Annotated in this window: 51 protein-coding genes, 1 tRNA gene, 1 rRNA gene and 1 pseudogene (1 of these 54 only partly in view); 24 read left to right on the forward strand and 30 right to left on the reverse strand. The window is 55.1% G+C overall.

Translation table 11 applies throughout. The features are described 5' to 3' along the window. Nucleotides 1-26 precede the first annotated feature (26 nt). Both AB1287_RS10730 and rrf read left to right on the forward strand, forming a co-directional pair. Nucleotides 27-102, forward strand: a tRNA-Thr gene (locus AB1287_RS10730). Nucleotides 103-138: 36 nt separating this feature from the next. Then, nucleotides 139-254 (forward strand): 5S ribosomal RNA (gene rrf / locus AB1287_RS10735). Nucleotides 255-379: 125 nt separating this feature from the next. Here rrf and AB1287_RS10740 read toward each other — a convergent pair. The 19 genes and pseudogenes from AB1287_RS10740 to acuI all read right to left on the reverse strand — a co-directional run bounded on the left by AB1287_RS10740 (nucleotide 380) and on the right by acuI (nucleotide 17075). After that, a complete protein-coding gene (locus tag AB1287_RS10740) occupies nucleotides 380-1138 on the reverse strand; it encodes an amino acid ABC transporter ATP-binding protein (RefSeq protein ID WP_312625294.1) in 759 nt (252 codons plus the stop codon). A gap of 7 nt (nucleotides 1139-1145) precedes the next feature. Then, nucleotides 1146-2249, reverse strand: coding sequence for an amino acid ABC transporter permease (locus AB1287_RS10745; RefSeq protein WP_435617925.1), 1104 nt, complete (start codon nucleotides 2247-2249; stop codon nucleotides 1146-1148). 9 nt (nucleotides 2250-2258) lie between these two features. Next, nucleotides 2259-3440 (reverse strand): amino acid ABC transporter permease, encoded by a 1182-nt coding sequence (locus AB1287_RS10750; protein ID WP_435617767.1) that lies wholly within the window; start codon nucleotides 3438-3440, stop codon nucleotides 2259-2261. A gap of 69 nt (nucleotides 3441-3509) precedes the next feature. Continuing rightward, nucleotides 3510-4535, reverse strand: a complete 1026-nt coding sequence (locus AB1287_RS10755; protein ID WP_435617768.1) for an amino acid ABC transporter substrate-binding protein — start codon at nucleotides 4533-4535, stop codon at nucleotides 3510-3512. A gap of 471 nt (nucleotides 4536-5006) precedes the next feature. Further along, on the reverse strand, nucleotides 5007-5228 hold the full coding sequence (locus AB1287_RS10760) for a lipoprotein (protein WP_038256116.1): 222 nt from the start codon (nucleotides 5226-5228) through the stop codon (nucleotides 5007-5009). A gap of 386 nt (nucleotides 5229-5614) precedes the next feature. Continuing rightward, nucleotides 5615-6262, reverse strand: a pseudogene (locus tag AB1287_RS10765) (MHYT domain-containing protein); the annotation flags it as partial. Nucleotides 6263-6393: 131 nt separating this feature from the next. After that, nucleotides 6394-6558, reverse strand: coding sequence for a DUF2556 family protein (locus AB1287_RS10770; RefSeq protein ID WP_312625300.1), 165 nt, complete (start codon nucleotides 6556-6558; stop codon nucleotides 6394-6396). A gap of 154 nt (nucleotides 6559-6712) precedes the next feature. Next, on the reverse strand, nucleotides 6713-7009 hold the full coding sequence (gene fis / locus AB1287_RS10775; protein WP_000462905.1) for a DNA-binding transcriptional regulator Fis: 297 nt from the start codon (nucleotides 7007-7009) through the stop codon (nucleotides 6713-6715). 23 nt (nucleotides 7010-7032) lie between these two features. Further along, the gene (gene dusB, locus AB1287_RS10780) at nucleotides 7033-7998 is read right to left on the reverse strand and encodes a tRNA dihydrouridine synthase DusB (RefSeq protein ID WP_312625302.1); all 966 of its coding nucleotides are present in this window, start codon (nucleotides 7996-7998) and stop codon (nucleotides 7033-7035) included. A gap of 329 nt (nucleotides 7999-8327) precedes the next feature. Then, entirely contained in the window at nucleotides 8328-9068 is a 741-nt protein-coding gene (locus AB1287_RS10785) for a carbonic anhydrase (RefSeq protein ID WP_435617769.1), read from the reverse strand. A 131-nt stretch (nucleotides 9069-9199) separates the two neighbouring features. Further along, the gene (gene prmA / locus AB1287_RS10790) at nucleotides 9200-10081 is read right to left on the reverse strand and encodes a 50S ribosomal protein L11 methyltransferase (RefSeq protein ID WP_312625306.1); all 882 of its coding nucleotides are present in this window, start codon (nucleotides 10079-10081) and stop codon (nucleotides 9200-9202) included. 11 nt (nucleotides 10082-10092) lie between these two features. Next, the gene (gene panF / locus AB1287_RS10795; protein ID WP_312625308.1) at nucleotides 10093-11544 is read right to left on the reverse strand and encodes a sodium/pantothenate symporter; all 1452 of its coding nucleotides are present in this window, start codon (nucleotides 11542-11544) and stop codon (nucleotides 10093-10095) included. Beyond that, on the reverse strand, nucleotides 11534-11776 hold the full coding sequence (locus AB1287_RS10800; protein ID WP_312625310.1) for a YhdT family protein: 243 nt from the start codon (nucleotides 11774-11776) through the stop codon (nucleotides 11534-11536). The genes panF and AB1287_RS10800 overlap by 11 nt, the downstream gene beginning before the upstream one ends. Nucleotides 11777-11883: 107 nt before the next feature. Next, on the reverse strand, nucleotides 11884-13233 hold the full coding sequence (gene accC / locus AB1287_RS10805; protein ID WP_312625312.1) for an acetyl-CoA carboxylase biotin carboxylase subunit: 1350 nt from the start codon (nucleotides 13231-13233) through the stop codon (nucleotides 11884-11886). 10 nt (nucleotides 13234-13243) lie between these two features. After that, a complete protein-coding gene (gene accB, locus AB1287_RS10810) occupies nucleotides 13244-13711 on the reverse strand; it encodes an acetyl-CoA carboxylase biotin carboxyl carrier protein (protein WP_435617770.1) in 468 nt (155 codons plus the stop codon). Nucleotides 13712-13733: 22 nt separating this feature from the next. Then, a complete protein-coding gene (gene aroQ / locus AB1287_RS10815) occupies nucleotides 13734-14186 on the reverse strand; it encodes a type II 3-dehydroquinate dehydratase (RefSeq protein WP_312625315.1) in 453 nt (150 codons plus the stop codon). Nucleotides 14187-14421: 235 nt separating this feature from the next. Beyond that, on the reverse strand, nucleotides 14422-15021 hold the full coding sequence (gene msrQ / locus AB1287_RS10820; protein ID WP_435617771.1) for a protein-methionine-sulfoxide reductase heme-binding subunit MsrQ: 600 nt from the start codon (nucleotides 15019-15021) through the stop codon (nucleotides 14422-14424). Continuing rightward, nucleotides 15022-16023, reverse strand: a complete 1002-nt coding sequence (gene msrP / locus AB1287_RS10825) for a protein-methionine-sulfoxide reductase catalytic subunit MsrP (protein ID WP_312625318.1) — start codon at nucleotides 16021-16023, stop codon at nucleotides 15022-15024. A 77-nt stretch (nucleotides 16024-16100) separates the two neighbouring features. Then, on the reverse strand, nucleotides 16101-17075 hold the full coding sequence (acuI, locus tag AB1287_RS10830) for an acrylyl-CoA reductase (NADPH) (protein WP_435617772.1): 975 nt from the start codon (nucleotides 17073-17075) through the stop codon (nucleotides 16101-16103). A 221-nt stretch (nucleotides 17076-17296) separates the two neighbouring features. Here acuI and csrD point away from each other — a divergent pair, with 221 nt between their 5' ends. The 9 genes from csrD (at nucleotide 17297) to fucR (ending at nucleotide 30380) form a co-directional block, all read left to right on the forward strand. After that, entirely contained in the window at nucleotides 17297-19237 is a 1941-nt protein-coding gene (csrD, locus tag AB1287_RS10835) for an RNase E specificity factor CsrD (protein ID WP_312625322.1), read from the forward strand. A 293-nt stretch (nucleotides 19238-19530) separates the two neighbouring features. After that, on the forward strand, nucleotides 19531-20574 hold the full coding sequence (gene mreB, locus AB1287_RS10840; protein ID WP_006818047.1) for a rod shape-determining protein MreB: 1044 nt from the start codon (nucleotides 19531-19533) through the stop codon (nucleotides 20572-20574). Between the two features lie 68 nt (nucleotides 20575-20642). Next, entirely contained in the window at nucleotides 20643-21656 is a 1014-nt protein-coding gene (gene mreC / locus AB1287_RS10845) for a rod shape-determining protein MreC (RefSeq protein WP_312625323.1), read from the forward strand. Further along, on the forward strand, nucleotides 21656-22144 hold the full coding sequence (gene mreD, locus AB1287_RS10850; protein ID WP_312625324.1) for a rod shape-determining protein MreD: 489 nt from the start codon (nucleotides 21656-21658) through the stop codon (nucleotides 22142-22144). Before mreC ends, mreD begins: the two co-directional genes overlap by 1 nt. Nucleotides 22145-22152: 8 nt before the next feature. Beyond that, a complete protein-coding gene (locus tag AB1287_RS10855; protein ID WP_312625326.1) occupies nucleotides 22153-22746 on the forward strand; it encodes a Maf family protein in 594 nt (197 codons plus the stop codon). Beyond that, nucleotides 22736-24205 (forward strand): ribonuclease G, encoded by a 1470-nt coding sequence (gene rng / locus AB1287_RS10860; RefSeq protein ID WP_435617773.1) that lies wholly within the window; start codon nucleotides 22736-22738, stop codon nucleotides 24203-24205. The genes AB1287_RS10855 and rng overlap by 11 nt, the downstream gene beginning before the upstream one ends. Nucleotides 24206-24233: 28 nt before the next feature. Further along, complete coding sequence (gene yhdP, locus AB1287_RS10865) at nucleotides 24234-28031, forward strand: AsmA2 domain-containing protein YhdP (RefSeq protein WP_435617774.1); 3798 nt, start codon at nucleotides 24234-24236, stop codon at nucleotides 28029-28031. Nucleotides 28032-28117: 86 nt separating this feature from the next. Next, nucleotides 28118-29563, forward strand: coding sequence for a metalloprotease TldD (gene tldD / locus AB1287_RS10870; RefSeq protein WP_312625330.1), 1446 nt, complete (start codon nucleotides 28118-28120; stop codon nucleotides 29561-29563). Nucleotides 29564-29660: 97 nt separating this feature from the next. Further along, on the forward strand, nucleotides 29661-30380 hold the full coding sequence (fucR, locus tag AB1287_RS10875) for an L-fucose operon activator (protein WP_312625332.1): 720 nt from the start codon (nucleotides 29661-29663) through the stop codon (nucleotides 30378-30380). On the opposite strand, the gene aaeR is transcribed toward fucR, so the two are convergent. Beyond that, nucleotides 30377-31303 (reverse strand): HTH-type transcriptional activator AaeR, encoded by a 927-nt coding sequence (aaeR, locus tag AB1287_RS10880; RefSeq protein WP_312625334.1) that lies wholly within the window; start codon nucleotides 31301-31303, stop codon nucleotides 30377-30379. The genes fucR and aaeR overlap by 4 nt on opposite strands. Nucleotides 31304-31434: 131 nt before the next feature. Between aaeR and aaeX the strand changes: the two genes are divergently transcribed. From aaeX to AB1287_RS10905, 5 genes are all read left to right on the forward strand, one after another. Further along, complete coding sequence (aaeX, locus tag AB1287_RS10885; protein ID WP_097164153.1) at nucleotides 31435-31638, forward strand: p-hydroxybenzoic acid efflux pump operon protein AaeX; 204 nt, start codon at nucleotides 31435-31437, stop codon at nucleotides 31636-31638. A gap of 7 nt (nucleotides 31639-31645) precedes the next feature. Further along, entirely contained in the window at nucleotides 31646-32578 is a 933-nt protein-coding gene (aaeA, locus tag AB1287_RS10890) for a p-hydroxybenzoic acid efflux pump subunit AaeA (RefSeq protein WP_312625343.1), read from the forward strand. Nucleotides 32579-32583: 5 nt separating this feature from the next. Then, nucleotides 32584-34551: a p-hydroxybenzoic acid efflux pump subunit AaeB gene (aaeB, locus tag AB1287_RS10895; RefSeq protein ID WP_312625344.1), complete on the forward strand. Its 1968-nt coding sequence runs from the start codon at nucleotides 32584-32586 to the stop codon at nucleotides 34549-34551. A gap of 82 nt (nucleotides 34552-34633) precedes the next feature. Continuing rightward, on the forward strand, nucleotides 34634-36088 hold the full coding sequence (locus AB1287_RS10900; RefSeq protein WP_435617775.1) for an NAD-dependent succinate-semialdehyde dehydrogenase: 1455 nt from the start codon (nucleotides 34634-34636) through the stop codon (nucleotides 36086-36088). Between the two features lie 51 nt (nucleotides 36089-36139). Next, a complete protein-coding gene (locus AB1287_RS10905) occupies nucleotides 36140-36415 on the forward strand; it encodes a barstar family protein (protein WP_435617776.1) in 276 nt (91 codons plus the stop codon). A 49-nt stretch (nucleotides 36416-36464) separates the two neighbouring features. Here the strand turns inward: AB1287_RS10905 and yhcN-B are convergent, their stop codons facing one another. The 3 genes from yhcN-B to argR all read right to left on the reverse strand — a co-directional run bounded on the left by yhcN-B (nucleotide 36465) and on the right by argR (nucleotide 37952). Then, on the reverse strand, nucleotides 36465-36731 hold the full coding sequence (gene yhcN-B, locus AB1287_RS10910; protein WP_435617777.1) for a DUF1471 family stress response protein YhcN-B: 267 nt from the start codon (nucleotides 36729-36731) through the stop codon (nucleotides 36465-36467). 107 nt (nucleotides 36732-36838) lie between these two features. Next, a complete protein-coding gene (gene yhcN, locus AB1287_RS10915) occupies nucleotides 36839-37102 on the reverse strand; it encodes a peroxide/acid stress response protein YhcN (protein WP_435617778.1) in 264 nt (87 codons plus the stop codon). Nucleotides 37103-37481: 379 nt separating this feature from the next. Beyond that, on the reverse strand, nucleotides 37482-37952 hold the full coding sequence (gene argR, locus AB1287_RS10920) for a transcriptional regulator ArgR (protein WP_312625351.1): 471 nt from the start codon (nucleotides 37950-37952) through the stop codon (nucleotides 37482-37484). A gap of 414 nt (nucleotides 37953-38366) precedes the next feature. On the opposite strand from argR, the gene mdh reads away from it, so the two are divergent. Next, on the forward strand, nucleotides 38367-39305 hold the full coding sequence (mdh, locus tag AB1287_RS10925) for a malate dehydrogenase (protein WP_312625352.1): 939 nt from the start codon (nucleotides 38367-38369) through the stop codon (nucleotides 39303-39305). 55 nt (nucleotides 39306-39360) lie between these two features. Here mdh and degS read toward each other — a convergent pair whose 3' ends face one another. The 3 genes from degS to zapG all read right to left on the reverse strand — a co-directional run bounded on the left by degS (nucleotide 39361) and on the right by zapG (nucleotide 42444). Beyond that, nucleotides 39361-40419: an outer membrane-stress sensor serine endopeptidase DegS gene (gene degS / locus AB1287_RS10930; protein ID WP_435617779.1), complete on the reverse strand. Its 1059-nt coding sequence runs from the start codon at nucleotides 40417-40419 to the stop codon at nucleotides 39361-39363. Nucleotides 40420-40507: 88 nt separating this feature from the next. After that, nucleotides 40508-41881 carry a serine endoprotease DegQ gene (degQ, locus tag AB1287_RS10935; RefSeq protein ID WP_435617780.1) on the reverse strand — a complete coding sequence of 458 codons (1374 nt, stop codon included), beginning with the start codon at nucleotides 41879-41881 and terminating at the stop codon, nucleotides 40508-40510. Between the two features lie 164 nt (nucleotides 41882-42045). Continuing rightward, entirely contained in the window at nucleotides 42046-42444 is a 399-nt protein-coding gene (gene zapG, locus AB1287_RS10940; protein WP_435617781.1) for a Z-ring associated protein ZapG, read from the reverse strand. Nucleotides 42445-42633: 189 nt separating this feature from the next. Between zapG and zapE the strand changes: the two genes are divergently transcribed. The 5 genes from zapE (at nucleotide 42634) to sspB (ending at nucleotide 46265) form a co-directional block, all read left to right on the forward strand. Continuing rightward, a complete protein-coding gene (zapE, locus tag AB1287_RS10945; protein WP_435617782.1) occupies nucleotides 42634-43761 on the forward strand; it encodes a cell division protein ZapE in 1128 nt (375 codons plus the stop codon). Between the two features lie 220 nt (nucleotides 43762-43981). Further along, nucleotides 43982-44410, forward strand: a complete 429-nt coding sequence (gene rplM / locus AB1287_RS10950) for a 50S ribosomal protein L13 (RefSeq protein WP_097164166.1) — start codon at nucleotides 43982-43984, stop codon at nucleotides 44408-44410. Between the two features lie 15 nt (nucleotides 44411-44425). Continuing rightward, entirely contained in the window at nucleotides 44426-44818 is a 393-nt protein-coding gene (rpsI, locus tag AB1287_RS10955; protein WP_000829815.1) for a 30S ribosomal protein S9, read from the forward strand. Nucleotides 44819-45127: 309 nt separating this feature from the next. Further along, nucleotides 45128-45766, forward strand: coding sequence for a stringent starvation protein SspA (sspA, locus tag AB1287_RS10960; RefSeq protein ID WP_312625359.1), 639 nt, complete (start codon nucleotides 45128-45130; stop codon nucleotides 45764-45766). Nucleotides 45767-45770: 4 nt separating this feature from the next. Continuing rightward, complete coding sequence (sspB, locus tag AB1287_RS10965) at nucleotides 45771-46265, forward strand: ClpXP protease specificity-enhancing factor (protein ID WP_312625360.1); 495 nt, start codon at nucleotides 45771-45773, stop codon at nucleotides 46263-46265. A 114-nt stretch (nucleotides 46266-46379) separates the two neighbouring features. On the opposite strand, the gene gltD is transcribed toward sspB, so the two are convergent. Together gltD and gltB are read right to left on the reverse strand one after the other, a co-directional pair. Continuing rightward, on the reverse strand, nucleotides 46380-47798 hold the full coding sequence (gene gltD / locus AB1287_RS10970; protein WP_312625362.1) for a glutamate synthase subunit GltD: 1419 nt from the start codon (nucleotides 47796-47798) through the stop codon (nucleotides 46380-46382). A 9-nt stretch (nucleotides 47799-47807) separates the two neighbouring features. Then, nucleotides 47808-52268, reverse strand: coding sequence for a glutamate synthase large subunit (gene gltB / locus AB1287_RS10975; protein ID WP_435617783.1), 4461 nt, complete (start codon nucleotides 52266-52268; stop codon nucleotides 47808-47810). 672 nt (nucleotides 52269-52940) lie between these two features. Here gltB and AB1287_RS10980 point away from each other — a divergent pair. Together AB1287_RS10980 and AB1287_RS10985 are read left to right on the forward strand one after the other, a co-directional pair. Next, nucleotides 52941-53870 (forward strand): TIGR01212 family radical SAM protein, encoded by a 930-nt coding sequence (locus AB1287_RS10980; protein ID WP_312625365.1) that lies wholly within the window; start codon nucleotides 52941-52943, stop codon nucleotides 53868-53870. 177 nt (nucleotides 53871-54047) lie between these two features. Continuing rightward, a complete protein-coding gene (locus AB1287_RS10985) occupies nucleotides 54048-56441 on the forward strand; it encodes a beta-N-acetylhexosaminidase (RefSeq protein ID WP_435617784.1) in 2394 nt (797 codons plus the stop codon). A gap of 53 nt (nucleotides 56442-56494) precedes the next feature. Here the strand turns inward: AB1287_RS10985 and argF are convergent, their stop codons facing one another. Both argF and argL read right to left on the reverse strand, forming a co-directional pair. After that, nucleotides 56495-57499 carry an ornithine carbamoyltransferase gene (gene argF / locus AB1287_RS10990; RefSeq protein WP_435617785.1) on the reverse strand — a complete coding sequence of 335 codons (1005 nt, stop codon included), beginning with the start codon at nucleotides 57497-57499 and terminating at the stop codon, nucleotides 56495-56497. After that, nucleotides 57469-57537: the 3' portion of a putative translational regulatory protein ArgL gene (argL, locus tag AB1287_RS22475; protein ID WP_436799833.1), read on the reverse strand. Its footprint extends 27 nt past the window's final position; only the last 69 of its 96 coding nucleotides appear in the window; the start codon falls outside the window, past its right edge — the gene reads right to left on this strand; it ends in the stop codon at nucleotides 57469-57471. The genes argF and argL overlap by 31 nt, the downstream gene beginning before the upstream one ends.

Genomic DNA, 57537 nt, shown 5'->3' on the forward strand with positions numbered 1-57537 from the left:
GAACTGCCAGGCATCAAATTAAGTGTGCTGATATGGCTCAGTTGGTAGAGCGCACCCTTGGTAAGGGTGAGGTCCCCAGTTCGACTCTGGGTATCAGCACCAGTTTTAACGGTGAAGTTCGGCAGATAACAGAATTTGTCTGGCGGCAGTAGCGCGGTGGTCCCACCTGACCCCATGCCGAACTCAGAAGTGAAACGCCGTAGCGCCGATGGTAGTGTGGGGTCTCCCCATGCGAGAGTAGGGAACTGCCAGACATCAATTAAGCAAAAAGCCCAGTCTTATGACTGGGCTTTTTGCTTTTCTGCATTCTGGAATCCAGATGTGAAGCCGGGCGTAGGCCCGGTAAGCAAAGTCGCCACCGGGCAAAAGCACGGAAGGATTAGTGTATGACCTGTGAAAGAAATGCTCTCGTGCGCTCAGATTCAGGATTCGCGAAGAACTGATCCGGCGGGGCCTGCTCAACGATCTCACCGCGATCCATAAAGATAACCCTGTCAGCAACGGTTCTGGCAAAGCCCATTTCATGGGTTACGCAGAGCATGGTCATACCCGACTGCGCCAGGCCAATCATAGTGTCGAGCACTTCTTTAACCATTTCCGGGTCGAGTGCCGATGTCGGCTCGTCAAACAGCATAATTTTGGGTTTCATGCACAGCGAACGGGCAATTGCGACGCGCTGTTGCTGCCCACCAGAAATCTGCCCGGGGAATTTATGTGCGTGTTCGGCGATACGTACGCGTTCCAGATAGTGCATTGCCAGCGCTTCGGCTTCCTTCTTCGGCATCTTGCGAACCCAAATTGGCGCCAGGGTGCAGTTTTGCAGTACGGTCAGGTGCGGGAACAAATTGAAGTGCTGGAATACCATCCCGACTTCCTGACGAACGCGTTCGATATTGCGAATATCTTCGTTCAGTTCAATGCCATCAACCACAATTCGTCCCTGCTGATGCTCTTCCAGGTGGTTGATACAGCGAATCGTTGTTGATTTTCCCGAACCGGATGGGCCGCATAATACGATGCGCTCCCCTTGTTTCACGTTCAGATTGATATCCTTCAAAACATGAAACTGCCCGTACCATTTATTGACGTTTTCCAGCGTAATCATCGCATCCGCCGGTTGTAATAATGTTTGGCTCATAGTGTCCTCAGTGCGGCGTACGCCCGGTGTTGAAGCGCTTTTCCAGGTGCTGGCTGTAGCGCGACATGCTAAAACAGAAGATCCAGTAGATCAGTGCAGCGAAAACGTAGCCCTCGGTCGACATCCCGAGCCAGGCCGGATCAACGGTGGCTTGCTGAACGCTGCTGAAGAGATCAAACAGACCGATGATGATCACCAGACTGGTGTCTTTAAAGAGCGCGATAATGGTATTGACTAACCCCGGGATCACCAGCTTCAGCGCCTGAGGCAGAATGACCAGAGCCTGGGTTTTCCAGTATCCCAGCGCCAGCGAGCTGGCTGCTTCGTACTGCCCTTTCGGCAGAGCCTGCAAACCTCCACGAACCACTTCCGCAACATAGGCAGACTGGAACAGCACCACCCCGACCAGCGCGCGGATCAGTTTGTCGATACTTGTGCCTTCAGACATAAACAGTGGCAGCATGACCGACGACATAAACAGCACGGTAATGAGCGGCACGCCGCGCCAGAATTCAATAAAGATCACCGACAGGATCCGCACGATGGGCATAGTTGAGCGTCGGCCAAGCGCCAGCAGAATGCCAAGCGGTAACGCGCCAGCGATGCCCACGGAAGCGATAATCAGCGTCAGCGTCAGGCCACCCCACTGGCGAGTTTCCACACGCTCAAGGCCGAAAAAGCCGCCATACAGCAGGAACCAGACGACGATGGGATAGATGACGACCCAGCCGGCGATGTAACGGCCACGGCGCGGCATGGCGCTCCAGAACATAGGCACAATGGATATCAGCCCGATAATCAATGCGGTATTGATCCGCCAACGCTGATCGTGCGGGTACAGGCCATACATAAACTGCCCGAAGCGTTGATGGATGAACACCCAGCACGCACCGGCTTTGGTGCAGTCCGCACGCGTCGTTCCCACCCAGTTTGCCTGAAGAAACGCCCAGTTCATCAGCGGTGGGATCAGCTCCCACATCAGCCATAACGCAAAAATTGTCAGCAGGCTGTTTGACCAGCTGGAGAATAAATTCTTGCGTATCCACGTCAGCGGCTGATTGCGCTTCGCTCCCGCCGGGCGCGGGGAGTGAGACAGAAGTGCTTTTGTCATCATCGTTCCTTAGCGCTCAATTAATGCCATACGGCGGTTATAGATGTTCATCAGCAGCGAAATACTCAGGCTGATAATGAGATAAACGGACATGGTGATCGCGATGGTTTCGATGGCCTGACCGGTCTGATTCAGCACCGTACCGGCAAACAGCGACACCATATCGGGATAGCCAATGGCCGCCGCCAGGGAGGAGTTTTTGACAATATTCAGATACTGGCTGGTCAGCGGTGGGATCACCACGCGCAGCGCCTGCGGAATGATGACCTGGCGAAGCGTGACCGGATTAGGTAACCCCAGCGAGCGAGCGGCTTCATGCTGGCCGTGCGGTACCGCCTGGATACCAGAGCGAATGATCTCGGCGATAAACGCGGAGGTGTAGACAGAAAGCGCCAGCGTTAAGGCTGCCAGTTCCGGAATCAACGCCATGCCGCCGCGGAAGTTAAACCCGCGCAGAACCGGAACGTCCCAGTGCAGCGCCGCGCCAAAACACCAGTGAGCCAGAAGCGGCAAGGCAATGATGAGCCCAAGCGCAGTTGGCCATGTGCGGCGCAGCTGTCCGGTCTTTATCTGATGGGTTCTGTTGTAGCGATACAAGCCAATGGATATTAACAGCGCAATCGCCACCGCCCCGACAAACGCAAAAAGACCCTCTCCCCATTGCGGGGCTGGAATATAAAGCCCACGGTTGCTGAGAAAAGCCAGATCGAAGGCGCTAACTGCCTGACGAGGCCCGGGCAAATTGCGCAATACGGCGAAGTACCAGAAGAAGATTTGCAGCAGCGGCGGGATATTACGAAACGTCTCAATATAGACCGTCGACAGCTTGCGCAGCAGCCAGTTATCTGACAGCCTCGCCAGCCCAAGGAAGAACCCAAGGAACGAGGCGAAAACGATACATAAAGCCGATACCAGCAGCGTATTGAGCAAACCGACCAGGAACACCCGGCCATAGGTATCGCCCTGCTGATAATCGATTAAGTGTTGAACGATGCCAAAACCTGCGCTTCGGTCGAGAAAAGCGAAGCCGGAGGTAATGCCACGGTTATCCAGGTTAGTGATGGTGTTGTGTATCAAATAGATAGCAATAGCGGCAACGGCCACTACCGCAAGGATTTGAAACAGCCAGGCGCGAACCGTGGGGTTGGAAAAGGAGAGTGATCCTTTTACGGTCAGGCGGCGTTGCGACATAGGAAAACCTCAATGACCAGAACGTCAGGTTGGGCACCGCAGGCCGCGGTGCCCGTCACAGCATAAAACTTAGCGAACCGGTGGAGCGTACTGGATCCCGCCGTTATTCCAGAGGTTGTTCTGTCCACGCTTGATCTTCAGCGCGCTGTCAGCCCCGACGTTACGGTCAAATATTTCAGCGTAGTTTCCTACCTGCTTGACGATGTTGTACGCCCACTTGTTGTCCAGCTTCAGGTCTTTACCGAAGTCGCCTTCTTTACCCAGCAGATGTGACATATCCGGTGTGGAAGGATTGGCAAACTTCTCGTCGACGTTCTTCGAGTTGATGCCCATCTCTTCGGCGTTCAGCATGGCAAACAGCGTCCAGCGTACGACAGAGAACCACTCATCATCGCCACGACGTACCACCGGGCCCAGCGGTTCTTTCGAAATCACTTCCGGCAGAACGATCCAGTCCGTTGGTTTACTCAATTTGATGCGCAGCGCGTACAGCTGAGACTGATCGGATGCCAGGGTATCGCAGCGTCCGGATTCCAGCGCTTTAGCGGATTCGTCAGAGCGGTCGAAGGTGACCGGCGTGTATTTCATGTTATTGGCTTTGAAGTAATCGGCGACGTTCAGCTCGGTATCGGTCCCGGCCTGAATACATACCGTTGCCCCGTCGAGCTCTTTCGCGCTTTTCAGCCCGGCTTTGTCATGAGTCAGGAAGCCGATGCCGTCGTAATAGGTGACGCCGGTGAATGAGAGGCCCATACCCGCGTCACGGGAAGAGGTCCATGTGGTATTGCGGGATAACACATCCACTTCGCCAGACTGTAATGCGGTGAAACGTTCTTTTGCGGTCAGCGGGGTATATTTTACCTTGCTGGCATCGCCAAATACCGCTGCGGCCACGCCACGGCAGACGTCCACATCAATACCGGTAAATTTGCCGTCGGCGTCCGCATAGGAGAAGCCCGGTAATCCGTCACTGATCCCACACTGCACAAAGCCTTTCTTTTTAACGGCTTCGAAAGTGGTACCGGCATGTGCCTGATTTGAGAGTGCAAACAGTACGCCCGCCGCTGTGAGGCTGGCGATCATCATCTTTTTCATAAAGCATCCTGTGTGGCGAAAATTTATCGTTATAGAGACGTCCGGGAGAACGTCGAAACCTGTCTGTGGCCATGGCCATTTCCTGTAAAGCAAAGGGAATGCCAGAATTGCAACCGCCTGATTTTGGGTGTCGGGGAAGCAATAAAGTGAGTGTAGACAGGAAAGAAAAAAATAAGCGCCCCGCAATGGTGCAAAATTACAACCTGCGCCACAAAACAGAGCGAAAAAGTTTCCGAATTGAGAGAAAAAAAGGAAATGATTTCGTGAGTTAATATTGGTGTGAGAAGGAATAATAATAAGATGTGAAATTGCTCACGGGATAATGCGCAAATCATCACACTTAATTATGAGTCTGTGCGTTAAAACACGAAACAGAGTTAATGAAGATCGGAAATGAGGCGGATTTTTTACTTATTGAAAAAGGTCTGCACCAGCATGAAGCAAAAGCGCGGGAGGCCCCGCGCTTTAGTATTATTTCGTCAGAGCGACAATGCCCAGCGTCAGGCCCGCAAGTGCGGCTGCGCCGCCGGCGATAGCGCCAGCTGTTTCCCAGTTATCCTGCGTGGTGCCTTTCATGCAGGTGTTGGTATGAACCAGCCGCCCCTGATCGTCATAAACCGGCACACAAGGTGAGTCGTGTGCGCAGCCTGCCAGAAGCGCGGTCAGCAATGCAACTGAAATCAATCTTTTCATGATATTACCTCTGTTTAACCGCAATGGTAATGAAACGAATACCTTGCGGAATAGCGCTAATTTTACCACTGCGAATGATTACGTCGGGAGGCGCAAATAATCTCAAATTATGAGTTATGTAAACATCATGGAGGATTTGGCGAAGATATCGCTAATTATGCAGAAAATATGCAGGATAAAATCTGGAGATTAAGCGAAATGAGTAGGCACTTTATCCAGAGAAAATAAAAAGGCGCAGTTAGCACCTTTTTATCTTATCAATCATTTCGTTCCACTGAATGACGTTGGAGGGCAGCGAAGAACAGCGCTGCCATGCGCCTTGACGTCATGGTGAGTGCTTCTGCAAAACCTTATTTCAACGCGCTGTGGGATTGCTGGTGGCGATCGAGTAGCTTATCGCCGACGTCGTGGCCAAATGCATCGTTAACGGCCTTAAAGCCATCGAGATCCATAAACATCAGCGCAAAAGGGCTGGTCTCCCTGTCGGCTTTACTGATGGCCTGACTCAGGCGATCTTCAAACAGCACCCGGTTTGGCTGGCGGGTTAATGTGTCCTGTAACGCCAGCTCTTTATTGGCTTCAGCAAGCGACGAGGCCAGCTGCGCTATTACCACGGAGAGGGAGACCCAGCGATAATCCCAGGTGATGGGTGCGGAGACTGCCATTGATGCTATGCCCGTGTAGTGCATTAAAACCACGCCGGAGCCCATCACCAGGGCACCCGGTAGCAGACGGCGCAAACGAAGGCGAGCGACGCTGGCCAGCCAGAGCGCAAAAAAGGGAAGAGGCAATCGCGATGATCATCGACAGCGTGGTCAAGCCAGGGCTGTAGCGAATGCTTATCGCACTGTCCATTGCCAGCATACCAATGAAGTGCTTCGCCCAGACGCCAATACCCATGGCGACACCGCCACCGCTTAGCCAGGCCTGCTTTCCCTGACTCGTCCTGCCACGTTGAGTGCGGTCCAGGCAGCGAGAATAGCAATGACAAAGGAGATCGCGACCAGAGTCGGGTCGTAATGGCCAGTCTGCATGGTGTCGTCAGTTCGTTCAGGGGAGGATGAGAGCTGTGACATTACCATCGCCACGAAGGGACTCAAAGTGATTTAAATCCCTTGTTTTCACGCGGCATACCGGCGCGTTTACCGATGTTAGCGACAGACAATTAATCCAGGTCGGAACAGTTAACCAGCTTCAGGGGATTGACGGAATTCATATTGCGGCATTTCTCGCTTTCGGTGGAGATAAGCTCAATCCACTGCATGAGTAGCCCCTCAAACAGGAACATGAACAACGCGAAAAGGACCAGCCATCCGCACTTACGAAGCATAACCGCACCTGGAAAAAGAAGGAGAGAATGGCAGGCAATATACACGAAAAGTACGGAGGGGGAAGAGGAGGAAACTCGTGAATTTAAGGTAATAAAAAAGGCGCTTCCCCATGCCGAAGAGCGCCTTTTAAAACAGCAAGTTAACTGATTAGTATCAGTTCATGCCGTATTTTTTCAGTTTCTTACGCAGAGTTCCGCGGTTGATACCCATCATCAGGGCAGCGCGGGTCTGGTTACCACGGGTGTATTGCATCACCATGTCCAACAGGGGCTGTTCTACTTCAGCCAGTACCAGCTCATACAGGTCATTCACATCCTGACCGTTCAGTTGAGCAAAATAGTTCTTCAGTGCCTGTTTAACCGAGTCACGCAGGGGTTTTTGAGTTACCTGGTCCTGAGAGTTAACGGTGGAAACGGTCAGTACGTCAGAATTTACGCGTTGTTCGAACATAGTTCTGTCAGCTCTTTATTTCATTACGCAAGATTTTCGAAGTATGCCTCCAACGCCTCCAGCTGTTCGCTGGCATCCTCTATGGCGTTGAATGTGCGCCGAAACTGGTCATTTGGAGCGTGCTCCTGGAGATACCAGGATACGTGTTTACGCGCAATTCGGTACCCTTTTGCCTGACCGTAAAAGTCATGCAATTCCCGAACATGCGAACAAAGCAAGCGCTTAACCTCTGCCAGTGGCAGCGGGGCAAGCAGCTCCCCAGTGTCCAGATAATGCTGGATTTCCCGAAAGATCCAAGGTCTTCCCTGAGCGGCACGTCCTATCATCAGAGCATCAGCTCCCGTATAGTCGAGCACAGCTCTGGCTTTAAGCGGGTCAGTAATGTCACCATTCGCGATAACCGGAATGGAAACTTTCTGCTTAACTGCCCGAATACTGTCGTATTCAGCGTCGCCGTTGAACAAACAGGCGCGAGTGCGTCCATGAATGGTCAGGGCCTGAATGCCACAATCTTCGGCCAGTTGGGCAATTTCTACACAGTTACGGTGTTCCGGCGACCAACCCGTGCGAATCTTCAACGTAACGGGAACGTCCACTGCGCTGACAACCGCCGTCAGGATTGACTTCACCTGGTCGGGGTATTGCAGAAGGGCTGAACCCGCAAGCTTGCGATTCACCTTTTTGGCCGGGCAACCCATATTAATATCAATAATTTGGGCGCCACTTTCCACGTTGATACGCGCGGCGTCTGCCATCTCTTCAGGCACGCTTCCGGCAATTTGCACGGTGCGAATACCGGGTTCATCAATGTGCACCATCCGTAAACGAGACTTGTCGCTCTCCCACACCTGCGGGTTGGAGGACATCATCTCGGAAACGGTTAACCCTGCTCCCATCTCGTAGCACAGCGTCCTGAATGGCCTGTCGGTAATACCTGCCATAGGGGCTGCGATCAGGCGATTTCTGAGCTGGTGGTGTCCGATGCGCATGAGTTAAGAAATGACCATACTGTGACTGCAAGGCGGCGTATATTACGCATTTTTTGCATGAGATGAAAGGCCAAACTTTGAGCAATCCTCTGTTGTAGATCAAGGAATCGCCACTCATGAGGATGGGGTAGATTTTAACGGCAATTAAATCATTGCGTTAGATGTTTCCGATTTCTTTTTAAACAGTCGAAAAATTGCATAACTTATCGTTTTTTCCTGCCAGAAACGGAGCAGAAAAGAGATAACCTGCCGTTTTTATCAGCAGATTATCCCGAATATTGCGGGCTGGATCTCATTTCAGCAGAAGATGAGAAACGCCTTTTTGGCACTTATTCAATCACAACACGACCGTGCGCAGGTTGAACCGGACGATTATTATCGTGATGCATTGTATGGGTAAATTTCGCCAGCTGCGCGGCTGACAGCGTCAGAGGATGCTTAAATACCAGCCAGGTGACGCCTTCAGAGCACGGTGGCGTGGTTAGCGATCCGCTAAAGCGCCAGTAAGTTCTGTCTTCCGGAATCAGCTTGTTGATATTCAGCGATGATTTTACCGGTGAACTGTTTTCTGCCTGCTGCGGCATCACGCTCCAGAGCTTATCCAGCTCGGCGTTAGCAGCACCGACATCAAACATCACTGCGACCACTGCAATCTCACCTGCGGCATTCTTGTGCACTAAATGCATCTCCATGGCGGCGTGTTTACCGTGCATCGTATTCTCAGAAGGGGCGTGGAAGTGGAATTGTTGCAGCAGGTAGCTGTGACCATCCAGAGTGATGCTGTCGGTGGCTTTCGGATCAACCGTTGCCTGAATGGTGTGTCCGTTGTTTAGCACCACATCCGGGCCTTTGCCGTAGTGAATATCCAGAGGTTGCAGATGCGCGTTGAGGGTTTTGTCGATATCGATTGGCGACTGATTCATGCCTTTCTGGCAGGTTTTGAATTCGTCGCTCAGTTGGCTCCAGTGCTCCGGTGATTCGTTGCCTTCGTAACTCCAGTGAGAAGCGAATGCAGCGAGCGGCATGATGGATAAGGCCAGCAGAGCGGCCTTGCCTGTAAAGTCTTTCATGGTATTCGTCCGGTGAATTATTTGTTAATTAGCCCGTAGCTCTGTGAGCTACGCGGCGATTTAACACCCGGATTTTGGTAAGGGTGAAGCGGAAAATGCGTAGCTGCCTCAGCTACGCATATATTTCGGAACTATCGCCGGGCCCCGGTGATACGGCACCACTCTTCCTTCTCGACCACCGGGTCGAGTGCGAACAGCGAGGTATAGGCTTCACAGACGCTGTCGGCCTGGCTGGCAAGGATGCCGGAAAGGCCCAGCAGGCCGCCCTCAACGGGCAGGACGCTGATTAACGGTGCCAGCTCACGTAATGGGCCTGCGAGGATATTCGCAACCACCACGTCGGCTTTCATGGCTTCTGGCTGATCCTGCGGCAGGTACAGCTCCAGGCGATCGGAGACGCCGTTGCGCTCTGCGTTATCGCGGCTGGCCTGAATGGCCTGCGGATCGATATCGATCCCAATGGCTTTCGCTGCACCAAGCTTCAGCGCCGCGATGGCGAGGATCCCGGATCCGCAGCCGAAGTCGATCACGGTTTTACCGTCAAGATCGAGTCCATCCAGCCATTGCAGGCACAGTGATGTCGTCGGATGGGTGCCGGTGCCGAACGCCAGGCCCGGATCGAGCATCACGTTGACCGCATTTTCATCCGGCACTTCGCGCCAGCTTGGGCAGATCCACAGACGCTTACCGAACTGCATCGGATGGAAGTTATCCATCCATTCACGCTCCCAGTCTTTGTCTTCCAGCTGTTCGATCTTATGAACAAAGCCTGCGCCAAGCAGCGGATGATGTTCGAGGATGGCGACCACTTCCTTCATATCGGTTTCGGCATCGAAGAGGCCAATAACATCCGTATCGCCCCACAGGCGGGTTTCGCCCGGCAGAGGTTCAAACACGGGCGTATCATGCGTGTCCTGGAAAGTGATGGACACGGAGCCCGCTTCCATCAGCGCATCGCTCAGTTCCTCAGCGTTCGCGCCGGTGGTGTTCAGTTTCAGTTGGATCCAAGGCATGGCAAAACTCTTTATTTATCAGTAGAAATTACGGTCGCTTGTGGCGAGGACTGACCGAAACGGTTCCCCACGACAAACGCCAGCAGGCTTAGCAGTAACGAAGGCACAATCGGATGGAAGCCCAGGTACTGAATTTTCAGAGTAGCGAGCACGGCGTACAGCACGCCGCCGACAATCATCGCGCTCAGCGCGCCTGCCGCGTTGGCCCGCTCCCAATAGAGGCCCAGCACCAGCGGCCACAGGAAGACCGCTTCAAGTCCGCCGAATGCCAGCAGGTTCAGCCAGATGATCATCTCCGGCGGTCGCCAGGCGGCCAGCAGCAGCAGCGCCCCAAGTACCAGCGTAATCACCGCGGACATCCGCTTCAGGCGCTTTTCGTTAGCCACCTGTTCCGGATGCAGGTTCAGATACAGATCTTTGATGATCGTAGCGGAACTCTGCAACAGCTGCGCGTTGATCGTCGACATAATGGCGGCCATCGGCGCGGCAAGGAAGATCCCGGCGGCAAACGGCGGCAGTACTTTCACCATCAGGGTCGGGATCACTAAATCGGGTACGCTCAGGTCCGGGATCACGGCGCGTCCCAGCGCACCTGCCAGATGCATTCCCAGCATCAGAATGGCAACCACGATCGTGCCGAGAATAATGCCGCGATGCACCGCTTTACTGTCTTTGTAGGAAATGCAGCGCACCGCAGTGTGCGGCAGGCCGATAACGCCAAAACAGACCAGCACCCAGAAAGAGGTCATAAAGGTCGGGGACAGGATGTCGTCTGCGCCCTGCGGCGTCACGAGCTTCGGGTCTATCTGCTCCAGCGTTTGCACGGCGTGGCTGAGCCCGCCTGCGGCATGCACAATACCGACGAGCAGTACGATCGTACCGATCAGCATCACCAGCCCCTGCATGGCGTCATTCAGGACGCTGGCGCGGAAGCCACCAAAGGCGGTGTAGAGCGCGATACTAATGCCGAAAATCAGCAAACCGGTTTCGTAGGGAATGCCTGCGGCGGTTTCCAGCAGTCGCGCGCCGCCGATGAACTGCACTGTCATGGCGCCGATAAATGCGACCAGCAGGCTGAGGCTCGCCAGCCACACCAGCAGGCGGCTCCGATAGCGGGCAAACAGCATATCGTTCAGCGTCACCGCGTTGTAGCGACGGGCAAGAATGGCGAATTTTTTCCCCAGTACGCCAAGCGACAGCCATACGGCAGGGAGCTGAATCATCGCCAGCAATACCCAGCCCAGCCCGTATTTGTAGGCGGCACCCGGTCCGCCGATAAACGAACTGGCGCTGATATAGGTTGCGGTCAACGTCATCGCCAGGACAAACCCGCCCATCGAGCGGCTGCCGAGAAAATATTCGTTGAGGAAGGTACCGGTAGTGCGTTTGCGCATTGCATAGACCGACAGGCCAAATACTACAAACAGGTAGGCAATAAGCGGCAGGATCACCTCAGCTTGCATCGTTATCCTCCAGCGGAATATCGCGATAGATAAACTTCACCATCGCCCAGCACAGCAGAATAAAGACCAGCGGGATCAGCAGACAGGCCATTTCAAACCAGTGCGGCAAACCGGTAAAGCCCTGCATTGAATTTGGTATGTAAGCACTCGCCAACCATGCAGCGAGATAGAGGAGAGTGAGCCACAATGCCCAGCGGGCTTCTTTGTGGGCCTGAACAAAACGCGCGTCCATAAGGCTCCCGGGGTCAATGGAAAGCGGGGATTGTACCTTAAGGGGCTGGCAAGGGGAGAGAAAAAGAAAAAGGCCGGAAGATCCGGCCTTTTGCGCTGTACGGAAAATTACTTCTCGTACATACCGAGTTTTTTCTCCAGATAGTGGATGTTGGTACCACCATGCTGGAAGTTCTCGTCGCTCATAATACGCATCTGCAGATCAACGTTGGTTTTGATGCCGTCGATGATCAGCTCCTGCAGGGCGTTCTTCATGCGAGAGATCGCCACGTCACGGGTTTCCCCGTAGCAAATGAGTTTGCCAATCATTGAGTCATAGTACGGCGGCACGGTATAGCCAGCGTAGATATGAGATTCCCAACGCACGCCGAAACCGCCTGGTGCGTGGAAGCGCGTGATTTTACCCGGGCTTGGCAGGAAGGTGTTCGGGTCTTCGGCGTTGATACGGCATTCCACCGCATGGCCGCGAACCTGCACTTCCTCTTGCTTGATAGACAGCGGCTGACCGGCAGCGATACGCAGCTGCTCTTTGATCAGATCCACGCCGGTGATCATCTCGGTAACCGGATGTTCAACCTGGATACGGGTGTTCATCTCGATGAAATAGAACTCGCCGTTTTCGAACAGGAACTCGAAGGTACCTGCCCCGCGGTAGCCGATATCCACACAGGCTTTGGCGCAACGTTCGCCGATGTAGCGACGCAGTTCCGGGGTAATGCCCGGCGCTGGTGCCTCTTCGACAACTTTCTGGTGACGACGCTGCATGGAGCAGTCACGTTCAGCCAGATAGATTGCGTTGCCCTGGCCGTCGGCCAATACCTGGATCTCGATGTGACGAGGATTTTCCAGGTATTTTTCCATGTACACCATGTCGTTGCTGAAAGCCGCTTTCGCTTCCGCTTTAGTCATGGAGATGGACTGAGCCAGCTCAGCGTCGCTGCGCACAACGCGCATACCGCGACCGCCGCCGCCGCCTGAGGCTTTGATGATAACCGGGTAGCCGATGCGTTTGGCGTGGGCGCGGTTAGCGTCCATGTCATCGCCCAGCGGGCCATCGGAGCCAGGCACGGTCGGAACGCCTGCTTTTTTCATCGCGGTGATGGCAGACACTTTGTCACCCATCAGGCGAATGGTGTCAGCTTTCGGGCCGATGAAGATAAAGCCGGAACGTTCAACCTGCTCAGCAAAGTTGGCGTTTTCGGACAGGAAGCCGTAACCCGGATGGATAGCCACCGCGCCGGTGATTTCAGCGGCGCTGATGATAGCCGGGATATTCAGGTAGCTTTTTACGGACGGAGCCGGGCCGATACAGACTGTCTCATCCGCCAGCAGTACGTGTTTTAAATCGCGATCCGCGGTGGAGTGCACGGCGACGGTCTTGATGCCCAGTTCTTTACAGGCACGAAGAATACGCAGTGCAATTTCGCCACGGTTAGCAATGACAATTTTATCCAGCATGTTCGCCTCGTTACTCGATGACGACCAGCGGCTCGTCAAATTCTACCGGTTGACCACTTTCGATCAGAATAGCCTTAACGGTACCCGCTTTGTCGGCTTCGATCTGGTTCATCATTTTCATTGCTTCAACGATGCAAAGGGTGTCACCCACGTTGACCTTCTGGCCCACTTCGATGAACGCTTTTGCGTCCGGGCTTGGGGTGCGGTAGAAGGTACCAACCATTGGGGAGCGTACGATGTGACCACTGATTTCGGCCTTAGCTGCTGGCGCTTCAGCCGCGGCGGCTGCCGGCGCTGCCGCTGGTGCAACCTGTGGCTGCATCATTGGTGCTGCGTAGGCCTGCTGCATGACCGGGAAGCCCGCGTTTGGCGCGGAACGGCTGATGCGTACAGACTCTTCGCCTTCAGAAATTTCCAGTTCGGAGATGCCTGATTCTTCAACCAGCTCGATCAGTTTTTTAATCTTACGAATATCCATGAGTGGGTTCCGTACTCTTTGTTTAGTGTGATTGTGACAGGCGTTTGACCGCCGTCTGTAAAGCGTATGAATAGCCGTCAGCGCCTAATCCGCAGATGACGCCGGCAGCGATATCAGAGAGATATGAGTGATGGCGGAACGGCTCGCGGGCGTGCACGTTGCTCAGATGAATCTCGATAAACGGGATACTGACCGCCAATAGCGCATCGCGAATCGCCACGCTGGTGTGCGTGAATGCGGCCGGATTGATCAGGATATAGTCAATCTTGTCTTTAGCCTGATGAATACGGTCGATAATCGCGTACTCCGCGTTAGATTGCAGATGGTCTAAAGCTACATTCAGAGCGTCGGCCTCTGCGGTTAAACGGTTAACAATTTCCGCTAACGTCAGGGTGCCGTACTTCTCTGGCTCACGGGTGCCGAGCATATTCAGGTTCGGTCCGTTTAAAAGCAAAATGCGTAACTTGTCGGCCATTGTGCTGCTATCTCCTGCAATTCTCCGGTAAAAAACAAAATATACCTTCGATGCGCGCTTGTCACCTTTTCAGAAGCCAAAAACCCCCGTCAGGCAAACCAAAGTCGCACATTATAACGATTTCGTAGCATTTGGCAGCTAAATACTGGTCTTATCAGGGAAGATTATCAACCTCAATTGCGAAAAAGCCTGCTGTAGCGCGGACGTTCTGCGGGAAACTGCACATTATCGGGAATTAACGCCACCACTGGCGGAACTTCTTATATCGCCATGCTAAAAGCGCTAAAGCCGCCAGAGCGTACAGGATCGGTTGCGGGGAGAGGATCTTCACCGACCACAGATAGTGAATCGGGGCGAGGATAGCCACCAGATAAACGAAGTTGTGTAATTTTTGCCAGCGCGGCCCCAGTTTTCGCTGTGCTTTCTGGAAAGAGGTTGCCGCCAGCGCCAGTAAAATCAGCCAGCTCACCAGCCCAAGCGTCAAATAGGGACGGCTCACCACTTCCTGGCCTAACAGACCCAGGTTGTTAATGCCAAGCTCCAGCAGCGCATAGCTGGTGAGATGCAGCGTTGCCCAGGCAAAACACCATAACCCCAGCAGGCGGCGGGTGCGTATCAATAAAGGCTGTTTAGCGTAGCGCGTAAGCGGGGAAACCAGCAAGGTTGCCAGCAGTAATTTCAGAGCCATCCGACCGGTAAAGTGCTGAATATCCTTAGCAGGATCGGCGCTGAAATAGCCCTGAGAACCTGCCCAGAACAGCCAGACAAACGGCAAAAACGCCGCCAGATGTAAAATGACCTTAAGCCAGGTGACCTGTTTTGCCGTTAATCGCACTCAGAAATTCTCCCGTAAATTAAGCCCGCGATAGAGCGAGGCGACCTGATCCGCATAGCCGTTGAACAGCAGCGTCGGCTGGCGCTTAACGTCCAGTACGCCACCGGAGCCGATAAAACGTTCAGTAGCCTGCGACCAGCGTGGGTGATCGACATGAGGGTTCACGTTGGCGAAAAATCCGTATTCATCCGGCGCCGCCAGATTCCAGGTGCAGGGCGGACGTTCACGGGTCAGCTTAATGCTGACAATCGATTTGATCCCTTTGAAGCCATATTTCCACGGTACGGTCAGGCGAATCGGTGCGCCGTTTTGCGGCGGCAGAGCTTTACCGTAAACGCCGGTGGTAAGCAGCGTCAGAGGGTGCATTGCTTCATCTAAGCGCAGGCCTTCTACATAAGGGTAGGCAAGACCGCCACCGATAAAGCGGTCTTTCTGGCCGGGCATCTGCTCCGGCGCATAGATAGTTTTAAAGGCAACGTATTTTGCGTTGCTGGTGGGTTCAACCAGCGCCAACAGCTTATGCAGCGGAAAGCCAATCCACGGCACTACCATTGACCAGGCCTCCACGCAGCGCATGCGATAAATGCGCTGTTCAAGCGGGAAACGTTTGGTGAGATCGTCGTGATCGAGCGTCAGCGGTTTTGCCACTTCACCATCGATGGTCAGCGTCCAGGGATCGGTTTTCAGGCTTCCGGCGTTTGCCGCCGGGTCGGCTTTATCCAGCCCGAACTCATAATAGTTGTTGTAGCGGGTGACTTTATCTTCCGGGGTGAGCGTCAGTGTGTTTTGCCACTCAGCGGGTTTTGAGAAATCCAGCGCTTTACCGGACGGCGCGGGCGGCCTGTCGTTCCCCTTAAACCAGCTAAGCAAATCAGCCTGCGCGCTGGGTGCGAGCGTCAGTGCAGCCGTGCTGATGCCTAACATTTTCAGCACCTGGCGGCGCTGGAGCATAAAAACGGATTCTGCCGTGACGTCCGCTTCCGTGAGTTTTTTTGCCTTCATTATTGCCTCCATCATGCCTTTTCCTAAGCATGACGGAGGCGGTGAATTAACGCGAATATGTCACGAAAATTTGAAGATTAAGCCACTTTCACCAGCGTGCGGCCCTGAACCTGATTGTTCATGATCTTCTGCGCATACTCTGGCGCCTGGTCGAGAGTTATCTCGGTGGCGCTCTGACTATAGAAGGAAGAAGGCAGGTCCTGAACCAGACGTCGCCAGGCTTCTGCGCGGCGCTCCGCCGGCGTCATTACGGAGTCGACGCCCTGCAAACGAACGTTACGCAGAATAAATGGCATCACGGTGGTAGGCAGTGCAAAGCCGCCCGCCAGACCGCAGGCCGCCACGCAGCCGCCGTAGTTCATCTGGGCCAGCACCTTCGCCAGCACTTTATCGCCAACGGTATCGACCGCACCGGCCCAAAGCTGTTTTTCCAGCGGACGGGTTTCTGCAAACTCGTTGCGTCCCAGAATACGGCTGGCACCCAGGCTGCGCAGATAGTCATGCGTGCTTTCACGTCCGGACACGGCGACGACCTGATAACCCAGCTTGTGCAGCAGCGCGATGGCGGCACTGCCCACGCCGCCGCTGGCGCCGGTGACGATAATTTCACCGTCCTGTGGACGAATGCCTGCATCTTCAAGCGCCATCACGCACAGCATGGCGGTGAAGCCCGCAGTACCGACGATCATCGCCTGACGTGCATCCATTCCTTCAGGCTGAGCAACCAGCCAGTCGCCTTTCACGCGGGCACGCTGTGCGAGTCCGCCCCAGTGGTTTTCGCCCACGCCCCAGCCGGTCAGCAGCACCTGCTGGCCCGCGTGAAAGCGCGGGTCTTCGCTGTTGCGCACCGTGCCGGCGAAATCAATCCCTGGCACCATTGGGAAATTACGAATAATTTTGCCTGTGCCCGTGATGGCGAGCGCGTCTTTATAGTTGAGGCTCGACCACTGGATGTCGACCGTAACATCGCCCTGCGGCAGCTGGTTTTCCTCGATATTCTGTACCGAGGCGAGTGTTTTACCGTCGTGCTGTTCTAAGATTAACGCCTGCATACTCGTTCCTCATTGGCTCAATGATTGGAAAAAATTTTTCGATGACTATACTCGCTAGCTGAAACATGTATCCGATTTACCGCAATAAATTGCCAGATTCACTAACTCTGGTAGTATGCATGCTCCTTTCGGCGTGCTAGTTAGTGCTTACTAATTTTGCGTGTCACCGTGGGTGTCCGGTCAACGCCGGGCTGATTTTCATCAACGGAGTTAATACAGGGATGCGATTAACGACGAAATTTTCAGCTTTTGTGACGTTGCTGACGGGCCTGACTATCCTCGTCACCCTCATTGGTTGCTCGCTGAGCTTCTACAACGGTTTTCATGAGAAAGTGGACTACCGTGCCAGTGCGGTAGCAACGGTTATTGATTCTCGCCTCGTCAACACTTCTTTTAATCAACTCGACAGCCAGTTAGATGAAATTCTGGTGCCGGTTGATATCGTGCGTATTGACTTTATCGTGAACGATAAAGTGATTTTCAGCCATTCCCGTAATGACAGCTATCGCCCGGTCGGGAGCAGCTATCAGTACCGAGTACTGAACGTGGATTCCGTAAAGCATCCGGGGATGACGATTCACCTCGTCTATCAGGATCCGATGGTGAACTATTTCCACTCCCTGGTGACCACTGCGCCGTTGACTATCGCCATTGCCTTTATGATCCTCATTATATTCTTTTCCGTCCGCTGGCTGCGTAATCAGCTGGCGGGCCAGGAGCTGCTCGAGCTGCGCTCCACGAGGATCCTGAACGGCGAGCGCGGCCATCAGGTTCGCGGTTCTGTGCATGAGTGGCCAGCCAGAACCAGTAGCGCACTTGATACGCTCTTGTCCGAAATTCAGTTTGCCAGCGAACAGCGCAGCCGTCTGGATACGCTGATCCGGTCTTATGCCGCCCAGGACACCAAAACCGGGCTTAGCAACCGCATGTTTTTCGATAACCAGCTTGCAACGCTGCTGGACGATCAGGAAAAAGTGGGCTCGCACGGTATCGTGATGCTGATTCGCCTGCCGGAATTCGATCTGGTGCGGGATCAGTGGGGACGCGCCGCGGCAGAAGAGCATTTCTTCATGATAATCAATATGCTGTCGACATTTATGCTGCGCTATCCTGGCGCGCTGCTTGCGCGTTATCACCGCAGCGATTTTGCCGTGCTGTTGCCACACCGGACCCTGAAAGAAGCCGACAGCATCGCCGGGCTGCTGCTGAAAGCTCTGGACGCTTTGCCCTCGACCAAAATCCTCGATCAGGAAGATATGATGCATATCGGCATCTGCACCTGGCGAAGCGGTCAGTCGACGGAGCAGGTGATGGAACACGCCGATGCGGCGGTGCGTAATGCGGTCCTTCAGGGTAGCAACAGCTGGGCGGTGTATGACGATTCGCTGCCGGAGAAAGGACGCGGCAACGTGCGCTGGCGGACGCTGATCGAACAGATGCTCAGCCGCGGTGGCCCGCGTTTCTACCAAAAGCCGGCCGTTCATTACGATGGGCGCGTGCATCACCGCGAACTCATGTGCCGCATCTATGACGGCAAAGAAGAGGTGATTGCCGCTGAATATATGCCGATGGTGCTGGAATTCGGCCTGGCGGAAGAGTATGACCGGCTACAAATTACCCGTTTATTGCCTTTCCTGTCATTCTGGCCTGAGGAAAATCTGGCTTTGCAGGTGACGGTTGAGTCGCTCATTCGCCCCCGATTCCAGCGCTGGCTGCGCGATACGTTGATGCAGTGCGAAAAATCGCAGCGAAAACGGATTATTTTTGAACTTGCAGAGGCGGATGTCTGTCAACATATCAGCCGTTTACAGCCCGTAATGCGTTTAATCAACGCGTTGGGGGTCAGAGTTGTGGTGATTCAGGCAGGGCTGACGCTGGTCAGTACCAGCTGGATCAAAGAACTGTCGGTGGAGCTCGTCAAGCTGCATCCGGGTCTGGTCCGTAACATTGAGAAACGCAGTGAAAATCAGCTGCTGGTGCAAAGTCTCGTCGAAGCCTGCAAAGGTACCCCGACGCAGGTCTTCGCAACCGGGCTGCGCAGCCGCAGCGAGTGGCAAGTATTGAGAGAGTGTGGCGTGTTGGGTGGACAGGGTGATTTTTTTGCTTCATCACAACCACTTGACACTAGCGTAAAAAAATATTCGCAAAGATACTCTGTTTGATCTGCCGTTTGCCGTGTTTTCACGTAGAATAACGCGCGCTGTTTCTTCGCGGGCAAAGTTTGGTGCCCGCCGACAGGCGAGACAGAACAAGCCAGTGATCGTCCTTTGACAGGTTGCAATGCAGGCGAGGAGTGCTGCGGTCCTGACGGTGTCAGGTCGAAATTGTAACAAAGGAAACGAACTGCACTAATTTTCACCGTTGCAGATGATTTTTGCGCCTTGTCGCTGCTGCGTGTGGTTGGTAAAGTAAGCGGATTTTGTTTCCGCCCCAGCTTTCAGGATTATCCCTTAGTATGTTGAAAAAATTTCGTGGCATGTTTTCCAATGACCTGTCCATTGACCTGGGTACCGCGAATACCCTGATTTACGTAAAAGGACAAGGCATCGTACTGAATGAGCCTTCCGTTGTCGCCATTCGCCAGGATCGTGCCGGTTCACCGAAAAGTGTGGCGGCCGTCGGTCATGAAGCTAAGCAGATGCTCGGCCGTACGCCGGGCAATATCGCCGCTATCCGTCCAATGAAAGACGGCGTCATCGCCGACTTCTTCGTGACTGAAAAAATGCTGCAGCACTTCATCAAACAGGTTCACAGCAACAGCTTTATGCGCCCGAGCCCGCGCGTTCTGGTGTGTGTGCCGGTTGGCGCAACTCAGGTTGAGCGTCGTGCAATTCGTGAATCCGCACAGGGCGCTGGCGCTCGTGAAGTGTTCCTGATTGAAGAGCCAATGGCGGCGGCAATCGGTGCAGGCCTGCCTGTTTCTGAAGCGACCGGTTCTATGGTTGTGGATATCGGTGGTGGTACTACCGAAGTTGCGGTTATCTCCCTGAACGGCGTGGTTTACTCCTCTTCCGTGCGTATTGGCGGCGACCGTTTCGACGAAGCTATCATTAACTACGTGCGCCGTAATTACGGTTCACTGATCGGTGAAGCAACCGCAGAACGCATCAAACACGAAATCGGCTCCGCTTATCCGGGCGATGAAGTACGTGAAATCGAAGTGCGCGGCCGTAACCTCGCAGAAGGTGTTCCACGTGGTTTCACCCTGAATTCCAACGAAATCCTCGAAGCGCTGCAGGAACCGCTGACTGGCATCGTGAGCGCGGTGATGGTTGCCCTGGAGCAGTGCCCGCCGGAGCTGGCATCCGATATTTCCGAGCGCGGTATGGTTCTGACCGGTGGTGGTGCGCTGCTGCGTAACCTCGACCGCCTGTTAATGGAAGAGACAGGAATTCCTGTCGTAGTTGCAGAAGATCCACTGACCTGTGTTGCTCGTGGCGGCGGCAAGGCGCTGGAAATGATCGACATGCACGGCGGCGACTTGTTCAGCGAAGAGTAATCAGCCAGAAGTCTGGGGTGGCAGCTTGCCACCCCTTGATTTCACTGACGCGAGAATACGCATAGCCTATGAAGCCCATTTTTAGCCGTGGCCCGTCGCTACAGATTCGCCTTATCCTGGCGGTGCTGGTGGCGCTTGGCGTCATTATTGCCGACAGCCGCCTCGGTACGTTCAGCCAGATTCGAACGTACATGGATACCGCCGTCAGCCCTTTCTATTTTGTTTCTAACGGTCCTCGTGAACTACTCGACAGTATTTCGCAAACCCTGGCTTCCCGCGATCAGCTTGAGCTGGAAAACCGTGCCCTGCGTCAGGAGCTGTTGTTAAAAAACAGCGACTTGCTGATGATGGGGCAATACAAGCAGGAAAACGCCCGTCTGCGCGAGCTGCTCGGTTCGCCGCTGCGTCAGGATGAGCAGAAGATGGTGACTCAGGTTATCTCCACGGTAAACGATCCTTACAGCGATCAGGTGGTTATCGACAAGGGTAGCGTTAACGGCGTTTATGAAGGCCAGCCGGTTATCAGCGACAAAGGCGTTGTCGGTCAGGTCGTTGCCGTGGCGAAACTGACCAGCCGCGTGCTGCTGATTTGCGATGCTACTCATGCGCTCCCCATTCAGGTATTGCGTAACGACATTCGCGTGATCGCCGCCGGTAATGGCTGTACGGACGACTTGCAGCTGGAGCATCTGCCTGCGAATACCGATATTCGCGTGGGTGATGTGCTGGTGACGTCCGGTTTGGGTGGCCGTTTCCCTGAAGGTTACCCGGTTGCCGTTGTCTCTTCCGTTAAGCTGGATACGCAGCGTGCGTATACGGTAATTCAGGCTCGTCCTACCGCCGGGCTTCAGCGTCTGCGCTATCTGCTGCTGTTATGGGGTGCCGATCGTAACGGCGCGAACCCGATGACGCCGGAAGAAGTGCATCGCGTTGCCAATGAACGTCTGATGCAGATGATGCCGCAGGTGTTGCCTGCCGCCGATTCTATGGGGCCACCGGCACCTGTGCCGCCTCCGGCTACCGGGATCGCTCAGCCTGCTCCGGCCGCGACGCCTCCAGCGCCAGCGTCGGGAGGACAGTAGTGGCAAGTTATCGAAGTCAGGGACGCTGGGTTATCTGGCTCTCGTTTCTGATAGCCCTTCTCTTACAGGTCATGCCCTGGCCGGATAATCTGTTGGTTTACCGGCCAAACTGGGTTCTGTTGATCCTGCTTTACTGGATCCTTGCTCTGCCGCATCGTGTGAATGTGGGCACAGGTTTCATTATGGGTGCCATACTGGATCTGATTAGCGGTTCCACGCTCGGCGTTCGCGCGCTGTCTCTCAGTATTATCGCTTACCTGGTGGCGCTGAAATATCAGCTGTTCCGCAATCTGGCGCTCTGGCAACAGGCGCTGGTGGTGATGCTGCTGTCGCTGGCGGTGGATATCGTTGTTTTCTGGGCGGAGTTTTTAGTGATCAACGTCTCTTTCCGACCGGAAGTGTTCTGGAGTAGCGTGGTTAACGGTGTACTCTGGCCCTGGCTGTTCCTGCTGATGCGCAAAGTGCGCCAGCAATTCGCTGTACAATAAAGGTTTCTATGACAATGCTTTATCTTGCTTCCGGCTCCCCGCGTCGTCAGGAGTTGTTAACTCAGTTAGGTGTCAGCTTTGACCGGCTGGTGCCGGGCATTGAGGAGCAGCGTCAGCCGCATGAAGGCGCGCAGCAGTACGTGGCGCGCCTGGCGCGGGAAAAAGCTCAGGCAGGCGTTTTGCTTGCTGCACAGGACTTACCGGTGCTCGGTGCCGATACCATCGTGGTGCTGAACGGTGAAGTGCTGGAGAAACCTCGCGATGCGGAACATGCGGCAGCGATGCTGCGACAGCTCTCAGGGCAAACGCATCAGGTGATGACCGCGGTCGCATTGGCCGATCGCCATCAGACGATCGACTGTCTGGTGACCACCGAAGTGACGTTCAGAATGTTATCAGACGACGATATCCAGGGGTATGTCGCCAGCGGCGAGCCCATGGATAAAGCAGGTGCATACGGTATTCAGGGGCTGGGTGGCTGTTTTGTCAGGAAGATTCATGGCAGCTATCACGCCGTAGTCGGCTTACCGCTGGTGGAAACGTATGAGTTGCTGAGCAATTTTAACTCACTGCGTGAGAAAAGGGATAAACATGACGGCTGAATTATTAGTGAACGTAACGCCTTCCGAAACCCGGGTGGCGTACATTGATGGCGGCATTCTTCAGGAAATTCATATAGAGCGTGAAGCGCGACGCGGAATCGTAGGCAATATCTACAAAGGTCGTGTCAGTCGTGTACTCCCCGGGATGCAGGCGGCATTTGTAGATATTGGCCTGGATAAAGCCGCGTTTCTTCATGCTTCAGACATCATGCCCCACACCGAATGCGTGGCCGGCGAAGAGCAGAAGCAGTTCACCGTCCGTGACATCTCTGAGCTGGTGCGTCAGGGCCAGGATCTGATGGTGCAGGTGGTGAAAGACCCGCTTGGCACCAAAGGCGCGCGCCTGACCACAGACATCACCCTGCCTTCACGCTATCTCGTGTTTATGCCCGGCGCTTCCCATGTGGGTGTTTCTCAGCGTATCGAAAGCGAAGCCGAACGCGAGCGCCTGAAAAACGTGGTGACCGAATACTGCGATGAGCAGGGCGGCTTTATCATCCGTACCGCCGCTGAAGGCGTTTGTGAAGAAGATTTAGCGTCAGATGCGGCCTACCTGAAGCGCGTCTGGACCAAAGTCATGGAGCGTAAGAAACGCCCACAGACTCGCTATCAGATGTACGGCGAACTCGCGCTGGCACAGCGCGTACTGCGTGACTTTGCCGATGCGCATCTCGATAAAATTCGCGTCGACTCCCGTCTCACCTTCGAAGCGCTGGTGGAGTTTACCGCCGAGTATATGCCGGAGATGACCAGCAAGCTCGAGCACTACAGCGGCCGCCAGCCCATTTTCGATCTTTTTGACGTCGAAAATGAAATCCAGCGCGCCCTGGAGCGTAAGGTCGAGCTGAAATCCGGCGGCTATCTGGTTATCGATCAGACCGAAGCGATGACCACCGTTGATATCAACACCGGCGCTTTTGTTGGCCACCGCAACCTCGACGACACCATTTTCAACACCAACATCGAAGCGACTCAGGCGATTGCGCGCCAGCTGCGCCTGCGTAATCTCGGCGGCATTATTATTATCGATTTCATCGACATGAGTAATGAAGACCATCGCCGTCGCGTGCTGCACTCCCTGGAGCAGGCATTGAGCAAAGATCGGGTGAAAACCAGCATCAACGGCTTCTCGCAGCTGGGCCTGGTGGAAATGACCCGCAAGCGCACGCGAGAAAGCGTCGAGCACGTACTCTGCCACGAATGCCCTACCTGCCACGGCCGCGGCACGGTGAAAACGGTCGAAACGGTGTGCTATGAAATCATGCGAGAAATTGTACGCGTGCATCACGCATATGACTCCGACCGTTTCCTGGTCTATGCTTCAGCCGCCGTCGCCGAAACGCTGAAAGGGGAAGAGTCCCACGCGCTGGCCGAGGTCGAAATCTTTGTCGGCAAACAGGTCAAAGTCCAGATTGAACCGCTCTACAATCAGGAGCAATTCGACGTGGTAATGATGTAGTTTTGCTGGCTGCAACAAGGAGAGATGCGTGAGGCGTTTGCCTGGAATCCTGCTGATCACGGTGGCAACAGTTGTTGTTATCCTCGCGCTACTGGTCAGTGGCCTGCGTCTCGTTTTGCCGCATCTGGACAAATGGCGCCCGCAGCTGCTGGAAAAAATCGCCGAGTCGACGGGGCATCCTGTTGACGCGTCACAGATCAAAGCCAGCTGGGAAAACTTCGGCCCGACGCTTGAGGTTCGCGACATTAACGCCGGGCTGAATCATGATGGGCATCTCTCCGTGAAACGAGTGACGCTCGCCCTCGACGTCTGGCAAAGTCTTCTCCATTTCCGCTGGCAGTTTCGCGAGCTGACCTTCTGGCAGCTGCAAATTCGCACCAACGTTCCTCTGCAGCGAAATGACAACAGCGATCCGCTGAAAACCGATCGTATTGGCGATCTGTTCCTGCGTCAGTTCGATCAGTTCACGCTTCGCGACAGTCATCTCAGCTTCCTGACGCTCTCCGGCCAGCGCGCCGAACTCGCTATTCCGCAGTTGACCTGGCTGAACGGTAAAAATCGCCATCGTGCGGAAGGGGAACTTAGCCTCTCCAGCCTCACCGGGCAGCACGGCGTCATGAAAGTGCGCATGGATCTGCGCGACGAGAACGGTTTACTCAATGAAGGCCGGCTCTGGGTGCAGGCGGATGACATCGACGTCAAGCCGTGGCTTGGACGCTGGATGGAAGATAATATCGCGCTGACGTCTGCCCGTTTCAGCCTTGAAGGCTGGATAGATCTCGATAAAGGCGACGTCGCCAGCGGTGATGTCTGGCTGAAAAAAGGCGGTGCCAGCTGGAAAGGCGACACGCAAACTCACGATCTGTCTGTAGATAATCTGACGGCGCATATCTCGCGTGCCAATGAGGGCTGGGCGTTCCATATTCCGGATACTCGCATTGCCATTGACGGTAAGCGCTGGCCGCAGGGCGCGCTGGCGTTGGCCTGGATCCCAGGTCAGGACGTTGGCGGTAAAGATAACGTGCGCAGCGATGAGCTACGGGTCCGTGCCAGCAACCTTGAACTCAGTGGGCTTTCCGGCCTGTTGCCGATCGCGGAGAAGCTCTCGCCGTCCCTCGGCGAAATCTGGGAAACGACCCAGCCTGCCGGTCAAATTGACGCGCTGGCGCTGGATATCCCTTTGCAGGCTACCGAGAAAACCCGTTTTCAGGCGGCCTGGAGCAACCTTGCCTGGAAACAGTGGAAGTTATTACCCGGTGCTGAACATTTTTCTGGCCAGGCAGAAGGGAGCGTTGAAAATGGCGCGCTGAACGTCAGCATGGAAAACGCCAAAATGCCTTATGAGACGGTGTTCCGTGCGCCGCTTGAGATAGCGAAAGGCACGGCAAATCTCTCATGGGTGAAAAACGAAAAAGGATTCATGCTGGACGGCCGCGATATCGACGTACAGGCCACCGGCGTGCATGCCAACGGCGGCTTCCGCTGGCTGCAGCCTGAGGGCGACGTTCCCTGGCTTGGCATTCTGGCGGGTATCAGCACCGACGATGGTGGCCAGGCCTGGCGCTACTTCCCGGAAAATCTGATGGGCAAAGAGCTGGTTGACTATCTCAGCTCTGCTATCAAAGGCGGCCAGGCGGATAACGCTACGCTGGTGTACGGCGGTAACCCGCATCTTTTCCCGTATAAGCACAACGAAGGGCAGTTTCAGGTCTGGGTACCGCTGCACAACGCCACCTTTGCCTTCCAGCCGGACTGGCCTGCGCTCACCAACCTCAATATCGATCTCAACTTCCTGAATGACGGGCTGTTTATGCAGGCCGATAAGGTCGCGCTGGGCGGTGTGACGGCGCACAACCTCAATGCTGCGATCCCGGACTACTCGAAAGAGAAGCTGATTATTGATTCGCAGATTGCCGGGCCGGGCAAGGCCGTCGGGCCGTACTTTGACGAATCGCCGTTGAAAGATTCGCTGGGAGCGACGCTTGAAGAGCTACAGCTCGATGGCGATGTGAATGCTCGCTTACATCTCGACATTCCGCTCAACGGCAAGCAGGTACTGGCGAAGGGCGACGTGCGCCTGAATAACAACAGCCTGTTTATCAAGCCGCTCGACAGCACCCTGAAGAATCTGAGCGGCGGCTTTAGCTTTGAGAATGGCGGCCTGAAAAGCGGGCCGCTGACCGCGAACTGGTTTAATCAGCCGCTGAACGTCAACTTCTCCACCACCGAAGGGCCAAAAGCCTATCAGGTAGCGGTGAACATGGACGCGAACTGGCAGCCAACCCGTACGGGAATGCTGCCGAAACAGCTCAACGATGCCATCAGCGGCAGCGTGCCGTGGCAGGGTAAAGTCGGCATTGAGCTGCCCTACAAAGGTGGGACTAGCTACAAGGTCGATATCACGGGTGATCTGAAGAATGTAAGCAGTCGCTTACCTGCACCGGCCGATAAAAAACCGGGCGAGCCGCTTCCGGTGAAGCTAACGGCGGCAGGCGACCTGAATCATTTCGATCTGACGGGCAACGTGGGTGCGAAAGATCACCTTAACAGCCGCTGGTTGCTGAACAAAAAGCTGACGCTCGATCGAGCCATTTGGGCCTCTGACAGCCGCAGCGTGCCGCCTTTGCCGGATGCGTCGGGGGTGGAACTCAACTTACCGCCAATGGACGGTGCGCAATGGCTGGCCCTGTTCCGCCAGGGTGCCGTTGACAGCGTGGGTGGAGCCGCAGCCTTCCCGGAACGCATAACGCTGCGCACGCCGGCGTTAACCATGGCAGGCCAGCGCTGGAACAATCTCAGTATTATTTCGCAGCCTACTCTGAACGGCACCAGCGTGGAAGCGCAGGGGCGTGAAATAAACGCGACGCTTGCGCTGCGCGATAATGCGCCGTGGCTGGCGAATATTCGCTATCTCTATTACAACCCGTCCTCAACGACAACCACCGGTGAAGCCGTTGGCAGCAACCTCTATACAAAAGATCGGGTCGATTTCCAGAACTGGCCGGACGTGCAGCTGCGCTGCGCCGAATGCTGGCTTTGGGGGCAAAAATACGGACGCATTGACGGTGATTTTGCCGTGAAGGGCAACACGCTGTCGCTCTCCAACGGCCTGCTGGACACCGGCTTTGGCCGCCTGACGATGGACGGTGAGTGGGTAAATGCCCCGGGTCGCGAACGCACGTCGCTGAAAGGCAAACTGCGCGGCAGCAAAGTAGACGCCGCGCTCGGCTATTTTGGTATTGCCACGCCGGTTCGCGACTCCTCGTTCGACATAGATTACGATCTTCACTGGCGAGACGAACCATGGACGCCGGATGTGGCCTCGCTGAACGGCATTCTGAAAGCACGTCTGGGCAAGGGAGAATTTACCGACCTCAGCACCGGTCATGCGGGCCAGCTATTGCGCCTGCTGAGCGTGGATTCGCTGCTGCGTAAGCTGCGCTTTGACTTCAGCGACACCTTCAGCGAAGGCTTCTGGTTCGACTCTATTCGCAGCACCTCGTGGATCAAAGATGGTACGCTGCACACCGATGACACGCTGGTGGATGGCCTGGAAGCCGATATCGCGATGAAAGGTTCCGTTAACCTGGTGCGACGTGAGCTGGATATGGAAGCGGTAGTGGCACCGGAGATTTCTGCCACCGTCGGCGTTGCAACGGCATTTGCCGTTAACCCAATCATTGGGGCCGCCGTGTTTGCGGCCAGCAAGGTGCTGGGGCCGCTGTGGAGCAAAGTGTCGATTCTGCGTTACCGCATCACCGGGCCAATCGATCAACCTCAAATCAATGAAGTGCTGCGCCAGGCGCGCGGCGATAAAAAGCAATGATTTGACGGACGTTACAATTTACCTCACTCTCAATAGAGAAAACTGATTTTCCGCGAACTTCGCGGCCACCAACGAGTAGCAAAACGATGAGTCTGAACCTGGTAAGTGAACATCTGCTGTCGGCAAACGGCCTGAATCATCAGGATCTGTTTGCCATACTTGGCCAACTTGCCGAGCGCCGCCTCGACTACGGCGACCTCTATTTCCAGTCGAGCTATCACGAATCCTGGGTGTTAGAAGACAGCATCATCAAAGACGGTTCGTACAATATCGATCAGGGCGTCGGCGTGCGTGCCGTCAGCGGTGAAAAGACCGGCTTTGCCTATGCCGATCAGATTAGCCTGCTGGCGCTGGAGCAAAGCGCACAGGCTGCCCGCACCATCGTGCGTGAAAGCGGCGATGGCAAAGTGCATACGCTTGGCGAAAAAGCCCATTCCCCGCTCTACACCAGCCTTGACCCGCTGCAGAGCATGAGCCGTGAAGAGAAGCTCGATATTCTTCGCCGCGTAGATAAAGCTGCGCGCGCCGCCGACAAGCGCGTGCAGGAAGTGTCCGCCAGCCTGACGGGCGTGTATGAGCTGATTCTGGTCGCGGCGACGGACGGCACATTAGCGGCGGACGTTCGCCCGCTGGTGCGTCTTTCCGTCAGCGTGCTGGTGGAGGACGATGGCAAACGCGAACGCGGATCCAGCGGCGGCGGCGGTCGTTTCGGCTATGACTACTTCCTTGAGAACGTAGACGGCGAAGTGCGTGCCGACGCCTGGGCGAAAGAAGCGGTGCGCATGGCAATGGTTAACCTCAACGCCGTGGCGGCCCCGGCTGGCACAATGCCAGTGGTATTAGGTGCGGGCTGGCCTGGCGTACTGCTCCACGAAGCGGTAGGTCACGGTCTGGAAGGCGACTTCAACCGCCGCGGCACGTCGGTATTCAGCGGCCAGATGGGGCAGCTTGTCGCCTCTGAACTGTGTACCGTTGTGGATGATGGCACCATGGTCGATCGCCGCGGTTCCGTCTCTATCGACGACGAAGGCACACCGGGCCAGTACAACGTGCTGATCGAAAATGGCGTGCTGAAGGGCTACATGCAGGACAAACTCAACGCGCGCCTGATGGGCGTGAAGCCAACGGGCAACGGCCGTCGCGAATCTTACGCGCATCTGCCTATGCCGCGCATGACCAACACTTATATGCTCGACGGAAAATCCACGCCGCAGGAAATCATCGAGTCAGTTGACTACGGTATTTACGCGCCAAACTTTGGCGGCGGCCAGGTGGATATCACCTCCGGTAAATTTGTCTTCTCAACTTCAGAGGCTTATCTGATTGAGAAAGGCAAAGTCACCAAAGCGGTGAAAGGCGCCACGCTGATTGGCTCAGGTATTGAAGCTATGCAGCAGATCTCGATGGTCGGTAACGATCTGAAGCTGGATAACGGCGTCGGCGTGTGCGGTAAGGAAGGTCAAAGCCTGCCGGTTGGCGTTGGCCAGCCGACGCTGAAGGTCGACAATCTGACCGTGGGTGGCACCGCATAACATCCCGTGCCCGGCGGCGCTATGTTTGCCGGGCCAACAACTCCCTGCAGGCCCGCGCAAACGAAGTGCCGCCGGGCATTTTTGACGGAGACCGTAAATGAAGGTCGCTCGCCATCAGCAGATCCTCACGCTTCTTTCGCAAACCCTCAGCCTCACTACGGACGAACTGTCTGATGCACTCCGCGTCAGCAAAGAAACGGTGCGTCGCGATCTCAGCGAGCTCCAGCAGCAGGGCAAAATTCAGCGCAGCCACGGGCGTGCCCGGGCCATTCATCGCCATGCGCAGGGCAACGAAGCCCCTTTCCATACGCGGCTGAAAAGCCATTATGCTCACAAGTCAGATATTGCCCGCCATGCGCTGGCCTGGATTGAGGGCGGGATGACGATCGCGCTGGATGCCAGTTCCACCTGCTGGTTTTTGGCCCGCCAGCTGCCCGACATGCCGCTGACGGTGTTCACCAACAGCCATCCGGTATGCATGGAGCTCGGCAAGCGCGAGTACGTTCGGCTTATCAGCTCCGGCGGTGAGCTGCAGCGTCAGTTCGGCTATTACATCAATCCGTCGCTGGTCTCTCAGCTCAAAACGCTGGAAATCGATCTGTTTATCTTTTCCTGCGAAGGCGTCGATCGCCATGGCGTGATGTGGGATCCGGGCGGACATAACGCGAGTTACAAGTCGCTGTTACTGAAGCGGGCGTCGCAGTCATTACTGTTGATGGATAAGAGCAAGTTTAACCGTTCGAGTGAAGTGCGCATCGGGCCGCTCAGTGACGTCACCCATTTGATATCCGATGCGCAACCCGAACAGATGCCTTAGTTTTTCGCACGTCCGTTAATGCCCTGGAACTGCCTTGAAACATCAACGAAATAGTCGGTCAGATAGTTGATACACACCTGCACCTTAAGCGGCAGTTTGTCTTTTTCGGTATATACCGCATACACCGGGCGCGGATCGGACTGGTAGCGCGGCAGCAGGATCTCCAGCTCGCCCTGGTTGATCTCGTTGATCACCCACATCAGTGGCACAAAGGCGATCCCGGCTCCGGCTGTGAGCCAGCGGTTGAGCGTCATCGGATCGTTGGTGACGAATCGCCCTTGTGGAATGAGCTTTGTTGACAGCCCTTCCGGGGCGATCAGCTCAAATTCATTGTGGGGGCGGATGCTGTACTCCAGCCACGAATGGCTCGCCAGATCGGCGGGTTTTTCCGGTGTGCCTGCCTGCTGCAGGTAGCTTTTGGCGGCACAAAGCACCATCGGCATTGAACCCAGACGGCGTGAGAACAGCCCGGAATCCTGCAGTGCGCCAACGCGGATCACCAAATCCAGACCATCGGCAATGAGGTCGGGGGCCGGGATACCCGTAACCAAATTAACCGACAAATCCGGGTACTCTTTAAGCATTCTGGAGGTGATCCCGGCGAGGACATTTTGTGCCATAGTTGAAGAACAGCCTACCCGCAGCGTACCGATGGGCGTGTTGTTAAAGGCATAAAGCTGCTCGTGAACGTCCTGGGCTTCAAACAGCATTCGCCGACAGCCCTGATAGTAAATTTTGCCAGCTTCCGTCAGGCCAATGCTGCGGGTGCTGCGGTTCAGCAGCTTAACCTGCAGTTCGTCTTCCAGCTTTGAGACGGTCTGGCTGATCGATGAGACGCTCATTTCGAGCTGTCTTGCCGCTGCCGTAAAGGAACCCAGCTCCACGACTTTGGCGAACACCGACATGCGTTTTAATCGTTCCATTGTTCACTCTGAGTTAAAGGTGATTTAGATCACATAATATAGATCACGCGATAACAGTTACGTTAATATACTGTTAGCTGAATAATTAAAGCATCGCTGCTCTCACCTGCATTCTCTTATTCAAGGTCAACATGAGTCTGTTTCCCGTCATCGTGATTTTCGGTCTTTCATTCCCGCCGATCTTCGTCGAGCTACTATTGTCGCTGGCCATTTTCTGGCTGCTGCGCCGGGTGCTGGTCCCTACCGGGATCTATGACTTCGTCTGGCATCCCGCGCTGTTTAACACGGCGCTTTATTGCTGTTTGTTCTATCTGATATCGCGCTTGTTCGTTTGAGGTCGTTGTGAAAACACTAACAAGAAAAATATCCCGAACCGCCATTACCCTCATTCTGGTCGTGCTGGCCTTTATCGCTATCTTCCGCGCGTGGGTGTATTACACCGAATCACCGTGGACGCGAGATGCTCGTTTCAGCGCCGACGTCGTGGCAATTGCACCCGATGTGGCCGGGCTTATCACCGATGTGAAGGTCAAGGATAACCAACTGGTCAGCAAAAACCAGGTGTTGTTCACCATCGACCAGCCGCGTTATCAGAAAGCCCTCGAAGAAGCCGATGCTGACGTTGCCTATTATCAGGCGCTGGCCTCTGAGAAACGCCGTGAAGCAGGGCGACGTAATCAACTGGGCGTTCAGGCGATGTCCCGCGAAGAGATTGACCAGGCCAACAACCTTTTACAGACCGTCGAGCATCAGCTAGCCAAGGCGCAAGCGACACGCGACCTGGCGCGCCTTGATCTCGATCGTACCGTCATTCGCGCTCCGGCGGACGGCTGGGTGACAAACCTCAACGTCTACAGCGGGGAATTTATCACTCGTGGGTCGACAGCCGTCGCGCTGGTGAAAAAAGAGAGTTTCTATGTGGTGGCCTACATGGAAGAAACCAAGCTCGAAGGCGTACGCCCGGGCTACCGTGCGGAAATCACCCCGCTTGGCAGCACCAAAGTGATCAAAGGCACCGTCGACAGCGTCGCCGCAGGGGTCACCAACGCCAGCAGCAGCAGCGATGCTAAAGGCATGGCGACCATTGATTCCAACCTGGAATGGGTTCGCCTGGCGCAGCGTGTGCCTGTCCGCATTCGCCTCGACCAGCAGCAGGGCAATTTGTGGCCTGCGGGCACGACGGCAACGGTGATCATCACGGGTGCGAAAGACAGGGACACGCAGAAGGCCTCCTTCTTCCAGAAGCTGGGTATGCGCCTGCGTGAGTTCGGTTAATCGCGATGGGTATTTTCTCTATCGCCGATCGGCATCTGCGTTTTGCCATCAAGCTGGTCTGCGCGATTGTGCTGGCGCTGTTTGTCGGCTTTCACTTCCAGCTTGAGACCCCGCGCTGGGCGGTGCTGACCGCCGCCATCGTTGCTGCGGGCCCGGCGTTTGCTGCCGGTGGTGAGCCATACTCCGGCGCTATTCGCTATCGCGGCATGCTGCGTATTTGCGGGACGTTCATCGGCTGTATCGCGGCGCTGGCAATCATCATCGGCATGATCCGCGCGCCGCTTCTGATGGTGCTGGTCTGCTGCCTGTGGGCCGGTTTTTGTACCTGGGTCTCCTCGCTGGTTAAGGTTGAAAACTCCTACGCCTGGGGCCTGGCGGGCTACACGGCGCTGATCATCGTGATCACCATTCAGAACGAACCGCTGCTGTCGCCGCAGTTTGCGGTGGAGCGCTGCAGCGAAATTGTGATTGGTATCGTCAGCGCGATTGTTGCCGATTTGCTCTTCTCCCCACGTTCCATCAAGCAGGAAATTGACCGGGAACTCGACGCGCTGCTGGTTGCTCAATATGAGCTGATGCAGCTCTGTATTCGCCATGGCGACAGCGAAGTGGTGGACAACGCCTGGAGCGCGCTGGTTCGCCGCACGCAGGCGCTGGAAGGGATGCGCAGCAATCTGAATATGGAATCGTCGCGCTGGGCTCGTGCGAATCGCCGCCTGAAGGCGCTGAATACGCTCTCCTTAACGCTTATCACCCAGGCTTGTGAAACCTACCTGATTCAGAATACCCGCCCGGACCTCATTACCACCGAATGGCGTGAGATGTTCGACGAGCCTGTCGAAACCGTGCAGGACGTTCATAAGCAGCTCAAACGCATGCGCCGAATTCTGGCGTGGACCGGCCAGCACGACACACCGATTACGCTGTACAGCTGGGTCGGCGCGGCGACCCGTTATCAGCTGCTCAAACGCGGCGTGGTGGGGAACGCGAAAGCCAGCGCCCGCGAAGAGGAGATTTTGCAGGGTGAAGTGGTGGTGAAGGTGGAATCTGCCGAACGCCATCATGCGATGATTAACTTCTGGCGCACCACTTTGTCCTGCGCGCTGGGTACGCTGTTCTGGTTATGGACGGGCTGGACGTCCGGCAGCGGTGCGATGGTGATGATCGCTGTCGTGACGTCGCTGGCGATGCGTTTGCCCAATCCGAAAATGGCGGCCATCGACTTTTTATACGGCACCATTGCTGCGCTGCCGCTCGGGGCGTTTTATTTCCTGGTGGTGCTGCCCTCCACGCAGCAAAGCATGCTGTTGCTGTGTATCAGCCTTGCGATAATGGCGTTCTTTATCGGCATTGAAGTGCAGAAACGGCGGCTGGGATCGCTGGGTACGCTGGCGTCCACGATTAACATTCTGGTGCTGGATAACCCGATGACGTTCCACTTCAGCCAGTTTCTCGACAGCGCGCTTGGCCAACTGGTGGGCTGTTTCCTCGCGCTGATGGTCATTCTGCTGGTGCGCGATAACTCGCAGGCCCGCACCGGACGCGTTTTGTTGAACCAGTTCGTGTCGGCGGCGGTCTCTTCGCTGACGACCAACACCGCCCGGCGTAACGAAAACCATCTGCCCGCACTCTATCAGCAGCTGTTTTTGCTGCTGAATAAATTCCCCGGCGATATTGCCAAGTTCCGCCTGGCGCTGACGCTGATTATTGCGCACCAGCGTCTGCGGGATGCGCCCGTCCCGGTGAACGACGACCTCTCGGCTTTCCACCGCCAGATGCGACGCACGGCAGACAAGCTGATCTCCGCCAGCAGCGATGACAAGCGCCGTCGCTACTTTGGACGCCTGCTGGAAGAGCTGGGTGTCTATCAGGAAAAACTGGCGATCTGGCAGGCACCCGCACAGGTGACCGAGCCGGTGAAAAGGCTGACGGACATGCTGAGGAAATATCAGCATGCGCTGACGGTGAACTGACCTCTAAAACCGACGCCAAAAGCGTCGGTTTTTTTATGGCTATACTTAACTGTTATCACAGGACAATACTGTCGGAGGAAACATGACAATGCAGGCGCTCCAGGATAACGAACTCTTTCAGACCGGCTTTCTGGTCAATGGCGAATGGAAAACGCTCGATACTACGTTCGATGTGGTAAACCCGGCGACAGGCGAGACGATTGCCAAAGTGGCGAAAGCCGGGAAACACGAAACCGAAGCGGCTATTGCTGCCGCAAGCAAAGCCTTCCCGCTCTGGCGAGCAAAAACCGCGAAAGAGCGCTCCGAAATTCTCTTCCGCTGGTATCAACTCATCATTGAGAACAAAGCCTGGCTTGGCAGGCTGATGACCACCGAGCAGGGCAAGCCGCTGAAAGAGGCTGAGGGCGAAGTGGAGTATGCAGCCAGTTTCATTCAGTGGTTTGCCGAACAGGGCAAGCGCGCTAATGGTGAAATCATCCCACCCGCTAAGCCCGGCTCGCGTATTCTAGCAACCCGTGAACCCGTCGGCGTTGTCGCCGCCATCACGCCGTGGAATTTCCCGATGGCGATGCTGACGCGCAAGCTTGGCCCGGCGCTGGCGGCAGGCTGTACTGGCATCATTAAACCTGCAAATAACACCCCGCTGAGCGCCTTTGCGCTGCTGCATCTGGCGAAGAAAGCGGGCGTGCCGGATGGCGTACTGAACGCTGTGGCAGGGAATACCCAGGAAATCAGTGATGCAATTATGGCGAGCCATGAAGTGCGCAAAATATCCTTCACCGGTTCGACCGCAGTCGGTAAAACGCTGGTCCGTAATGCTGCGGAAACGATGAAAAAAGTGTCAATGGAGCTGGGCGGGAACGCGCCTTATATCGTGTTTGAGGATGCGGATATCGATGCGGCTGTCAAAGGCGCGATCGCCAATAAGTTCCGCAACGCCGGACAGGTGTGCGTCAGCGTAAACCGCTTCTATATTCATGAGAAGGTTTATGACGACTTTACCCAAAAGCTGACGGAGGCGGTTAACGCGCTGAAAGTCGGGAACGGGATGGAAGAGGGCGTGGTTGTCGGACCGCTGATTGAACCTGCTGCGGTGAAGAAGGTGCGTGAACACGTTGAAGATGCGGTAGCAAAAGGGGCGAAAGTGCTGACAGGCGGTAAACCGCACGCGCTCGGTGGCAACTTCTGGCTGCCGACGGTGCTCGGCGAATGCCGCGACGAGATGCAGCTTGCGCAGGAGGAAACCTTCGGCCCGGTGGCTGCCTGTTTCCGCTTCAGCAATGAGGACGAAGTGGTTCAGCGTGCCAACAACACGCCGTTTGGGCTGGCCGCCTATTTCTATACCCAAAACCTGCAGCGGGTCTTCCGGGTTTCACAAGCGCTTGAGAGCGGCATGATTGGGATTAACGAATGTGCCGTGTCGACAGAGCTCGGGCCGTTCGGTGGCGTAAAAGAGTCCGGTCTGGGAAGGGAAGGGTCGGTGCTGGGGCTGGAGGAGTTTCTGGAAGTGAAAACCCTGCACATTGGGGGATTGTAAGCTGCATGTCGGGCGGTTATGCCGCCCGCTCTGGCAAAAGGCGGAGTACAAATGAAAACCTATACCTTTGATTTTGATGAAATAGGTACTCAAAACGATTTCTATCGTGAGTTTACCCGCACTTTTGCGCTCAGCGGTACGCCCATTCGCGATCTCGATTCGCTCTGGGATGTGGTAACCGCAAGCCAGCTGCCGCTGCCCCTGGAGATTGAGTTTGTACATCTGGAAGAGAAACAGCGTCGTCGCTACGGGGCGCTCATTTTGCTGTTTGATGAAGCGGAAGAAGAGCTGGAAGGGATGCTGCGTTTCAATATTCGTCAGGCATAAAAAAGCCCCCGACAGGCGGGGGCAAGTCGTCAGATAAGACGACGAGGGTTTATTTATAGAGCTCTGCCGTGGCGTGCCAGGTGTCGCCGCTGCGAGCTTCAATAATACGGTAAGAAGAAGCACCTTCTTTTTCGGCTTTTGCGGCCAGTTCGTGACGCATATCCATTGGTGCGCTACCGACCTGAGAAACAGACACGGTACCCATGGATTGTAAGCCCTGTGCCTGTTCTGCGTTCACCTGATGAACAGCTGCACCTGCGCTGAAGGACAGAACGGATGCCAGACCCAGTGTTGCGATAATCATTGCGCTTTTCATAATTTTTACCTCAATTCGTTTACTGTGCGGCGAGAAGGTTTGAACTGCTTTTTTTATGCCTGGTGCCGCAGGATTAAATGCATTTTACTTCTGACTAAAATTCAAACTTATTTGTACAGCTCAGCCGTTGCGTGCCAGTGGTCACCGGTACGTGCTTCGATCACGCGATAGGATGAAGCGCCTTGTTCCTGGGCTTTCTGGTTCAGCATTTCGTGCATGTCCATTGGCGAAGAACTTACCGCGCCGACAGAAACGGTACCGATGGCTTCACGATTAGCGGCTTGATCCGCGTTGATAGAGTCCGCAGCGAAAGCGCCAAAAGAGAGAACAGAGAGAATGGTCAATGTGCTTACAGTGGTTTTGATTTTCATAATTTTTACCTCGTCGAATTTTTTATCAGGGTCTTTGTTTCGTGACCCTCATCACAAAATCAAGTATACACTAATCACCCAAAAAATTAATACCAGGCTAATGGTTTCTCTCGTAATTAAGTGTCAAGAAGCGTCGTTTTTATAACGGAAAAGCATTAAAAACGTCAGTTGGCGGCGGGTTTTGCGATTTATTTCTAATTAAATCATATAGATATATGAATTTGATGATTTGTGCGATTTTGCTAACAGCATTGACTGGATGATGACATTAAGGCAGTGAAACGCACTTAATGTTAAAGTAAAGGGAGGGTTATGTAGCGCTTCGGTTGTTATCCGGAAGATAAGACGCTCTCCGACAGGGCGCCGGAGAGATGCAGAATTACAGCTCTTGTTCGAACAGCACCAGAATGGCTTCGTACAGATCTTTCACGGTAAACCCGCGAGCAGGGGTGGTGAAAATGGTGTCATCCCCGGCGATGCTGCCAAGAATGCCCTCCGCTTTCCCCAGAGAATCCAGCAGGCGAGCGATAAGCTGTGCAGCACCAGGGCTGGTATGGATAACCACCACCGCGTCGTTATAGTCGATATCCAGTACCAGATTCTTTAATGGACTGGAGGTGGTTGGTACGCCGAGTTCCGCAGGAAGGCAGTACACCATCTCCATTTTGGCGTTACGCGTACGCACTGCGCCAAACTTCGTCAGCATCCGGGAGACTTTGGACTGATTGATGTTTTCGAAGCCCTCCTCCTGTAATGCCTGGACGATCTCTCCCTGAGAACTGAACTTTTCTTCTTTTAACAGCGCTTTAAACGCTTTGACCAATTCTTCTTGCTTAGCCGAGCTTCGCATAAGTCACCCGTATCATGGCGGTAAAAACAACATTATTATGCATATGGATGAATTTTTATGCAAATTATCTGCCGTGAATTAGGCTGAAATAATGTTATGAAAGGGAAGGATTTTATCAAAAATTGTTATCAGGGAACATGCTTTCGTCACGAGTCGAAAATAACGGCAAAAGTAAATCAAATGTTATGAAAATGGTGTTGTTTTGCCCATCTGGCTGGGTGTATTGTAGCCAACAGTCGACCGGTTACGCCGTCGCGGCGGTCTGTCACAGATGGTAAAGTGAGCGATAGCGCCGTTTTGCTGCGGGCAGCGCCGCATTCTTCACCCTCGCTTGTTGTTATTGTTTACCTTGTGAATTAAGGTTGCCGCCACGGAGTTACGGTAGATGAAACTAACCATAATAAGGAGTTTAGGATGAAAGTCGCAGTCCTCGGCGCAGCTGGCGGTATCGGCCAGGCGCTTGCCCTACTACTTAAGACCCAACTGCCTTCAGGCTCAGAACTCTCCCTGTATGATATTGCGCCGGTTACCCCGGGCGTGGCAGTCGATCTCAGCCATATTCCAACCGCAGTGAAGATCAAAGGTTTCTCCGGTGAAGATGCAACCCCGGCGCTGGAAGGCGCTGATGTGGTGCTGATCTCCGCAGGTGTCGCGCGTAAACCGGGAATGGATCGCTCCGATCTGTTCAACGTTAACGCGGGCATCGTGAAGAATCTGGTGCAGCAGGTCGCAAAAACCTGTCCAAAAGCCTGTATCGGTATCATCACCAACCCGGTCAACACCACGGTGGCCATTGCCGCTGAAGTATTGAAAAAAGCCGGCGTGTATGACAAAAACAAACTGTTCGGCGTCACCACGCTGGACATCATTCGCTCAAATACCTTCGTGGCGGAGTTGAAAGGCAAGCAGCCAACGGAGATTGAAGTGCCGGTTATCGGCGGTCACTCCGGTGTGACTATTCTGCCTCTGCTGTCGCAGATCCCAGGTGTCAGCTTCTCCGAACAGGAAGTGGCCGATCTGACCAAACGCATTCAGAATGCGGGTACCGAAGTGGTGGAAGCCAAAGCCGGTGGCGGTTCCGCAACCCTGTCTATGGGCCAGGCGGCGGCACGTTTCGGCCTGTCGCTGGTGCGTGCGTTGCAGGGCGAGAAAGGCGTGGTGGAATGTGCCTACGTTGAAGGTGACGGCGAGCATGCACGTTTCTTCTCGCAGCCGCTGCTGCTGGGTAAAAACGGCGTCGAAGAGCGTCAGTCCATCGGCAAGCTGAGCGAGTTTGAACAACACGCGATGGAAGGCATGCTGGATACGCTGAAGAAAGATATCGCGCTGGGCGAAGAGTTCGTTAACAAATAAGCCTGGCAGCCAGAAAGTAAAAACCGGAGCCTGTGCTCCGGTTTTTTTACGCCTGTTAGTTGGTGGCGGGGTATTCCTGAATGGTGACGTTCAGGGTCAGCTTTTTATCGTCACGCATGACGATAACCGGGATGACAGAACCCGGACGAATTTCGGCGACCTGATCCATTGTTTCCAGCGCAGAGACTGCCGGTTTGTCGTTCACGGAAACAATCACGTCGTTGACCTGAATGCCTGCCTCAGCAGCCGGGCCACCAGGTGCCACTTCATTTACCACGATGCCCTGAATCTGATCTATCGCGCCGCCCTGAGTGTGAAGAGGCGCAATTTCACGGCCGCTGATGCCGATATAACCGCGGATCACCCGACCATCACGGATAAGCTTATCCATAATTTTCGTCGCCAGCTGGAATGGAATGGCGAAGCCGATTCCTTCAGGTGTCTCACCGTCGTTGCTCTTGTCAAAGGAGAGGGTATTAATCCCCATCAGCTCGCCCAGCGAATTCACCAGCGCACCGCCGGAGTTACCGTGGTTAATGGAGGCATCCGTTTGCAGGAAGTTCTGGCGGCCGGATGGGTTCAGGCCAATACGCCCGGTGGCGCTGATAATGCCCTGGGTGATGGTTTGCCCGAGGTTGTACGGGTTGCCGATGGCCAGCACCACATCGCCAATGTGCGGGATGCGTTTCGGGTTAATCGGAATGACCGGCAGCCCGCCGCTGGCGTTGATTTTGAGCACCGCAAGATCAGTCAGGCTGTCGGATCCGACAATGAGCGCCTCGAAAACGCGCCCGTCCTGCAAAGCGACGATGATCTGATCGGCATCGTTAATCACATGCTTGTTGGTAATAATGTACCCGCGCTCGTCCATGATCACGCCGGAGCCGAGCGTTAATACGTTATGGCTGTTATTGTTCAGCGCGCGGTTATAGATGTTAACGACGGCAGGCGCCGCCCGCTTCACTGCGGGATTGTAGCTGACCGGCGATTCATCCGCGCTGTCATACGTCGTGGATGAAAGGGGGTTAAGCTGGCGCAACGAAGGCATGGCGGCTAACAAAATGCCACTGACGATGCATCCAATTGCGACTGAACGTAAAAGCTTTGCAAGCATGTGCGATTATCACAGGTAAGGGAACCGGGGCAGCATAGCACGAGTTATGCGGACATCACACGCAGGCAATGTCCGCCCTTAACAGGTCCTAACGCAGCAGCAGATAGATGCTCTCATTCCCGCGCATCACATTCAGCGCAATGATGGCAGGTTTGGCTTCCAGCACCTTGCGCATTTCAGCGATAGACTGCACGCGCTGGCGGTTAATGCCGATGATCACATCATCTTTATGTAAGCCAACCTGAGCTGCGGCGCTGCCTTTTTCAACGTCGTTGAGAACAACACCTTTAGTACCGTCTTTCATTTGACCGTCGCTCAGGGACGCTCCCCGCAACGCCGGAGTAATCAGCTCTGCGCTGGCCGTGGAAGAGGTACTCTTATCCAGCGTGACCTCAACGGTCATCGGCTTGCCATCGCGTAGCAGCCCAAGTTTTACTTTGGTGCCCGGCTCCGTCGTGGCGATACGCGAACGCAGTTCAGCAAAGCTGCTGAGCGGCTTATCATTGAGGCTCACGATAATATCGCCCGCTTTAACCCCCGCTTTTGCCGAACCAGAGCCTGGCAACACTTCGCTGACGAACGCCCCGCGCTGGATATTGAGATTGAACGCTTTGGCGATATCTGCGCTCATCTCCATGCCTTTAACACCTAAAAGGCCGCGCTTGATCTCGCCAAACTGAATCAGCTGTTTGGCGAGGGTAATCGCCATGTTGCTTGGGATCGCAAAGCCGATGCCAATGCTGCCGCCGCTCGGCGCGAGAATGGCGGTGTTGATCCCAACCAGTTCTCCGTTGAGGTTCAGCAGCGCGCCGCCGGAGTTGCCCCGGTTAATGGAGGCATCGGTCTGGATAAAGTTTTCCAGGCCTTCAAGATTCAGGCCGCTGCGCCCCAGTGCGGAGATTATCCCCGATGTGGCGGTCTGGCCCAGACCAAACGGATTGCCTACCGCCACGGCAAAATCCCCGACGCGCAGCTTGTCGGAATCAGCGATGGCGATTTGCGTCAGGTGATCGGCTTTCTGGAGCTGAAGCAGCGCGATGTCACTTTGATCATCGCTGCCGACCAGTTTGGCGTCAAACTCACGGCCATCGTTCAGCTGGACGCTGATTTTTTGTGCCTGGTTAACGACGTGATTGTTGGTGAGCACGTACCCTTTGGCAGCATCAATAATGACGCCAGAGCCCAGCCCTTCGAACGGCTGGGGCTGATCGACTGGCGCGTCGTCACCAAAATATTTCTTAAGTTCGTCAGGGACTTGTCCCTGGCTTGCCGGTGTGGCCGTCCCCTCCACCTGAACGCTTACCACCGCAGGCAGCACTTTCTCCAGCATCGGCGCGAGGCTTGGCATCTGCCCCTGGCCTGGCAGAACTGCAGGCAGAGAAGCTGACACCGGCATCGCCACGCCAAGAGATAACCCGACGCTTAACGCTAACGCACTCAGTAATAAAGTTTTTTTCTTCATTGATGCTGGCTCTCATGACCTGAGGAATGTGAGAAAAAATACGCCCATAAACAGCCCGATGTTATTGAATTTTCGGACGTCTAACAATGAGGTTGATGATTAATAATAGCCGGGGCGGGAAGGAAGTGGCGGGCGCAAGGGCTGCGCCCGTAAATAAAGAGGGGTTAGTCGCGTTTGGCGGCGCTGCGCAGCAGACCGGATGCGCCATCAGAATAGTCGCGTGGCATCTGAACCGGCGCCTGATCGTTACTGGCCTCGGACTCTGACAGGCGGTTACGGAACGGGTTTTCTTCCGCGCTCATTTCCGGCAGCAGGCTGCTGGAGCTTTTCGCCATATGCTGATACAGCTGGCGGTAGTCATGAGCCATATTGTCGAGCAGCTCGGCGCTGCGGGCAAAGTGGCTGACCAGTTCTTCACGATACTCGTCCAGCTCTGCTTTATTCTTTTCCAGTTCGTACTGCAGGGCCTGCTGTTGACGTAACTTGCGGTTACCAAATCGCATAGCGACGGCGCCAATGATGAGACCGACAACCAGACCAATTAGCGCATATTCCCAGGTCATGAACTTCTCCCGTTGTTTTGTGGTTCCGTAGGGTGGCAATAAGGCTCCTCGCCTGCGCCCGATAGTGCCACTATAACCGCTAATCCCTTAGAAGTGGAATCCTGGCGTGTCATCGCGTACTGTAGAACGGCCTTTTTTTCGACAACCGTGAACTGCTGCACGTTGCTTTTCAGGAAATAACAACAACTTATGCAAAGCATGACCCCCACATCGCGATATGAACAGGCCCTGAAAGAGGGGAGCTACCAACCCGATGACGTTCAGCGTGAGGCCGTTTCCCGGCTGGATATTATCTACCAGCAACTGACCTCTCTTCCGGCGCAAAGCCCGACAAAAGGCGGTCTGCGGGCCAAATTAGGTAAACTGTTGGGTAAGCACGAGTCAGCTTCCCGGGTTCCGGTACGCGGCTTATATATGTGGGGCGGCGTAGGGCGTGGGAAAACCTGGCTGATGGATATGTTTTATCAAAGCCTGCCTGGAGAGCGTAAGCAGCGTCTCCACTTTCACCGTTTTATGCTCCGCGTGCATGAAGAACTCACCGCGCTGCAGGGGCACAGCGATCCGCTGGAAATCGTGGCCGACCGCTTTAAGTCCGAAACCGACGTGCTGTGCTTTGATGAATTTTTTGTCTCAGACATTACGGACGCGATGCTGTTAGGCGGCCTGATGAAGGCCCTTTTTGCACGTGGGATCACGCTGGTGGCGACCTCCAACATTCCTCCTGATGACCTGTACCGCAACGGTTTGCAGCGCGCACGTTTCCTGCCTGCGATCGATGCTATTAAAGCAAACTGCGACATCATGAATGTGGATGCCGGGATTGACTATCGTCTGCGGACGCTGACCCAGGCGCATTTGTGGCTATCGCCGCTGAACGATGAGACGCACCAGCAGATGGACAAACTCTGGCTGGCGCTCTCCGGTACCCGACGCGAGAAGCCGACTGTGCTTGAAATCAACCACCGTTCACTGCCAACGCTGGGGGCAGAAAATCAAACTCTGGCAGTCTCGTTCACCACGCTGTGCGTGGATGCCCGTAGTCAGCATGATTACATTGCTCTTTCGCGTCTGTTTCATACCGTGATGTTGTTTGATGTACCGGTGATGACGACATTAATGGAAAGTGAGGCGCGGCGTTTTATTGCGCTGGTGGATGAATTCTATGAACGTCATGTCAAACTGGTGGTGAGCGCGACCGTGCCACTCCACGATATTTATCAGGGCGAGCGTCTGAAATTTGAGTTCCAGCGCTGCCTTTCGCGCCTGCAGGAGATGCAAAGCGAAGAGTATTTAAAGCGTGAACATCTGGCCGGTTAAAAACCCCCTGGCAAATCACATTTAGGGGTCGATCTTTGACCGTGACTTCTCTATAATCTTGCGACCCCACGTTACGAGAAGGTTTTTTTCCCAAAACTTTCTATGTGCTGGCATAGGCTATTCGAAGGGGTAGGTTTGCCGGACTTTGTCGTGTGAGCCTCAACTTTTAAACGTTTGGGTGTTCACCAACGTGTAACTTATTTATTTGGGTAAGCTTTTAATGAAAACTTTTACAGCTAAACCAGAAACCGTACAGCGCGACTGGTATGTTGTTGACGCGACCGGTAAAACTCTGGGCCGTCTGGCTTCCGAACTGGCTCGTCGCCTGCGCGGTAAGCATAAAGCGGAATACACTCCGCACGTAGATACGGGTGATTACATCATCGTTCTGAACGCAGAAAAAGTTGCTGTAACCGGTAACAAGCGTGAAGACAAAGTGTATTACCATCACACCGGCCACATCGGTGGTATCAAACAAGCGACCTTTGAAGAGATGATTGCCCGCCGTCCTGAGCGTGTGATTGAAATCGCGGTTAAAGGCATGCTGCCAAAAGGCCCGCTGGGTCGTGCAATGTTCCGTAAACTGAAAGTTTACGCGGGTAACGAGCACAACCACGCGGCACAGCAACCGCAAGTTCTTGACATCTAATCGGGATTATAGGCAATGGCTGAAAATCAATACTACGGCACTGGTCGCCGCAAAAGTTCCGCAGCTCGCGTGTTTATCAAACCGGGCAACGGCAAAATCGTTATCAACCAACGTTCTCTGGAACAGTACTTCGGTCGTGAAACTGCCCGCATGGTAGTTCGTCAGCCGCTGGAACTGGTCGACATGGTTGAGAAACTGGATCTGTACATCACCGTTAAAGGTGGTGGTATCTCTGGTCAGGCTGGTGCGATCCGTCACGGTATCACCCGCGCTCTGATGGAGTACGATGAGTCCCTGCGTGGCGAACTGCGTAAAGCTGGCTTCGTTACTCGTGATGCTCGTCAGGTTGAACGTAAGAAAGTCGGTCTGCGTAAAGCACGTCGTCGTCCTCAGTTCTCCAAACGTTAATTGGTTTCTGCTTATGCAGAACAATTGGCGAAAAAACCCGCTTCGGCGGGTTTTTTTATGAATAAAACCGGCGTTATCCACAATCCTCCACTCTCTTTTCATCCTTTTTCAGCATTTCCAGAATCGCCTCAACACAAATCCATCAAAATCTGGTAAACTATCATCCAATTTTGTGCCCAAATGCAGGCGGTTGTTCATTTTTTGTTTTTTGAACAGGAATGTCGTTCGACGCTTACGGGGCTTTACCACTGGCCGGTCACATGTTGTGGCGGGTAGCAGTAAAAATTCTGAATATACCTGGAGGTTTTCATGGCTGTCGCTGCCAACAAACGTTCGGTAATGACGCTGTTTTCTGGTCCTACTGACATCTATAGCCATCAGGTCCGCATTGTGCTGGCCGAAAAGGGTGTCAGCTTTGAGATTGAGCATGTGGAGAAGGACAATCCACCTCAGGATCTGATTGACCTCAACCCGAATCAAAGCGTACCGACACTGGTGGATCGCGAGCTGACCCTGTGGGAATCTCGCATCATTATGGAATATCTGGACGAGCGTTTTCCGCACCCGCCGCTGATGCCGGTTTACCCGGTGGCGCGTGGTGAAAGCCGTCTGTATATGCACCGCATCGAAAAAGACTGGTACTCGCTGATGAATACCGTCATGAACGGTACGGCTGCTCAGGCAGAAACTGCCCGCAAACAGCTGCGCGAAGAGCTGCTGGCGATTGCGCCGGTCTTCACGCAGAAGCCGTATTTCCTGAGCGACGAGTTCAGCCTGGTCGACTGCTACCTTGCACCGCTGCTGTGGCGTCTGCCGGTCATGGGCATTGAGCTGATCGGTACCGGTTCTAAAGAGATGAAAGCGTATATGACTCGCGTTTTCGAACGTGATTCCTTCCTCGCTTCCTTAACTGAAGCCGAGCGTGAAATGCGCCTCGGTCGGGGCTAACTGAATGGATGTGTCACAGCTGACGCCACGTCGTCCTTATCTGCTGCGGGCATTCTATGAATGGCTGCTGGATAACCAGCTGACGCCTCATCTGGTGGTAGACGTGACGTTACCGGGCGTACGTGTTCCGATGGAATACGCGCGTGACGGGCAAATCGTACTGAACATTGCGCCGCGTGCGGTAGGCAACCTTGAGCTGGCTAACGACGAAGTGCGCTTTAATGCGCGTTTTGGCGGCGTACCGCGCCAGGTTGAAGTACCTATGGCGGCCGTGCTGGCAATCTATGCCCGTGAAAACGGCGCAGGCACCATGTTCGAGCCGGAAGCGGCGTACGATGAAGACGGTATTCACGTCAATGACGACGCGGAAACCGGCGCAGAAAACGAAACCGTGATGTCAGTCATCGATGGCGATAAGCCAGATGGCGATGATGATAACGATCCTGACGACACGCCGCCGCCACGCGGTGGTCGTCCGGCGCTACGCGTAGTGAAGTAATCCTCAACAGGCCCATTCGGGCCTGTTTTCATTTGTACCTTGAAAACGTAAAAAAGCCCGGCTGCATCAGCAAGCCGGGCTTTTATTCTTTCAGACAGGGTATCCTTAGGCGGATTACACTTCCAGGTAGTTCATAATGCCGTCGGCAGCTTTACGGCCTTCGGCAATCGCCGTGACGACCAGATCGGAACCGCGCACGATATCGCCACCGGCGAAGATTTTCGGGTTGCTGGTCTGGAAGGCGTTATCGCTGCCTTCCGGTGCGATGATACGGCCCTGGGAATCGAGCTCAACGCTGTGTTTCGCCAGCCATTCCATGCTGTGAGGACGGAAACCGAACGCCATCACTACCGCATCGGCAGGAACCACGTGTTCGGAGCCGGCAACGATTTCAGCACGACGACGGCCTTTGGCATCCGGCGCGCCCATTTCCGTGCGCGCCATTTTCACGCCGCTCACTTTACCGTTGGCGTTCACTTCGACACCCAGCGGCTGCACGTTGAACTGGAACTCCACGCCTTCTTCCCGCGCGTTTTTGACTTCGCGACGTGAGCCTGGCATGTTCTCTTCATCACGACGATAAGCACAGGTAACATGCGCTGCACCCTGACGAACGGAAGTACGTACGCAGTCCATTGCGGTATCGCCACCGCCCAGAACCACTACGCGTTTGCCTTGCATGTTAACATACGGCTCGTCGGCAGATTCGCCGTAGCCCATGATCTGCTTGGTGTTGGCAATCAGGAACGGCAGCGCGTCAAACACGCCCTCCGCTTCTTCATTTTCAAGACCACCGCGCATGGACTGATAGGTACCGACGCCGAGGAATACGGCATCATAATCTTTTAGCAGGTCGTCGAGCTGCACATCGCGGCCCACTTCGGTATTCAGTTTGAACTCAATGCCCATGCCGGTGAAAATTTCACGGCGACGGGTCATGACCTCTTTTTCCAGCTTAAAGGCCGGAATACCAAAAGTGAGCAGACCGCCGATTTCAGGATGGCGATCGAAGACCACCGCCTTCACGCCGTTGCGGGTCAGCACGTCGGCACAGGCAAGGCCCGCCGGGCCAGCGCCGATAATGGCGACCGTTTTACCGGTCTGCTTCACGCCAGTGAGATCGGGACGCCAGCCCATCTCGAAGGCTTTATCGTTGATGTAGCGCTCGATATTGCCGATGGTCACCGCGCCAAACTCGTCGTTCAGCGTACAGGACCCTTCACACAGGCGGTCCTGTGGGCAGACGCGGCCGCACACTTCCGGCAGCGTGTTGGTCTGATGCGACAGTTCAGCCGCCTCAAAAATACGCCCCTCGTTGGCGAGCTTCAGCCAGTTCGGGATGTAGTTATGCACCGGGCACTTCCACTCGCAGTATGGGTTGCCGCAGGAGAGGCAGCGGTCTGCCTGCGCCTTAGCCTGGCCTTCGGAGAAGGTTTCGTAGATCTCAACAAATTCGATCTTACGGATCTTCAGCGGCTTCTTCGGCGGGTCCACACGCTGTAAGTCGATAAACTGATAAACATTCTGACTCATCTGAATTCCTTACTGCGCCTGCACGCGCAGCTCAGCTGCGCTACGACTACGGTGACCCAACAGTGCTTTGACATCGCTGGACTTCGGTTTAACCAGAGCGAATTTCGCGGAGAACGCTGGCCAGTTCGCCAGAATCTCTTCGCCGCGCGAGGAGCCCGTCAGCTGAACGTGTTCAGTGATAAGCCCGCGCAGGTGCTCTTCATGGATAGCCAGGGAGTCAACGTCCAGCACTTCCACCAGTTCCGGGTTCACGCGTTTGCGGAAATCACCATCTTCATCCAGGACATAAGCAAAACCACCGGTCATGCCCGCGCCAAAGTTGACGCCGGTTCTGCCGAGCACACAGACGATACCGCCCGTCATGTACTCACAGCCGTTGTCGCCAATGCCCTCGACCACGGTAATTGCACCGGAGTTACGCACGCCGAAACGTTCGCCCGCGCGGCCTGCTGCGTACAGACGACCGCCGGTTGCGCCATACAGGCAGGTGTTACCGATGATGCTCGCTTCGTGGCTGCGGAAGGCAGAGCCGACCGGAGGACGAATTGCCAGCAGACCGCCCGCCATGCCTTTCCCGACGTAGTCGTTGGCATCACCGGTCAGGTACAGCTCCACGCCGCCTGCGTTCCACACGCCGAAGCTCTGGCCTGCGGTGCCGCTGAAGTGGGCCTTGATCGGGTCTGAAGCCAGACCCTGATCGCCATGTGTCTGGGCGATATAGCCTGACAGTGACGCGCCCACTGAACGGTCGGTGTTGCGGATATCAAACCAGAACGTTTTGCTCTGCTTGCCATCCACGTACGACTTCGCCTGCTGCAAGAGCTGCGCGTTCAGCACGCCGTTGTCGAACGGTGGGTTGTTCTCGGTGCAGTAAAGCGCCTTACCCGGATGCGGCTCGGCGGTTTCCAGCAGTTTCGCCAGATCCAGCTTCTGCTGTTTGGCGGTGAAACCGTCCAGCTCTTTAAGCAGGTCGGTACGGCCAATCAGATCCACCAGACGCTTCACGCCAAGCTGCGCCATCAGCTCGCGAGTTTCGCGGGCGATAAATTCAAAGTAGTTGGTCACTTTGAACGGCAGGCCGTGGTAATGGTTCTTACGCAGTTTTTCATCCTGAGTTGCCACGCCGGTTGCGCAGTTGTTCAGGTGGCAAATACGCAGGTATTTACAGCCCAGCGCAACCATCGGGCCGGTGCCGAAGCCGAAGCTTTCTGCACCCAGAATTGCCGCCTTGATGATATCGACACCGGTTTTAAGACCGCCATCCACCTGGAGACGAATTTTGTGACGCAGGCCGTTGGCAACCAGCGCCTGCTGGGTTTCCACCAGGCCAAGTTCCCAAGGGCAGCCTGCGTATTTCACGGAAGAGAGCGGGCTTGCACCGGTGCCGCCGTCATAGCCGGCGATGGTGATCAAATCTGCGTAGGCTTTCGCGACGCCGGTAGCGATGGTGCCGACGCCCGGTTCGGAAACCAGCTTCACGGAGATCATCGCTTTCGGATTGACCTGTTTCAGATCGAAAATCAGCTGCGCCAGATCCTCGATAGAGTAGATATCGTGGTGCGGTGGCGGGGAAATCAGCGTTACGCCCGGCACGGAATAACGCAGTTTAGCGATGTACGGCGTGACTTTATCACCCGGAAGCTGACCGCCTTCGCCTGGTTTTGCCCCCTGAGCGACTTTAATCTGAATCACGTCGGCGTTGACCAGGTACGCCGGCGTCACGCCAAAGCGGCCGGAAGCGACCTGCTTGATGCGCGAGACTTTATTGGTGCCGTAACGCGCCGGGTCTTCGCCGCCTTCACCGGAGTTAGAGTTGCCGCCGATGCTGTTCATGGCTTCCGCCAGCGCTTCGTGGGCTTCCGGGCTCAGTGCACCGATGGACATTGCCGCGGTATCAAAGCGTTTGAACAGCTCAGTCGCAGGCTCAACTTCGCTAATGCTGACGGCTTCAGTGCCTGGAATGATGACCAGCAGATCGCGCAGCGTTGCCGCGGGGCGCTCGTTGACCAGTTTTGCATACTGCTGATAGTCACTGTATTCACCGCTCTGAACGGCCTGCTGCAGCGTGCGTACCACGTCCGGATTGTAGGCGTGGTATTCACCACCGTGAACGTACTTCAGCAAACCACCCTGATCGAGCGGCTTACGCGCCAGCCAGGCACGCTTAGAGAGGTTCAGCAGATCCTGCTGGAAGTCTTCAAAGCCTGCGCCGCCAATACGGCTGACCACGCCCTGGAAACAGAGATTTGCGACGCTGTCATGCAGGCCCACCGCTTCAAACAGCTTCGAGCAGCGGTAAGAGGCAATGGTCGAGATGCCCATTTTGGACATGATTTTGTACAGGCCTTTGTTGATGCCGTTGCGGTAGTTCAGCATCACGTGGCGGTAATCTTTCTCGATGGCTTTGGTGTCGACGAGCTTCGCCAGCGTTTCGTAAGCAAGATACGGGTAAATCGCCGTTGCACCGAAGCCCAGCAGCACCGCAAAGTGATGCGGGTCGCGAGCGCTTGCGGTTTCAACGATGATGTTGGCGTCACAGCGCAGGCTCTTATCAACCAGGCGCGTCTGAATCGCACCCACCGCCATCGGCGCAGGTACCGGCAGACGGTTTTTGGCGATATTGCGGTCAGAGAGCACCAGCAGCACGGTGCCGTTACGCACCATTTGCTCTGCCTTGTCGCACAGCGCATTAACGGTCTCTTCGAGGCTCGCTTCGTTTACATCAAAAGTGATATCGAGGGTATCAGCTCGGTAGTGCTCTTCCTGAATCGTCGTCAGCTGTTTGAAATCGGAGTAGAGCAGGATCGGTGATTTGAAGCTCAGGCGGTGCGCCTGGCCTTCCGCTTCACAGAAGACGTTCATTTCGCGGCCAATGCTGGTGGCGAGCGACATTACGTGCGCTTCACGCAGCGGGTCGATTGGCGGGTTGGTTACCTGCGCAAACTGCTGACGGAAGTAGTCGTAAATGATACGAGGCTGGCTGGAGAGCACGGCAAATGGGGTGTCGTCACCCATTGAGCCGACGGCCTCCTGGCCGTTTTCGCCCAGCACGCGAATCACGGAATCCAGCTCTTCGGCGCTGTAGTTAAACTGCTTCTGGTAGCTGGCAAGCGCGTCGTCGTCCAGCTCGCGGCTGCCGACGTCTTCGTCTGGCAGATCTTCAAACGGCACCAGACGGCGAACGTTTTTCTCCATCCACTCTTTGTACGGGTGACGGATTTTCAGATCGTGGTCCGTTTCCGCGGAGTGCAGAATACGGCCCGCGCGGGTGTCGATTACCATCAGCTCACCTGGGCCAACGCGGCCTTTTTCGACCACTTCGTCCGGCTGGTAGTCCCAGATCCCGACTTCAGAGGCGCAGGTGATGAGCTTGTCTTTGGTGATGACGTAGCGCGCCGGGCGCAGGCCGTTACGATCGAGGTTACAGGCTGCGTAGCGTCCGTCGGACATGACGATGCCTGCCGGGCCGTCCCACGGCTCCATGTGCATGGAGTTGAAGTCGAAGAAGGCGCGCAGGTCAGTATCCATGTCCGGGTTGTTCTGCCAGGCTGGTGGAACGAGCAGACGCATGGCGCGCACGATATCCATCCCACCTGCCAGCAGCAGCTCGAGCATGTTATCCATGGAGCTTGAGTCAGAACCCGTTTCGTTAACGAACGGTGCGGCGTCGTGCAGATCCGGAATAAGCGGCGTCTGGAATTTGTAGGTACGTGCGCGCGCCCACTGGCGGTTACCGGTGATGGTGTTGATTTCACCGTTGTGAGCCAGATAGCGGAACGGCTGGGCCAGCGGCCAGCGCGGCACGGTGTTGGTGGAGAAGCGCTGGTGGAACAGGCAAATGGCCGATTCCAGACGCAGGTCCGCGAGGTCCAGGTAGAAACGCGGCAAATCCGCCGGCATACACAGACCTTTGTAGATGTTGATCAGGTTAGACAGACTGCATACGTAGAAGTCTTTGTCCTCCTGAAGACGCTTTTCAATGCGGCGGCGGGCGATGAACAGACGGCGTTCCATGTCCCGGGGGCGCCAGCCTGCCGGGGCGTTAACGAAGATTTGTTCGATGCGCGGCAGAGAGGAGAGGGCGATTTCACCGAGCACCCCTTCGTTGGTTGGCACGTCGCGCCAGCCAACAATCGACAGGGTTTCGCGCTGCAATTCTTCTTCGACTACGCGGCGAGAAGCAGCAGCCAGCTCAGCGTCTTTATTCAGGAACAGCATCCCGACGGCGTAGTTTTTGGCTAAACGCCAGCCGTGCTCTTCGGCCACCAGGCGGAAGAAGCGATCCGGTTTTTGCAGCAGCAGGCCGCAACCATCGCCGGTTTTACCATCGGCAAGGATCGCACCACGGTGCTGCATGCGGGCCAGTGCGTGAATGGCGGTACGCACTACCTTGTGGCTAGGTTCGCCTTCTATGTGGGCGATCAGGCCGAAACCACAGTTATCCCTCTCAAGGGATTTATCGTACAACATATCAGTGAACCTCCCCAGGCTCTACGGACACACTCCGACACCGATTGCGCGCAGGCGCAGAAAGAGTAAGGCGGTGGGGCCTGTGGCCACACATTCGCCCTCTTACAATCCTTTCGCATCGGTAAACAAGTATTGAGGACTTGCTTCAGAGGGAATCTCAATTACTGCATAAATATGATGAGCAGACCGCTCATCGAGAAAGCTTCCAGCGGATCCTCAAGTTATCGGGAATCGGCACACAGGTCAAATGGCAATCTTATTTATACAAAAATGTGCTATAGGTAGGTTAGTGCTATGATAGTAAAAGGAATTTAAGGTTTTTTACATTGCATTTCCCTCCAACGAAACGGCTACCTAATGTGATCTCTCTCACTATCTGTGAGCCGCATTATCGCCGATCTGTGCTGAAAGGTTTTTTTATCGCAGAGTATTATTCTGCCATGCGCCGCTAATGCCCATGATGACACTGTTTTTTATCTGTGAGCGCAATCGCGAAAAACAGCGCTTCAGCATAAGGAAAAGTAATCACTCTCAGGGTGAATGAAATTGCAGTTATCTTGATTGGTTATGCAATAGATGTGACGTCTCCGTAGCGCTTGATCCAGGTCATCGCCGAAAGAGACTAAAAATGGCAGGCTTTGCACCTCTTTGAAAGGCGCGGTCTATCAGATTATGCAGTTACAGAAATTAGTCAATATGTTTGGTGGGGATCTTACGCGTCGCTATGGCGAAAAGGTCCATAAGCTTACGCTGCACGGTGGTTTTAGCTGCCCAAACCGCGACGGTACCATCGGACGCGGTGGCTGCACTTTCTGTAACGTTGCTTCATTTGCCGATGAGGCGCAGCAGCATAAATCCATCGCCGAACAGCTGGCGCATCAGGCTCATCTGGTCAATCGTGCCAAACGCTACCTCGCTTATTTCCAGGCTTATACCAGCACCTTTGCTGAAGTCCAGGTGCTGCGGTCTATGTATCAACAGGCGGTCAGCCAGGCGAATATTGTTGGCCTGTGTGTGGGTACGCGTCCGGATTGTGTGCCAGAGGCCGTACTGGATTTGCTTAGCGAATATAAAGATCAGGGTTACGAAGTGTGGCTGGAGCTCGGTCTGCAAAGCGCGCAGGACAAAACCCTGCATCGTATCAACCGCGGCCACGATTTTGCCTGCTATCAGGCAACGACGCGTCTGGCTCGTGAGCGTGGTCTGAAAGTGTGTACGCATCTGATCGTTGGATTGCCGGGAGAAGGGCAGGCAGAGTGTCTGCAGACGCTGGAAAAAGTGGTTGAGACTGGCGTGGACGGCATCAAACTTCATCCATTGCACATCGTCACCGGCAGCATTATGGCTAAAGCCTGGGAAGCGGGACGGCTTCAGGGTATTGAGCTTGATGATTACACCCATATTGCCGGAGAAATGATCCGCCATACGCCGCCAGATATTGTTTATCACCGGATTTCGGCCAGCGCCCGCCGTCCTACGCTGCTTGCGCCGCTGTGGTGTGAGAATCGCTGGACGGGGATGGTGGAGCTCGACAAATACCTCAACGAGCATGGCGTTCAGGGCTCAGCCCTGGGGCGGAGCTGGGTCTCTCCTTCCTCCTGAGCTGGCTTTCTCCTGGCTGAGCATGGGTCAGGAGAGGGAGCAGGACCTGCGCACACATAGCATTTCCCTTATTCTCAAGTAGTTGTGAAGCCGGTCGCCTCTCGCGCTTGACCCTCTGATTCTCCTTGTGTTAACTCATTGTTTTGCCTTTTTTTGGCCCGTCATAAGGAAAACCTGATGCTCAAAACTGTGCGCTACAGTTTGTTGACGACCGGACTGCTGTTCAGTGGTTTTACGCTGGCCGCGCCTGCCGGCGATCTCCCGTTAATGCCCTGGCCTGCACAGGTCGCACGCCCGGCTGCGCAAGGCGCGTTGATCCTGAATAACCAGCTCACCATTAATCTTAGCGGTGATGACTTAGGCGACGCGGTAGCCCGCCTGCGCGATCGCATCTCCCGCCAGACTGGCTGGGAAATGGTGCCACAAACGGGGCCTGCAAAAACGCCGACCATTAACATCGTGATTGCGAATAAAGTTCCGGCAATTCCGCGACCGGACAGCGATGAAAGCTACAAGCTGGTGGTGGATGACACGGGCGCGAAGCTGACGGCGAATACGCGCTTTGGCGCGCTGCACGGTATCGAAACCCTGCTCCAGCTGATTCAGAACGGGCCGGATAACACGACCATTCCTTTTGTCACCATCGAAGATTCCCCGCGGTTCCCCTGGCGAGGCGTGCTGCTGGATTCCGCGCGCCACTTCCTGCCGGTTGAGGACATCAAACGGCAGCTTGACGGCATGGCCGCGGCGAAGCTGAACGTCTTCCATTGGCATTTGACGGACGATCAGGGCTGGCGCTTTGCCTCGACGAAGTACCCCAAATTGCAGCAGCTTGCCAGCGACGGGAAGTTCTACACTCCGGCACAAATGAAAGAGATTGTGCGCTACGCGGCTGACCGCGGTATTCGCGTGGTGCCGGAAATTGATATGCCAGGCCATGCCTCGGCGATTGCGGTCGCATATCCGGAACTGATGAGCGCGCCGGGGCCGTATGCAATGGAACGCCACTGGGGCGTGCTGAAGCCGGTACTCGATCCGACCAAAGAGGCGACCTACGCCTTTGCTGATGCGATGGTCAGCGAGCTTGCGGCGATCTTCCCGGATCCGTACCTGCACATTGGCGGCGACGAAGTCGATGACACGCAGTGGAAAAACAATCCGGCCATTCAGAAGTTTATGCAGGACAACAAGCTTGCCGACAGCCACGCATTGCAGGCGTACTTCAACCGTAAGCTGGAGCAGATCCTTGAGAAGCATCATCGGCAGATGGTTGGCTGGGATGAGATCTATCATCCTGATCTGCCGAAAAGCATTCTGATCCAGTCCTGGCAAGGACAGGATGCACTCGGTGAGGTGGCGAAGAATGGCTATCGGGGCATTCTTTCCACCGGGTTCTACCTCGACCAGCCGCAAAGCGCCGCCTATCACTACCGCAATGAGGTCGTTCCGCAGGGACTGAACGGGATCGACAAAATCAGCGATGCCGACAGCGCCCAGAGCTGGTCGTTTACTATGCCCCGCCTGAAGGGTAGCCCGGTTGAAGGCACCTTTACGCTGGTAAAAGGCGCAGATGAATGGCGAGGATTTATTGATTTCAAAGGCAAATCCCGGCGAGCAGTGGACGATATTGAATGGCTGAGTCCGGATCAGGTGACGTTCACGGTGGATACGTGGATGGGTGAAACCCGTCCGGTAGTCAATATTCATGATGACCGCCTCGGCGGCTACTTCCTTGTGGGCAACGTGCGTTACCCGATCAGCGGCGAGCGACTGGATAACGTTCCGGCAGGCATTCAGCCAGTGGTGCCGGACGCAGAACAGCAGAAGAACCTGCTCGGTGGCGAAGCGGCGCTGTGGGCGGAAAACATTGTTGCGCCAGTGCTGGATATCCGCCTGTGGCCGCGTGGGTTTGTGGTGGCAGAACGGCTATGGTCGGCGAAGGATGTGAACGATACCGACAACATGTACCAGCGTTTGCAGGCAATCGACAGCTGGTCGACGGTGTCCGTCGGGCTACAACAGCATACGCAGCAGCGGGTGCAGTTTACCCGTCTGGCAAACGGCGGCAGCACTTTGCCGCTGGAAATCCTCGCGCAGGCGACGGAACCAGCGCAGTACTACACCCGTCAGCACCTGAAATTCCAGGCCGGAAATTACCATCAGTTTGAGCCGCTGAACCGCTTTGCGGATGCCCTTCCTGCAGAAAGCGACACCGTGCGCCATCTTAACGAATGGGCGGAAAATCTCATCAGCGATGCTGAAGATAACGAAAGCGCTGACGCGCTGCGTCACGTCTTTACGCGCTGGCAGAACAATACCGCCGACGTGCTGTTGCTGACCGACGGCAATCATCAGCTGGCAAGCATGAAGCCGGTGGCGTTGCAGGTGGATAAACTGGCGGCGCTGGGGCTGCGGTTAACCGATCTGGTGGCGCGGCAGGGTACGCTTGATGACAAAGAGTATGCGTCTGTTCAGTCGCAGCTTGATGAAGCCGCAAAAACGCAGGATGAAGTGGTGATTGCGGCGGTCTATCCGCTGGAAACGCTGCTGCGGGCGACGCGGATCGAGTAAGGAGGATGTTCCCCTCTCCCGCGTGCCGCGTGGAGAGGGGAATGCAAAGTGCGTTACTTGGCCAGCGTAGCGACCATCACAGCCTTGATGGTGTGCATCCGGTTTTCAGCCTGATCGAACACGATGCTGGCTTCGGATTCAAAGACTTCGTCCGTCACTTCCATACCGCCATGCAGGCCGTATTCTTCGGCCATCTGCTTGCCGAGCGTGGTTTGATCGTCATGAAAAGCCGGGAGGCAGTGGAGGAACTTCACCTGTGGGTTTCCGCTCAGTGCCAGCATCTTTTTATTCACCTGGTAGTCACGCAGCAGCGCGATGCGCTCAGCCCATTTCTCTTTGGCTTCGCCCATGGATACCCAGACGTCAGTGTAGATAAAATCTGCGTCCTTGACGCCTGCGGCAATATCTTCGGTGAGCGTAATATCACCGCCATTTTTCTGCGCCAGCGCTTTGCATTCAGCCACCAGGCTCGCTTCCGGCCAGCAGCTTTTCGGCGAAACCAGACGTAAATCCAGCCCCGTCAGCGCCGCGGCTTCCAGCATCGAATTGCCCATGTTGTTACGCGCATCGCCGGCATACACCAGCGTCATTTCGTTGAAGGCTTTGCCCGGCAGATGTTCTTTCATCGTGAGCAGATCGGCCAGCAGCTGCGTTGGGTGGAATTCATCGGTCAACCCGTTCCACACCGGTACACCGGCGAACTGAGCCAGCGTTTCGACAATCTCCTGGCCGTAGCCGCGATACTGAATGCCGTCATACATCCGGCCCAGCACGCGGGCAGTATCCTTAATTGATTCTTTATGGCCAATCTGGCTACCGCTCGGGCCGAGGTATGTGATGCGAGCGCCCTGATCGTAGGCGGCAACTTCGAAAGAGCATCGGGTGCGGGTTGAGTCTTTTTCGAAGATGAGCGCGATGTTTTTACCGATCAGTTTTGGCACTTCATTGCCGCTTTTTTTATCGGCTTTCAGCTGGGCGGCCAGCGCCAGCAGGTGCGTGAGTTGGGCAGGGGTAAAATCCAGTAATTTCAGGCAGTGCTTCTGGTATAACGCAGACATTTTTCCCTCTCATGGCTTAAGCCACTTATTGAATTAAA

The sequence above is a fragment of the Scandinavium sp. UTDF21-P1B genome (assembly GCF_040750395.1).
Classification (GTDB): Bacteria; Pseudomonadota; Gammaproteobacteria; order Enterobacterales; family Enterobacteriaceae; genus Scandinavium.

What these genes read in the sequence shown, in the direction of transcription:
- prmA (WP_312625306.1), bottom strand. Translation starts at nt 10,081, where the DNA reads ATGCCTTGGATCCAACTGAAACTGAACACCACCGGCGCGAACGCTGAG.
- AB1287_RS10855 (WP_312625326.1), top strand. Translation starts at nt 22,153, where the DNA reads ATGACAATGCTTTATCTTGCTTCCGGCTCCCCGCGTCGTCAGGAGTTG.
- AB1287_RS10750 (WP_435617767.1), bottom strand. Translation starts at nt 3,440, where the DNA reads ATGTCGCAACGCCGCCTGACCGTAAAAGGATCACTCTCCTTTTCCAAC.
- zapE (WP_435617782.1), top strand. Translation starts at nt 42,634, where the DNA reads ATGCAAAGCATGACCCCCACATCGCGATATGAACAGGCCCTGAAAGAG.
- AB1287_RS10800 (WP_312625310.1), bottom strand. Translation starts at nt 11,776, where the DNA reads ATGGACGCGCGTTTTGTTCAGGCCCACAAAGAAGCCCGCTGGGCATTG.
- AB1287_RS10760 (WP_038256116.1), bottom strand. Translation starts at nt 5,228, where the DNA reads ATGAAAAGATTGATTTCAGTTGCATTGCTGACCGCGCTTCTGGCAGGC.
- yhcN-B (WP_435617777.1), bottom strand. Translation starts at nt 36,731, where the DNA reads ATGAAAAGCGCAATGATTATCGCAACACTGGGTCTGGCATCCGTTCTG.
- AB1287_RS10985 (WP_435617784.1), top strand. Translation starts at nt 54,048, where the DNA reads ATGCTCAAAACTGTGCGCTACAGTTTGTTGACGACCGGACTGCTGTTC.
- AB1287_RS10745 (WP_435617925.1), bottom strand. Translation starts at nt 2,249, where the DNA reads ATGACAAAAGCACTTCTGTCTCACTCCCCGCGCCCGGCGGGAGCGAAG.
- AB1287_RS10980 (WP_312625365.1), top strand. Translation starts at nt 52,941, where the DNA reads ATGCAGTTACAGAAATTAGTCAATATGTTTGGTGGGGATCTTACGCGT.
- fis (WP_000462905.1), bottom strand. Translation starts at nt 7,009, where the DNA reads ATGTTCGAACAACGCGTAAATTCTGACGTACTGACCGTTTCCACCGTT.
- fucR (WP_312625332.1), top strand. Translation starts at nt 29,661, where the DNA reads ATGAAGGTCGCTCGCCATCAGCAGATCCTCACGCTTCTTTCGCAAACC.
- degS (WP_435617779.1), bottom strand. Translation starts at nt 40,419, where the DNA reads ATGCTTGCAAAGCTTTTACGTTCAGTCGCAATTGGATGCATCGTCAGT.
- zapG (WP_435617781.1), bottom strand. Translation starts at nt 42,444, where the DNA reads ATGACCTGGGAATATGCGCTAATTGGTCTGGTTGTCGGTCTCATCATT.
- tldD (WP_312625330.1), top strand. Translation starts at nt 28,118, where the DNA reads ATGAGTCTGAACCTGGTAAGTGAACATCTGCTGTCGGCAAACGGCCTG.
- sspA (WP_312625359.1), top strand. Translation starts at nt 45,128, where the DNA reads ATGGCTGTCGCTGCCAACAAACGTTCGGTAATGACGCTGTTTTCTGGT.
- AB1287_RS10900 (WP_435617775.1), top strand. Translation starts at nt 34,634, where the DNA reads ATGACAATGCAGGCGCTCCAGGATAACGAACTCTTTCAGACCGGCTTT.
- acuI (WP_435617772.1), bottom strand. Translation starts at nt 17,075, where the DNA reads ATGCAGGCGTTAATCTTAGAACAGCACGACGGTAAAACACTCGCCTCG.
- AB1287_RS10905 (WP_435617776.1), top strand. Translation starts at nt 36,140, where the DNA reads ATGAAAACCTATACCTTTGATTTTGATGAAATAGGTACTCAAAACGAT.
- mreB (WP_006818047.1), top strand. Translation starts at nt 19,531, where the DNA reads ATGTTGAAAAAATTTCGTGGCATGTTTTCCAATGACCTGTCCATTGAC.
- accB (WP_435617770.1), bottom strand. Translation starts at nt 13,711, where the DNA reads ATGGATATTCGTAAGATTAAAAAACTGATCGAGCTGGTTGAAGAATCA.
- argF (WP_435617785.1), bottom strand. Translation starts at nt 57,499, where the DNA reads ATGTCTGCGTTATACCAGAAGCACTGCCTGAAATTACTGGATTTTACC.
- argR (WP_312625351.1), bottom strand. Translation starts at nt 37,952, where the DNA reads ATGCGAAGCTCGGCTAAGCAAGAAGAATTGGTCAAAGCGTTTAAAGCG.
- sspB (WP_312625360.1), top strand. Translation starts at nt 45,771, where the DNA reads ATGGATGTGTCACAGCTGACGCCACGTCGTCCTTATCTGCTGCGGGCA.
- panF (WP_312625308.1), bottom strand. Translation starts at nt 11,544, where the DNA reads ATGCAAGCTGAGGTGATCCTGCCGCTTATTGCCTACCTGTTTGTAGTA.
- aaeX (WP_097164153.1), top strand. Translation starts at nt 31,435, where the DNA reads ATGAGTCTGTTTCCCGTCATCGTGATTTTCGGTCTTTCATTCCCGCCG.
- aroQ (WP_312625315.1), bottom strand. Translation starts at nt 14,186, where the DNA reads ATGGCCGACAAGTTACGCATTTTGCTTTTAAACGGACCGAACCTGAAT.
- yhcN (WP_435617778.1), bottom strand. Translation starts at nt 37,102, where the DNA reads ATGAAAATCAAAACCACTGTAAGCACATTGACCATTCTCTCTGTTCTC.
- AB1287_RS10770 (WP_312625300.1), bottom strand. Translation starts at nt 6,558, where the DNA reads ATGCTTCGTAAGTGCGGATGGCTGGTCCTTTTCGCGTTGTTCATGTTC.
- rplM (WP_097164166.1), top strand. Translation starts at nt 43,982, where the DNA reads ATGAAAACTTTTACAGCTAAACCAGAAACCGTACAGCGCGACTGGTAT.
- rpsI (WP_000829815.1), top strand. Translation starts at nt 44,426, where the DNA reads ATGGCTGAAAATCAATACTACGGCACTGGTCGCCGCAAAAGTTCCGCA.
- accC (WP_312625312.1), bottom strand. Translation starts at nt 13,233, where the DNA reads ATGCTGGATAAAATTGTCATTGCTAACCGTGGCGAAATTGCACTGCGT.
- AB1287_RS10755 (WP_435617768.1), bottom strand. Translation starts at nt 4,535, where the DNA reads ATGAAAAAGATGATGATCGCCAGCCTCACAGCGGCGGGCGTACTGTTT.
- mreC (WP_312625323.1), top strand. Translation starts at nt 20,643, where the DNA reads ATGAAGCCCATTTTTAGCCGTGGCCCGTCGCTACAGATTCGCCTTATC.
- degQ (WP_435617780.1), bottom strand. Translation starts at nt 41,881, where the DNA reads ATGAAGAAAAAAACTTTATTACTGAGTGCGTTAGCGTTAAGCGTCGGG.
- dusB (WP_312625302.1), bottom strand. Translation starts at nt 7,998, where the DNA reads ATGCGCATCGGACACCACCAGCTCAGAAATCGCCTGATCGCAGCCCCT.
- gltB (WP_435617783.1), bottom strand. Translation starts at nt 52,268, where the DNA reads ATGTTGTACGATAAATCCCTTGAGAGGGATAACTGTGGTTTCGGCCTG.
- mdh (WP_312625352.1), top strand. Translation starts at nt 38,367, where the DNA reads ATGAAAGTCGCAGTCCTCGGCGCAGCTGGCGGTATCGGCCAGGCGCTT.
- msrP (WP_312625318.1), bottom strand. Translation starts at nt 16,023, where the DNA reads ATGAAGGCAAAAAAACTCACGGAAGCGGACGTCACGGCAGAATCCGTT.
- AB1287_RS10785 (WP_435617769.1), bottom strand. Translation starts at nt 9,068, where the DNA reads ATGAAAGACTTTACAGGCAAGGCCGCTCTGCTGGCCTTATCCATCATG.
- AB1287_RS10740 (WP_312625294.1), bottom strand. Translation starts at nt 1,138, where the DNA reads ATGAGCCAAACATTATTACAACCGGCGGATGCGATGATTACGCTGGAA.
- rng (WP_435617773.1), top strand. Translation starts at nt 22,736, where the DNA reads ATGACGGCTGAATTATTAGTGAACGTAACGCCTTCCGAAACCCGGGTG.
- gltD (WP_312625362.1), bottom strand. Translation starts at nt 47,798, where the DNA reads ATGAGTCAGAATGTTTATCAGTTTATCGACTTACAGCGTGTGGACCCG.
- aaeB (WP_312625344.1), top strand. Translation starts at nt 32,584, where the DNA reads ATGGGTATTTTCTCTATCGCCGATCGGCATCTGCGTTTTGCCATCAAG.
- aaeR (WP_312625334.1), bottom strand. Translation starts at nt 31,303, where the DNA reads ATGGAACGATTAAAACGCATGTCGGTGTTCGCCAAAGTCGTGGAGCTG.
- csrD (WP_312625322.1), top strand. Translation starts at nt 17,297, where the DNA reads ATGCGATTAACGACGAAATTTTCAGCTTTTGTGACGTTGCTGACGGGC.